Raw genomic sequence first — 57671 nt, 5'->3', positions numbered from 1 at the left:
TTTATTCTATTGATTAGCTGTTCCTTGCTGGTTGTGGTGGCGATTGATATCCCGTTCCAGATTTGGCAACACGCCAACCAATTGAAAATGACCAAGCAGGAAGTGAAAGACGAATACAAAGACACCGAAGGTAAGCCAGAGGTGAAAGGCCGTATTCGTATGCTACAACGGGAAGCGGCTCAGCGCCGAATGATGGCAGAAGTACCACAAGCTGATGTTATCGTAACTAACCCGGAGCACTTCTCGGTGGCGCTGCGCTATAACCAAACCACCGACAAAGCGCCGATTGTGGTGGCGAAAGGTGTCGACCACATGGCAATGAAGATTCGTGAAATCGCCCGCGAGCACGATATCTATATTGTTCCAGCGCCGCCGTTAGCTCGTGCTTTGTATCATTCCACTGAGCTAGAACAAGAAATTCCAGATGGTCTGTTTACCGCGGTCGCGCAAGTATTGGCTTACGTATTCCAGTTAAAACAGTACCGAAGAAAAGGTGGTCAACGACCGACGTTGAAAGGTGGGGATTTGCCAATCCCGCCAGACTTAAGGCAAGACAGCTAACTGAAACGAATAGGGAATCAAACATGATTCCCTATTTTTGTTATGAGTTAAGTCTTCTGATGTGAGTGGTTACTTCTCTGGAATCGATAGTAAAACCAACAGTGCACCGTCACCGCCAAACTCTAATGGTGCTTGGTGAAAGGCCATTACATCTGGATGCTGGGCGAGCCATAATGGCGCTTTTTGCTTAAGGATGTGTTTGCCGATCCCGTGCTGAACGCAGGCACAAGAGATTTCATTCTTTATGCAGTAAGCGATCATTGCGCCTAATTCACGCTTCGCTTCTTGCTGCGTCATGCCGTGCATATCTAAGAAAACGTCAGGTACATAGACGCCGCGACGCAGTCTTTTTACTTCATAAGTAGAGACGTCATCACGCGCGTAGCGCGTTGGTCCTTCCTCATTTAGTAGCGGAACGAACTCATCTGAGAAATAAAACTCAGAATCGGCTGCTTCACGACCACTTCGAGTGATTTCTTTGTGCTTTGTATTTTTTTTTGGTTGCTGGACTATGGTATCCTGTGGCAACTTTTTTACGCCTTGTACTGCATCCCTAAAGAGGGCGAATTCGTCATCGGCTTCGGTGTCTTTTGAGCTCATGGGAAATAAATACGTTTATAACGATTAAAAAATAAATGGTTTGGCAGTATTGTAGCGCTTTTCGGAGGCAATTTTGGATAAGATTTTTGTAGAAGAAGCGGTTTCAGAACTTCACTCGCTTCAAGATATGATCCGTTGGACTGTGAGCCGCTTTAATGCAGCGAACCTTTTTTATGGTCACGGCACGGACAACGCGTGGGATGAAGCTGTTCAGCTTGTCTTGCCAACCCTTTACTTGCCAATCGATGTGCCTCCACACGTATTGAACTCTCGTTTAACTACTAGCGAGCGTATGCGTATTGTTGAGCGCGTAGTAAAACGTATTAATGACCGTACGCCAACCGCATACCTAACTAACCGTGCTTGGTTCTGCGGCCTAGAATTCTTTGTTGATGAACGTGTGCTTGTGCCTCGCTCACCAATCGGCGAACTGATTCAAGCTGAGTTCCAACCTTGGTTGATTGAACAGCCAGAGCGCATCATGGACTTGTGTACCGGTAGTGGTTGTATCGCTATTGCTTGTGCGCACGCATTCCCTGACGCAGAAGTAGACGCGATTGACATCTCTACGGATGCACTGCAAGTAGCTGAGCAAAACGTTCAAGACCACGGTATGGAGCAGCAAGTATTCCCAATCCGTTCAGACTTGTTCCGCGACCTACCAAAAGAGAAATACAACCTGATCGTGTCTAACCCTCCATATGTGGACGAAGAAGACATGAACAGTCTGCCAGACGAGTTCACTCATGAGCCAGAACTTGGCCTAGCAGCGGGTACTGATGGCCTTAAGTTAGTTCGTCGTATCCTAGCGAATGCACCAGATTACTTAACCGATGATGGTATTTTAATCTGTGAAGTGGGTAACTCAATGATCCACATGATGGAGCAATACCCAGAAATTCCATTCACTTGGATTGAGTTTGAAAACGGCGGCCACGGCGTATTCATGCTAACTCGCGAGCAGCTAGTTGCCTGTGCAGATGAGTTCTCGCTATACAAAGATTGATACGCTCAATCTCTGATTGTTTAAAAACGCCATGCCAAGTGCATGGCGTTTTTTATTGCTTTCTATTTACCGCGTGGGTTGGAAATAAGTTAGCAATTAGTTGTGGTTTAGGGCTTTACATCAAATCGTAATAAAGCCACTATGAATCCACGAACAATAGGAACAACGCCAGCAAACAATAGTATTTGCGGGTGTAAATTGAGGAAGCAATGGCAGGAAATAGTATCGGACAACACTTTCGAGTGACAACATTCGGAGAAAGTCACGGTATCGCACTAGGATGTATCGTCGACGGTTGCCCTCCGGGGTTAGAAATTAATGAAGAAATGATTCAAGTCGACTTAGATCGTCGCAGGCCAGGTACTTCTCGCTATACCACTGCGCGTCGTGAGCCAGACCAAGTTAAAATCCTATCCGGCGTATTTGAAGGTAAAACCACTGGTACTTCAATTGGCCTATTGATCGAGAATACCGATCAACGTTCAAAAGATTATTCAGACATCAAAGACAAGTTCCGTCCGGGACATGCTGATTACACCTATCACCAAAAGTATGGTCAACGTGACTACCGTGGTGGTGGCCGCTCTTCTGCGCGTGAAACCGCAATGCGAGTGGCAGCAGGTGCGATTGCGAAACAGTATCTAAAGCAAGAGTTTGGTGTTGAGATCCGTGCTTATCTATCGCAAATGGGTGATGTATCCATTGATACAGTCGATTGGAACGAAATCGAAAACAACCCATTCTTTAGCCCTGATGCAAGCAAAGTAGATGCGTTTGATGCGCTTATTCGTGATCTGAAAAAGCAAGGTGATTCTATTGGTGCCAAGATCCAAGTGGTGGCGACTAATGTGCCAGTTGGATTGGGTGAGCCGGTGTTTGACCGTTTAGACGCTGACATTGCTCACGCGTTAATGAGCATCAACGCGGTGAAAGGTGTTGAGATTGGTGATGGCTTTGATGTGGTAAGCCAAAAAGGTAGCGAGCATCGTGATACTTTGTCGCCACAAGGCTTTGGTAGTAACCATGCCGGTGGCATTTTAGGTGGCATTTCGACTGGCCAAGAAATTGTTGCCAATATCGCGCTAAAACCGACTTCAAGTATTACCGTGCCGGGTGAGACGATTAATCGCCAAGGTGAGCCAACTGAGTTGATCACCAAAGGTCGTCATGACCCATGTGTGGGTATCCGCGCGGTGCCAATTGCCGAAGCAATGTTGGCGATTGTGGTGATGGATCATCTGCTGCGTCATCGTGGTCAAAACCATGGCGTTAGTACCGAAACCCCACAAATTTAAGCGCAAGCATAAATAGAAACGGCTCCTAGTTAGGAGCCGTTTTATTATTGGCTTTACGCCATTTTACTTTTTCGACGCAATCCAGTTGTTCACGTTCTCTTCAACCACTTCCATTGGCTGTTGACCATAACTAAGCAGTTGATGGTGGAACTCCGCATAATCAAATTTATCACCTAGCTCTGTTTGGGCTTTATCTAACATCTCTTTGATTACCAAGAAGCCTGATTTGTAAGAGACGGCTTGACCAACGTGCGCAGCGTAACGGTAGCTTTCCGATTCAATATCTCCGTCGCCTAGTGCAGAGTTAGCACGCATGTAATCACGCGCTTGTTGAATACTCCAACCTTTCGCATGGATACCAGTATCGACCGCTAAACGCATGTTGCGTAGCTGCGCCTCGTTCAAACTGCCAAAGTATTGCAGTGCATTACACTCTTCTTCATCGGTGTAGATACCACCTTGGAATTGGCTGTAATCAAGGTCAGCCAAGCACATGCCCTTACCATTGATAAAGGTTGGTTGGCCTTGTTGGTTAAGCTCACCATAGATGCCCATTTCGATGCCCAACCACTCTGTGTACAGTGCCCAACCTTCACCGTAAGCGGTGTACCAAATATCATCCATGTAAGCTGGGATATTCGCAGGTGGGTACTCTTTAGAGTAAGCGTGTTGGAAGTGGTGTCCCGGCGCTGCTTCATGAAGCAATAGGGTTGAAACGTTCCATTTTTGTAGGCTGTAGTCTGGGTTGGTGTTTAAGGTGAAGACATTTTCATCGTAAGAGCCTACGCCGTCATAAAGCTCACCACCAGCTGGTGTTGGCTCAATAGCATAGTCGGTTTGGATGGTCTTAAAGTAGCTAGCGACGACGTCGTTAGCGTTCACTTTGAATGAGTAGTAATCAAGTAGCGAGCTTTCACACGCAGATTGATTCGACGCTTGCTTACATACTTCGGCATGCTCAGTGCCTGAGACATTGCGGCCATCTCGACCGAAGAAGAACTGTTCACTGTTTAGGTATGCGAAGAATTCAGGTAAGTTAATCTCGCCATTGGCGTCAACGAGCTTGAAGGTACGCATCGCGACTTTCTTACTGCTTGGATCGCGGAACAGTGCTTTAACTTCATCACCGCGTTTCTCCACAACTGTTTTAGCCACACGAATCATCTCAGCTTTGGCATCCGCGACGAGCTTTTCGCCCATCTGATGTAGCTCTTGAGCAGACTTACCTGTGGTGCTGTTTCTGTCTAGGTGCCATTGATACCAAGCTTGACCATTGGGTAGGTCGCCCCAGCCGATGTGTTTGTCATTGAGTGAGCCTTCTCCACGTGAAGAATTCGCGTAATCACTGCGCACGTAGCTTAGGAACTCTTTAGTCACCTTAATCGCTTGCGTAACCGCTGCGTCATATTCTGCAACGAATTTCGGGCTGTATTCCGCGTGAGATTTCAGATCTTTTAAGCCCACTTTCAAGATAGCGTAATCGTCGGTTGCAATGGTATCTAAGCTATTTTGGTAGAAGCGATTGACTAACACTTTTGGTAATTGAATGTGCTGCAACTCGCCTAAGTGATATTGGCTGTGTAGGTTTCTTACCCATGAGGTGTAGTCATTAACCTTTTCGAGTTGCTGTTGGTAGGTGGCTTGGTCTTCGCCTTCATTGGTTGCTTCAACCGCGGCTCCCGCTTCTTCCGCATGCCATTGCATGTAGTTATAGAAATGGGTTACAGGTACGTCTGGGTTACCGAAACGAGCATTGGCGAATGAAGCGCCTCTAATCGCCACTTCGCGGTCAAAACGGAAGGTGTCGAAATAGACTTTTTCTTCATCGGTCAGTTTACTGCGATCAACTTGTTTGAGTTGATCTAAATAGCTGCGGTCGAGGGTTTGTCGCGCTGCCGCCATTTGATCGTTAATGATGCCAAACTCCGACTTATCGAGGTTTTGCATATCTTGGGTGTAGTTGGTCAGCAGCGTATCCAGTTGCTGCGACGGAGGAGTAGTGGAGGTGTTCGCACAGCCGGATACGGCCAAGGCGATAACAGCGGAGCAAAGGGTCAAAGAAAATTTATTTTGCATTTGTTAGTCCTTAAATCATTAGATTGGCAGACATCTGACCCACAATTAACTGGTTATTATTGTGCTATAGCGCAGAGCTCAGTATGAGTCAGAATGGCGAAGACTTTCTGCAAAAGTTAGGTTATAGAATGGCTTGCTTAAGATGTGTGCAAATGGTCACAGTAACAAAGGGTGAATAAATACCCAGCAAAGGGATGAATTATTCGTCATGAATGAATATGCGAATTTTGCCAAGCCGTGAACCATGAGATAAGCCATTGAGTGACCAATTTTGCTCGCGATTTGGATGTTTTTTAGGCGGGGGATTTTGGCAAGAGTAAAAGAATTTCGCTGAAACCGAAACAAGCTCACAGATTAGCCGATTGTGTATCAGGTGCAGGGATATTTATCGCATAGCGTAATCGAGTGCGAAGGGAAACGACCAGACCAACAGCAAGTTATTGTTTTGCTGGTAACTTGCTGCTGGAGGTTTGGTATCGGTGGTTTTTAAATGGTTAGTGAACCGAACCTTCCGTTTCCAAATGGAACGAAGGTAAGCGCCATTTAAAGCGAACCGCGGCCATGCGCAGTAGATAACCAACAACCAAAGTGCTGATAGTGGCTGTAACGTCAGAAACTTCAAATTCTAGTAATACTAGGTATAAGCCAGAGGCAATCAAGGCGACTGATGCGTAAAGTTCTTCATGTAATACGAGTGGTGTTTGACGGCAAATAAGGTCACGCAGTAGGCCACCGAATACACCAGTCACTAGCGCAGACACCATGCAGATGCCCGGGTGAAGGCCCATGCCAAGGGCCACTTTAGTACCGATAATACTAAATACGATTAGGCCAAGCGCATCTAAACGAATGAAAAGCCCTTTGAGTTTGATTACCCACTTCGCCATGCCCGTTGTTAGCACACCAGCAATGCAGGTGATGGCGAGAAATTCAGGATTTTTAACCCAACCAAGAGGGTAATGGCCGAGTAGAATATCGCGCACCGTACCACCACCAATTGCGGTGGCACTGGCCACTAGCATCACACCAAACCAATCCATTTTACGGCGACCAGCACTCAACGCACCCGTCATGGCTTCAGCGGTAATCCCGATGATATACAACACACTCAATAGCATAGCGAAAACTCAAAAACGACAAATAAAGAAAGGGAATAACCAGCAACAAGTTGTGACTCTGGCATTCTATAAAATAAGACGCAGAGTCTAGTGGTTATTGGCTACAAATACGAATGAGATTTTATATTTACGAAATCGTTTTTCAGATAACTAAATCTAATGAAGAAAGCTAAAGCGTGGTTTGGCAACCATCGAGAAAGGTGCGAGAATACGTAGCCTCAAGAGACAACGACTTGATTGACCGATTAACATAACTTTTTTCAAACTCACCATGACCCACGATTACAACGACTTAATTACTATCTTTAATCAAACCTTCTATCCAACCTATAACACCAAGTTAGAGTTAGGTGGCGATGAGCCTATCTATCTTCCTGCTGATAAAGAGTTTGATTACCACCGCATTGTATTTGCGCGTGGCTACTATGCGTCGGCATTGCATGAAATCGCCCATTGGTGTGTCGCTGGGCCTGAGCGCCGTTTGTTAGAAGATTTTGGCTATTGGTATGAGCCAGATGGTCGCACAGAAGCTGTACAAGCAGAGTTTGAAAAGGTAGAGATTCGCCCTCAAGCTTATGAGTGGATTTTGGCTATGAGTGCCGGTTTTCCGTTTAACGTTAGTTGTGACAACTTACATGGTGACTTTGAACCAGACCGAGTCGCTTTTATGGCTAAAGTACACAACGAGGTGATGTCGATTTTAGACAAAGGCGTACCAGAGCGTGTTGCGATGCTATCCGATGCATTAAGAGCGCATTATCAAATTGAGCCGATTCAGCCCGTGCAGTTTATTGTGAGTTAACATACTTTCTGACGTTAATAAAAACCGCCGATTGATGGCGGTTTTTTGATTGAGCTGTCTGTGAGGGTGATTTAGTTAATTGTCCAGGTGGTTTCGCGCTGATTATCGTGGCTTAAGGTGTAAGTCATCGGTTGACGGCCTTGCTCCATAATCCAAATTACCGCGATGAGCTCTTCACAGTGGTTGGCGACGCGTAAATCGAAACTGCCTTTACCTTGTGTCAGTGAACTCTTAAGTAAGCACATGTCAAAGTCGACTTGGCTGATATCACCTTTGGCGTCGCTGTTGTCGCAAACCGAAATGAAAGCCCTTTGTGTCGATGTTGCGGAGATATCAACATCAATATCCACCTGATACACCGACTCAAGTTTGTTATCTGGGTCGATAGCCAGATCTTGAACGGTCAGGGTATTGGTTGTGGCTGGTGGTGTTGTGCTGCCTGAGCCACCGCTTCCTCCATTACTGCCACCTCCTCCGCCACCACCACAACCAATGAGAAGTGCTGTGAGTAATAAGTAAAAATAGTATTTGATTGCTGTTAGAGCATTACTCATGAGACTTCTCCTTAGTCTGAATAGGCGTTGTTGCTGTTAGGGTCGGTGTACCAGTTGGGCTCGGTGTTTCCTGAGCTATCTTGAGAGAAATCAGCGAACTTGGCGTAAGTATCTAGAATGCTTATTGCCTCTTTTGGGTGTTGCCAATCGGTTGGAATCTCAATAGCCCAAGGTAAACCATTGCTGGTTTGGAAGTGGGTGTTTGAACCATTGCCACTATCGACACCTAGATTGCGGTAGCGCGTATCAAATTTGTCGGTTGGCGCTTGGTTTTTAAGGTGAATCTCCAATCCACGTCCTGGGTAGCCGCCCGTTAACTGATAGCCGATGTCGCCATAGTAGAAACCCGGAGACGCAAAAATAAATGGGTCGTAAGGTAAGTCGGGCATACTGCTGGTGCTGATCGGGTTTTGGAACTTAAACTGTAATGTCCAAGTAGGGCGATAAGCGGTTCCACAACCTTCTTGAGTTCTAAAGTAGGTGCATTGCTCTGCTTCACCAGCTGTCACTAATTGCCACAAATCTTGATGGATAATGAATACCGCATCGGTCGTGCCTGATTCTAAAATTTCACCGGAAACTGGTTGGCCATTAATAGTCAGTTGCACCGATTCTTCACGGACATCCGATACTGGTACATTGGGTAAATGAATCGCGAACCCAGAGTGATAGTCTCCGCCAAGCGCAGCGACTTTACCTTCGATTTTGGCGCGTATCACTTGATCGTTTTGAATGTACTCAGTGTATTTAACGTTCATTAATACATCATTGAGGTCGTAATCGCCTGATACGGGGTACTGATCTTCGTAGGCAAAACTGGTGTAACTAGACCCTGTAGGGTAGTACTCAGTTGTCACGCCTGTTTCAGTCACTTCCACTTGATAATCTTCCACTTCCCCTTGCGCGACACCGCCAAATGGCCCGATGCCACTGGTATTACTTAGACGAAAGCGCGCCCAAGTATCTCCAGCTGATGCCCATGCAGGCACGTCAATGTAGAGCGTATTACTACCATCGCTAACGGACTGGTCGCTCAGCACTTGTTCGTCATCATCAAATTGCCCGTTTTGGTCCCAATCGATCCAGCCGTTAAGTACAGAGCCTGAGCTGCTTCCCGATACCGTCGCGATAACCAGATTCAAGCCGCCAGTTTCAAGCTGGGTCGGGAATGAGATGCCGTCATCATCGTCGCTTCCGTCTGACGCATCATCACTCAGTGGGTATTCGTAGGCTTCGGTTTCACCATCAATTGTGCTACCAAGCATGAGCGAGGTAATGCCGTGGCGAGCGCCTGAAGAGGCATACTTGGTTTGATAACTGTCAGGTGCGTCGCCAAAGTCAGTATTCTCACTGGGTTCAACGGGTGCGAGTGCGCAGCGCGCGCCGTCATTAGAGTTGCTCGATGGGCCGTAAGAGTAAAAAGAAGCTGAGGAATTAGTGCCATCCAGCGCCACTTTGTATACATAGCCGTTGCTGTTGTTACTCAAATAGAGGTTACCGTCGACATCAAAATAGACCGCGCCAAAAGTGAGTTTAAAACCGAGTTCCGTTTTATCGAGCAGTTGATTGAGGCGAGTGCTGGTGCCTGCATTCACATCAATACGATGTAAGTAACCATTGCTATCTACGCTGTAGGCATAGCCATTATCTGGGTGAAACGCGATATCAAAAATCGCCGGTGAGCCAAATTGAGCGCTGTTGGCAACGAGCGTCATGTCTAGGGTATCTAAATCAACGCGAAACAGGCCGCTTCCCGGGCGGTAGCCATACCATGCATATTCATCGACAGCGACATCACCAACATAAATGGAGCTGGGAGCACTACTCGGTTTGTTTACAGCAAGTGGATATTTGGTAAAGGTGCTATCGATTTTGGCGAGAGACTTCGCGCCGTAATCCCAGCCATAAATGAAATCGTCTTGCTGGCTAAAACCCACGGCGTTGATTTTGGCTGCGCCCAAATTAGAGCTCAATACAGCGTAGCTACCTAAATCAATATTCATACCGTAGGAAACAGGTACGCCAGTTGGATTTTGAATCAAAAAGGCTTGTGTGGGACAGGATGAAAAAGGCGTTTCCGCTTGTGCAGGTAGTGCGGCAAATATCGAACCACTCAAAGCTAGCCCTAAGGTGGTTATTTTTCTCTTTTTCATGGTGTTCCCTCACTAAAATTGCGTATGTCAGTGAGAGATTGCATAGCCTATGCCACATCGCGAACCCTTGTGTTTATTAGCATTTGCGTTCGTTTTCCCAATGTGAGAAGCTCTGCTCTCTTTTTGAAAGTCAAACTGATTAAACAAAGCGAATACGATGATAATTGAATTTGAAGAGAAGCTTTTAGAGCTGATCGATGCACGAATTGAAACTGCTTCTGATGATGAGCTGTTTGCTGGTGGCTACTTACGTGGACACATTTCTTTGTCTGCAGCATCATGTGAAGAAGAAGGCATCAACGATGTAGAAGAGTTAAAAAATCGAATCATCGTTAGCCTTGATGAAGCGCGCTCTGAGCTAACACCGGCTGATCGTATTATTGTTAATGACCTTTGGTTGGATTTGCTAAACCACGCTTAAGGTTATTCAGTTATTTAGAATGACTCATTTTAATAATTGTGGTGGTTGCTTTTTTGCTTAGTTTCTATGCTTAGACCATAGTCATTTGCAAAGTAAGGAACGCCACAATGAAAATCATCGCTTTTGGAGCTTCGACTAGCTCTAACTCCATCAATAAAACCCTCGCCAGCTACGCAGCTAACTTGATCGATAATGCCGATGTGACGGTGTTAGACCTCAATGATTATGACGTTCCACTTTTTAGTGAAGACAAAGAAAAAGAAATTGGCCAAGCGGAAGGCGCTAAAGCGTTTCTTGCTGATATTGCGCAGGCGGATGCGTTAGTCATTTCTTTTGCTGAGCACAATGGCGCATACACGGCGGCGTATAAGAACCTGTTTGATTGGAGCTCTCGAATCGAACGCAACGTATTTCAAGATAAACCAGCCATCTATTTAGCCACTTCTCCAGGCCCTGGTGGCGCGTCCAATGTATTAGCAGCGGCTGCTGGCTCTGCGGGTTACTTTGGCGCAGAGGTGAAAGCATCACTCTCTATTCCAAGCTTTTACGACAACTTTGATTTAGAAGCGGGCGCGTTTAAAAATCAAGAGCTAACCCAGCAAATAAAGCAAACTGTAGAGCTATTAAAGGATGAGTGATTGAAATTCACACTACCTACATAAGCCAAATGTACGTATACATTTGGCTTTGTTGTTTTATTGAAATATTTCGCAAAAAGTGATGATTTATAAAACTTCGTTTTTTAACAGGTTAAACGACTGATAGATTGACAAGGTCTACGTGTTTATCGAGGTTAAGCGTTTGTTTTTAAAGTATTCACTGTTTGGGAAAATAATGTCCTTGGTAGGATTTGCTTTCCTATCTCTAACCAGCTTTGGTGTAAGTAGTCATAGCTTTGAAAGAGAAAAATTGGATACATTCCTGAATGCATTAGCTGAAGAGAATGTTTTGTGGGTGAGTGTGGATATTCGGGATAATGCTAATTCGGTTTATAGCCACCAAACAGGGTTCTCTAAGGTAGAGTATGGGTGGTTTGGCAAGGTTGAACGTTTACCGATTCAAAAGAACTCTCGATATAAAATAGCTTCAATTTCAAAGACCTTTACAGCGGTGCTCGTCTTCCGACTCATTGAGCAAGGTAAGTTGAGTTTAGATACGCCATTATCGAGGTTCTACCCCTCAATCCCTAATGCAGAAAGTATTACTATTGGTCAAATGCTGATGCATTGGAGTGGTATTTTCAACTATACCAGTGTCGAAAGAGAGTTGCTTATCGAGCAATGCAAAGGAGTTTACGATCAAGAGAAAATGGTTGATCTAATTGCGTCTTATCAACCGACTTTACCTCCTGCAATGTATAAATCTTATTCCAATTCTAATTATGTACTTTTGTCTGGCATTGTTGAGCAAGTCGCGCAGAAAGATTTTGGTGAGTTACTCAACGAAAAGATTATTTCGAAGTTAGGTTTAGAAAACACTTTCCTATGTGCAACCAATGGGTGTGAGGGATACATCGATTCATTCTATTTTTATGAAGATAAGTGGTATGAAGATATGGATTGCTCAGGCAGTTATGTACGAGGCTCTGGTTCAATGGTCTCGACGGCCGAAGATCTCACCCGATTTTCTTATGCGCTGTTTAACGGAGAATTGATTTCTCCAGATTCTTTAACCTTGATGAAAGGCATGACGAATCAACATGGTATGGGGTTAGAAAAGATACCGTACTACTACCGAACTATGCATGGTCATACAGGGTCGCTGGATTCATTTTTGTCAGTCTATGGATACTTTGAATATGACGGAACATCAATAGCGATGATTGCGAATACATATTCAGATGGAAAGTTCTTTGATGTGTTTAATGCCATTTTGGACATTTACCATGGGAAATCGGTTGATCTAGAGGACTTTGTTCAAAAGTAATTTAGTGTGTAAAGCGCAGTAACTTTACTGCGCTTTCAATTGGTTTTTGGGTATTAGACCTCAGTAATTGCTTTGCCTTTTTTCAGCTTTCTTACCCACATTCTGCTTGGGTCTAAGGTTTCCAGTACGTCTACTGGCAGTGGTAGCGGATCGCCACAAATCTGCGATGCAAGTAACTCAGCCATCAAAGGCGCAGAGCTTAAGCCACGTGAACCAAGGCCTAATAAGCAAAATAGATTGTCATGATGTGGTGTGTTTTCGGCATCATCTTGCGCAGTAGTTTGCAAGTTGGCGTAGCTTAGTTTGATTTGCTCGAAATCACCGACATTGCCGACAAACGGTAAATGGTCACGACTAACACAGCGAACACCTTGGCGCGATTGGTTGCCAGAAGTATCGACATCATTTGGCCATGCTTGGTTAGGCACACATTTTTGCAGTTTCTCACCATTTTCTTGCTGGGCGAATGGGTCAAAAACAGAGTCGATGTGGCTACGATCGTAACTTGCACCAATGCAATGATGTTGGTTGTTAGGGTTTACGGGCGTCATGTAGCCGTCGTAACACAACACCGTTTTCAACTTGCTTAAATCGGCGGTTGTTGGAATGTGGCTTACTTGGCCTTTTACCTGCCCAAGTGGAATAGCTTTACTTGGCGCTAACTGATTAAACTGATGGCCATTAGCGATCACCACACAATCGTGGGTAAAGGTTTGTTCTCCAACCGTTAACTGCCATTGCTGTTGCTTTTCCAGTTTATCGACTTTGTGATTAAAGTGAGCGGTAAACAGTGGTGATTGTTCAAGCTGAGCAATAATGCCTTGAGTGAGCTCGGCAGGGCACAACCAACCCCCTAGCGGGTAATGCACGCTAGGCATATCAATCGGTAGGCCAATGATTTGCTCGGTCTGCTGCTGGTTTAGCTCTTGAATTAACTGAGAGTCAAACTTGCCACCGAGCATGTGGCTTAGCTTAGTGGCTGATTTTTCGTCCCACATTAGCTGAGTGACGCCACACCAATCGTGATCAAAAGAAATCATCTCAGCGGCTTGCTCTACAAACTGACGAGCAAACAGAAAACCCGGCGCAAACATACGTGATACACCAGAATGGTCGCCATTAAGTAGTGGATACACCGCGCCTTGGCGATTGCCTGATGCACCTTGTGCAGGTTTTTCATCTTGGCAATACAGGGTCACTTTTTGACCACGACGCACAAGTGTACGGGCCAGGGCGGCGCTGGCAATGCCACCACCAACGATGGCGATGTTGTCATGAGATTCACTCGCAGAGCGATGGAACCATGGTTTCTCATTGCTATGGTCATTTCGCTTAGTCAGTGCTCCGGTAATCATTTCTCGCTTGGTGCCAAAGCCTTTGACTTTTTTCATGTCAAAACCAGCATCAATTAGACCTCGGCGAACAAACCCAGCTGCGGTAAAGGTCGCACAAGTACAATCTTGCTTAGCCAATTTTGCCATGCCATCGAACAGGTTTTGGTTCCACATTTCAGGGTTTTTACTTGGCGCAAAACCATCTAAAAACCACGCATCCACAACGCCTTGTTGTGGCACAGGTACAAGTGGCATGCAATCTTTGATATCACCAAACCATAAATCGAGAGTAATAGCGCCATCAGCGAGCACAATACGCTGACACTCAGGCACTGCAATCGGGTAGTGGGCTTGTAGCTGCTCTGCATATTTAGCAAGCTCAGGCCAAGATTGATGGGCTTTGACTAAATCTTGTTGGCTTAACGGGTATTTTTCAAAACTGATGAAGTGCAGCTCTTTTAGAGGTGCATCAGGGTTCTCTTGCTTAAATTGCTCAAACCATTGCCATACCGCTAAGAAATTTAAACCAGTACCAAAACCTGTCTCAGCGATAACGAAGCGGCGTTGGTCATATTGCTGCCATCTTTGTGGTAGATGATTTTGCTGTAAAAACACGTAACGTGTTTCTTCTAGGCCGTTAACGTTAGAAAAGTAGACATCATCAAACTGGTCAGAAACAGGTGTGCCTGCTTCATTCCAATCGAGCTGAGCGTTAGTTATGATAGTCATAGTGTCTGCAATTTATGAAAAATGACGAGAAAGTGATGACGATTGTACGGTTTTAAGGGAAAGCTGACCACTTTTCCTAACTAACTTGGTTATCATCTAGCGGAAATTGAAATTATAGGAATGTCATAATGAAACGAGTCGTAATCACCGGTATGGGTATTGTTTCAAGTATCGGTAACAACGTCGAAGAAGTTCTAGCGTCTCTACAAACAGGTAAGTCTGGTATTACTGCATCAGAGCAGTTCAAAGAAAAAGGTCTGCGTTCACAAGTATGGGGTGATCTAAAAATCAACCCAGCAGAGCACATCGACCGTAAACAGATGCGCTTTATGGGTGATGCGGCTGCGTATGCATACCTATCAATGCAGCAAGCAATTGAAGATGCAGGTCTAACTGAAGACCAAGTATCTAACGACCGTACCGGTATCGTTGCGGGTTCTGGTGGTGCTTCATCACTAAACCAAGCGGTAGCGGTAGATACGCTGCGTGAGAAAGGCGTTAAGCGTATTGGCCCTTACATGGTACCTCGTACTATGTCTTCAACGGTTTCTGCTTGTCTAGCGACCCCGTTTAAAATCCGTGGTGTGAACTACTCAATGAGCTCTGCATGTGCAACTTCAGCACACTGTATTGGTCACGCAATGGAACTGATTCAACTTGGTAAGCAAGACGTCGTATTTGCAGGTGGTGGTGAAGAGCTAGATTGGACTCTAACCATGATGTTTGATGCGATGGGTGCTCTATCGACGAAATACAACGAGACGCCAGATAAAGCATCACGTACTTACGATGCAGACCGTGACGGTTTCGTTATCTCTGGTGGCGGCGGCATGATGGTTATTGAAGAACTAGAACATGCTCTAGCACGCGGCGCGAAAATCTACGGTGAGATCGTAGGCTACGGCGCAACTTCAGATGGTTACGACATGGTAGCACCATCGGGCGAAGGCGCGGTTCGTTGTATGAAGATGGCAATGCAAGATGTCGATGCGATTGACTACGTGAACACTCACGGTACTTCAACGCCAGTTGGTGACGTGAAAGAGCTAGGCGCAATCCAAGAAATCTTTGGTGAAAACAGCCCAGCAATCTCTGCAACTAAAGCGATGACAGGTCACGCACTAGGTGCAGCAGGTGTACATGAAGCGATCTACTCAACACTGATGCTACACAACAACTTCGTAGCGCCAAGTGTTAACGTTGAAAATCTAGATGACGCAGCACAAGGTCTAGACATCGTAACAGAGAAACGTGACGTTGAACTGAACACAGTTATGTCAAACAGCTTTGGTTTCGGTGGTACTAACGCAACGCTAGTTATCAAGAAGTATCAAGGCTAACTGAATTCGCCACTCCAACATATTGGGGATAATGGCAATCCAGTTTCCAGAGCTTGACCGCTGAAAGGCGGTCGAACAGACGCAGATTTTGGCCCATGGAGAGCGGGTCAAATTCCTTTTGTTCTGGAAGTTTACCCGGCTATATAGCCGGGTTTTTTCTTTTTATGGGCTACTCTTCTACAATCTCTCGACACTCCACGCGGTTTTTTGCACAATCAGAGCAAATGGATAGCGAACGAACAAAATGAAAATTGTAATTGACGAAAATATGCCTTATGCAGAAGAGCTGTTTAGCCAACTGGGTGAGGTGGTACTTAAGCCGGGTCGTACATTAACTGCTGATGATCTTATTGATGTTGATGCCTTGATGATTCGTTCTGTCACTAAAGTGAATGCGGAGCTGATTACTAAAGGCAACAAATTGAAATTTGTCGGCACTGCAACGGCTGGAATGGATCACGTGGATCAAGCGCTTTTGCAAGACAAGGGTATCTTCTTTACTGCCGCTCCGGGTTGTAACAAGGTAGGTGTTGCTGAGTACGTGTTTAGTGCCTTGATGGTACTTGCGCAGCAGCAAGGCTTTTCTGTATTTGATAAAACCGTGGGTATTATCGGTGCAGGTCAAGTCGGTAGCTACTTGCAGCAATGCTTGGAAGGCATTGGTATTAAAGTGCTTTTAAATGATCCACCCAAGCAACTTGCGGGTGATACGCGTCATTTTACGCCACTTAATGAGTTACTTGAGCAGGCTGATGTCATCACAATGCATACGCCAATTACTCGTGATGGCGAGCATCCGACCCATCATTTAATCAATCAGCAAGTGCTAGATAATCTACGAGGCGATCAAATTCTGATTAATGCTGCGCGTGGCCCAGTGGTTGATAACCAAGCGTTGAAACAGCGATTAGCCAAAGCAGATGGCTTTACCGCAGCACTAGATGTGTTTGAGTTTGAACCTCAGGTTGATATGGAACTGCTACCTCTGCTAGCATTCGCCACCCCTCATGTCGCTGGCTATGGCCTAGAAGGTAAAGCACGCGGCACGACGATGATTTTTAATAGTTACTGTGAGTTCTTGGGTAAACCCCTCGCAGCCACTGCGCACGAGTTACTGCCGATTGCGCCCATTCCTCAGCTAGAATTAGATCGCGCTTGGGATGAAGCAACGCTGCACAATCTGACTCAGATAATTTATGATGTGCGCAAAGATGACGCCTTATTCCGTCGTGAGATCCATAAGCCAGGTGCATTTGACCAAATGCGCAAGACATACTGGGATCGCCGTGAATATGGCGCAGTAAAGCTAGTTGGTCGAGATAATTGCAATCTTGAGCCATTAGCAAAACTAGGTTTTCAAATTGAGGTAGATGAATGAGCCAACAATTTAACGTGGCCGTACTAGGCGCAACAGGCGCTGTAGGTGAGACCATCATTGAGGTGCTGCAAGAGCGCAAGTTTCCAGTAGGTGAGATTTTTCTACTAGCAAGCGAGCGTAGCGAAGGTAAAACATACCGCTTCAATGGCAAAACGGTACGTGTACAAAACGTTGAAGAGTTTGACTGGTCTCAAGCTCACATTGCTCTATTCTCAGCGGGCGGTGAATTATCCGCTAAATGGGCTCCAGTAGCGGCAGATTACGGTGTGGTTGTGATTGATAACACGTCACACTACCGCTACGAATACGATATTCCTCTGGTTGTGCCAGAAGTAAACCCAGAAGCGATTGCTGAATTCCGTAACCGTAATATCATCGCTAACCCAAACTGCTCAACAATTCAGATGTTAGTCGCTCTGAAACCGATTCACGATGCAGTGGGCATTGAGCGCATTAACGTATCTACTTACCAATCTGTATCAGGTGCAGGTAAGGGGGGGATCGATGAGTTAGCGGGTCAAACGGCTAAGCTTTTGAACGGTCTTCCTGCGGAAACTGAGCAGTTCAGCCAACAGGTTGCGTTTAACTGTATTCCACAAATCGATCAGATGATGGAAAACGGTTACACCAAAGAAGAAATGAAGATGGTGTGGGAAACACAAAAAATCTTCAATGACCCATCAATCACAGTTAACCCAACGTGTGTTCGTGTTCCTGTGTTCTATGGTCACGCGGAAGCGGTTCATGTTGAAACTCGAGCGCCAATCGATGCACAAGAAGTAGTTCAAATGCTGGAAAATACCGATGGTATCGAAGTGTTCCACGGCGAAGATTTCCCAACACAAGTTCGTGATGCAGGCGGTAAAGACCACGTAATGGTCGGTCGTATTCGTAACGACATCAGCCATCATAGCGGCATTAACCTGTGGGTTGTGGCGGACAATGTTCGTAAAGGTGCAGCAACCAACGCTGTGCAGATTGCAGAAGTATTGATTCGCGATTACTACTAATTCTATCAATACCCAATACGAAGCCTCGCTAGATTAGCGGGGCTTTTTTAATCGATCTTGAAAAAAATGTGTGAGATTAATGCGATTATCGAGCTAGGCACACATTTTTTGGCTCTACAGCTATAGTTTTGCCACCATGATCCGATATATTTAGCAGATCACTGTAAAAATAATTTTTGAGCACCTAGCTGAGCCTTCTATGCGTCGACTTCTTCAACGTCTGCTAATGCCAATCGCTTTAGTAGCCGTGACTCAGACAAACATCGTAAGTGCAGAAAGTATTCGCCTAACAGGGCCGAATGGTGAGTTGCAAAACTCACCGCAATATTCTGAACAAGTTAATCGTAACCGAGCACCGGTAAGCGAGCCTTCTCGTTTCTACGGCCCAACCTCGCAGCAAGAAACGCTGTGGAGTATTGCTTCCCGTCTACGTCCATCTAATCGAGTTTCTGTTCAGCAAACGCTACTTGCCATTTATCAGCTAAACCCTCAGGCGTTTGAAAATCAAAATATCCATACGCTGGTTCCAAATAGCACCATTCGCATTCCATCATTAACGCAAGTGCAAAGCGTTTCGACTGATGAAGCCGTGCGTGTGATGAACTTGCACCAAGCTCGCTTAGACGCAGAGCAGCCATCGAATACTCCAGCGACTCAAACCGCTAATGTTCCTGAGCCAAAAGCTCAACCAACTAAAGTCAAGCCTGTCGCTGAAACGCCACAACTTCAATCTGTTGACGTTGACGTTAAACCGGTAGCGGAGGCTGAAAAACCAGTTACGACTAAACCAACTAAGCCAAAAGTGACTGAACCAGTAGATATGGCTGATAGCGAGCTGGTGGCACTAGAAGAAAAGAACCATCGCTTGCGCTTAATGCTGGCTGAAGTTCAAACAGAAGTAGATGGCCTAAAAGACGAACTCGGTGATGAAACTCGTATTCGTTCTGAAGTCGAAAAATTATTAGAAGCAGAGCGCCAAAGACTGGCTGAGCAACAACTTAATGCACCATCTACGCTGGATAATATCTTATCGAATGGCTGGCTTGTTGCTGCATTAGCGATTATTCCTGGGCTGCTAATCGGTTTAATCCTAGTGATGGTACTAGGTCGTAAGAAAGAGCAAGCCGCAGAACCAGCCGTGACTGAACAAACACAAGCGCCTATGACTCCAGCTGCACCAATGGCGGCGGATACATTGGATGAAAGTCTAGATGATGATGAACTTGGTCTAGATGATGATCTGTTCGGTGAATCAAGTGACGATGAGTTGCTGTTCTCTGATGACACAGGTGAAGAGGGGCAAACGTCCGATGAATTGGATGTCTTTGCTGACCTTGATGACAACGATTTAGACTTCAACTTAGAAGGTGAAGATGGCGAAGACCCATTCGCTGCAATCGGCGACGATGGCGACCTTGACGAAGCATTAGCCGACCTTGATGTCAGCTCAAATGGCATCAGTGTGAGTGGTGAAGAAAAAGCGCTCGGTCTTGAAGAGATGGAGCGAGCCCTTGATGATGTCATCATTGAGGATTCTGATGATCAAGAACAAGAGTTTGACCTTTCTGGTGGTGAGATAAATCAAAGCGATCTCGATGATCTCTTTAATTCAGCCCTTCAAGATAGCGAAGACCTAGGCGATTCCGATTTAGACCAAGCGATGCTTGATGAGTTACTGACGGAAGCTGCCGATGATGATGACAGTTTATCGTTTGATAACTTATTAGATGAAGGCGATAACGCGTTTGATTTAAGTGATGAAAGCGAAGAACAGCTTGATTCAGTCAATATTGCCTCAGACAGTGAAATTGATGACCTATTTGCACAAATCGAATCTCAGGCGAATCTAGACCAACTGGATGCTGAGTCAGAAGAAACAAGCACTCAAGATGACGGTCTGGCGCAGCTAGAACAAGAAAGCACCGATCTGTTCGGTGAACTGTTTGATGAGTCTACCGAGCAAGCTGAATCAGATTTGAGTCAGACACAAATGCTTGATGAGCTGCTCGATGAAGCCGATTCAGGATTTGATCTAAGCGTCGAAGATGACAATACCGAGCTACTTGATGAGTTACTTGAAGAAGCAGAAGACGATACCTTAACTGATATTGATGCTGATTCAGCTGCAATGCTCGATGAGTTGCTGTCTGATAGTGAATCTAGCGACGAGCCTTCTTTAGTTGCCGACAGTGATAGCACAGAGCTACTTGACGAATTACTCGCAGATAACGGCCTGAGTGACGATGACCTGCCTGATTTGGATGCCAACTCCGTTGATATGCTCGATGAGCTATTGGAAGAGAACCGGACACCTGAACAAGCGGCCGATAGTACCGACTTGTTGGATGAACTGCTGGCTGACAACGGTTTTGATGATGAAGAGTCTGCCGAGTTAGACGCAGATTCTATCGAGATGCTTGATGAGTTGCTCGATGATGATGAGCCATCTTCAGTATCGACCGCAGTGACGGACAATAGCATCGACCTGTTAGATGAACTGGTGACCGATGATGCAGAAGAAGAAAGCGACTCTGCATTGGGCGATGACGGCACAGACCTATTTGAAGAATTACTCGAAATTGAGAAGAGTTCGGGTGACGCTGACAGTGAACTAATTACTGAAACTAGCGAAGAAGTTTTGTCTTCTCAGGTTGAGCAGCAAGAACCTGAGCTAGAAAGTTCATCTGCAGATGAGCTGCTAGCTGAAAGTGAGGTCGCACCGCAACCTGAAGTTTCTAAAGAGTTTTCGAGTGAAGATTTCTTAGACGATATGCTGAACGTTGCGCCTGAAGCGGATCCTCTCCTAGATGAGTTTGACTACGAAGACGAGTCAAATCTTGATGTTTCAAGCTCAGAGGCTTCAGAGCCAGACGCGTCAGAATTAGATGTTCCTGAAGTAGAAATGTCTGAACCTGAGCCAATTGCCCTAGAGGAAACTGCGCAGGTTGAGGAATCTAAACCAACGTCATCGCTAGAAACCGTCGATAATGAATTTGGCACGCCAAGTGATGATGATTGGTTAATTGATGACGAAATTGAAGCGGAAAGCCCTTTAGCACAGCTACGCTCAGACCTTCAGCCAGACCTTCAGCCAGAGCTTGAAGCAGAGCCTGAATCTGCTGAGGTGGTGTCAGAAGCTGTCACAGAGCAAGCAAACACTCAAGATACACTCGATTCTGTAGAGAAGCCGCTAGAGTCACCTTTAGCCGAGACTCAAGAGTTAGACGCAGAACTTGAAGCACCAGCAGAGCAAACTGAAGAGTCATTTAACTTCGATGATCTAGAGCTTCCTGAGTATAGCGAACAAGAAGCTTTAGCAGATGCAGTCCAAGAGCCTGGAACTGAAGCCGAGCCTGAAACGCCAGATGAGCAAGCCGAAGAAGCCTTTAGCTTTGATGATCTAGAGCTTCCTGAGTATAGCGAACAAGAAGCTTTAGCAGATGCAGTCCAAGAGTCTGTAGCTGAAGCCGAGCCTGAAACGCCAGATGAGCAAGCCGAAGAAGCCTTTAGCTTTGATGATCTAGAGCTTCCTGAGTATAGCGAACAAGACGCTTTAGCAGATACAGCCCAAGAGCCTGTGGCGGAAGTCGAACCTGAAGCTCCAGTAGAGCAAGCCGAAAAAGCCTTCGGTTTCGATGATCTAGAGCTACCTGAGTATAACGAACAAGATGCTTTAGCAGACGCAGCTCAAGAACCAGCAGTTGAAGCCGAGCCTGAAGTACCAGTAGAACAAGTCGAAGAAACCTTCAGCTTTGATGATCTAGAGCTTCCTGAGTATAGCGAAGCCGATGCGCTTGCAGATGCCGTTCAAGAGCCAGCGGCGGAAGCCGAGCTTGAAGCGCCGGCAGAGCAAGTAGAAGAATCATTTAACTTCGATGATTTGGAGTTGCCTGAATATGGTGAAGAGGACGCTATAGCCGATGCTGCCCAAGAGCCTGTGGCTGAAGCAGAGCCTGAAGCGCCAGTCGAGCAAGCAGAAGAAGCCTTCAGCTTTGATGATCTAGAGCTTCCTGAGTATAGCGAGCAAGATGCTTTAGCAGACGCAGTTCAAGAACCTGCAGTTGAAGCCGAGCCTGAAGCGCCAGTAGAGCAAGCGGAAGAAGCCTTCAGCTTCGATGATCTAGAACTTCCTGAGTATAGCGAACAAGACGCTTTAGCAGATGCAGTCCAAGAGCCTGTAGCTGAAGCCGAGCCTGAAGCGCCAGCAGAGCAAGCGGGAGAAGCCTTCAGCTTCGATGATCTAGAACTTCCTGAATATAGTGAACAAGATTCTATAGCCGATGCTGCTCAAGAGCCTGTGGCTGAAGCCGAACCTGAAGCGCCAGCAGAGCAAGCAGAAGAAACCTTCAGCTTTGATGATTTGGAACTTCCTGAGTTTAGCGAAGCCGATGCACTTGCAGATGCAGTTCAAGAGCCTGTGGCTGAAGCCGAACCTGAAGCACCAGTAGAGCAAGCGGAAGAAACCTTCAGCTTCGATGATCTGGAACTGCCAGAGTATAGCGAGCAAGATGCTTTAGCCGATGCAGTTCAAGAGTCAGTAGCTGAAGTTGAACCTGAAGCACCAGCAGAACTAGCCGAAGAAACTGAATTAGAGACGGCATTAGAATCTGAACTTGATGATAGGGATGCTCTAGCGGATCTATTTAGCGCGGGTGACACAGCGCAAACGGCGTTGGCGCCAGAGTCTGACTTTGATGAGAATGCTTTCAATGAACTGCTTGCAGAAGGTCAAGATGATTACCAGCCAATCGCTCAATCAGTGGATAAGCAGACCAGTGATGCAGCAGGCCTAGACATTGATGCCATGCTTGAGATGGGCGGTGAAGATTGGAATGGCTTCAGTCTTTCTCCAGAGCAGCAGGCAACAATCTCAGATGACATTCCTGAAGATGAGTTACAAGCATGGGATAGTGATAACCAGCCATCTCAAGCGAAAGTGCTCAACGAAGATTGGGAAAGCCAAGATAGCCTTGCGGACTTTAATCCAAAAGACAATCAATACCGAACCATTGATGAACTGATGGCGGAAGTGGATTTAGAAGAGCAGCAAGTTAACCCAGATGAAGAAGAACTTAAGCTCGATGTAGGTTTAAGTGATTTTCCTGATGTGATTGGTAATGTCTCGCAAACTGACGTGGATGCTAATGCAGAAGCCGCAGGTAAGCTAGACTTAGCTAAAATATACATGGAAATGAATGATTCAAATGGCGCGATTAAGTTGCTTGAAGAAGCAATTGTCGATGGTAGCGATGACATTCGTCGAGAAGCTAAAAATCTGATTGATGCTATCAACGGACGCTAACAGCCTTTGTTGCAAGATAGAGGGGCGATATTCGCCCCTTTCTTATTCCAAATTTCCTAAATAATCGCGGTGACTTGAAGCTCATATTAGTTTCGTTATACTGCCCGCCCCATGTTCTAAGAGAGACCAAGATGAGAATTGCTTTAGGTGTTGAGTATAACGGCACTCATTACTTTGGCTGGCAACGTCAAAGAGAAGTTCAAAGCGTGCAGGAAAAGCTTGAAAAAGCATTAAGTAAAGTCGCTAATCATCCGGTAGAAGTTCAATGTGCAGGCCGCACTGATGCGGGAGTGCATGGTACAGGTCAGGTTGTCCACTTTGATACAACAGCCAGCCGTAAAATGGTGGCTTGGACAATGGGAGCGAATGCGAATCTGCCGGGCGATATTGCGGTACGATGGGCAAAGGAAGTGCCAGAAGAAGAGTTTCACGCTCGTTTCTCGGCAACGGCTCGCCGCTATCGTTACATCATCTTTAATAGTGCGTTGCGACCTGGCATTTTGAGCTCAGGTGTAAGCCACTACCACGGCGAGCTAGATGAAGAGAAAATGCATCAAGCGGCTCAATATCTGTTAGGCGAGAACGATTTTACTTCATTTCGCGCAGTGCACTGTCAGTCGCGCACCCCTTGGCGCAATTTGATGCACTTAAATGTGACTCGTCATGGCCAATATGTGGTGATTGATATCAAAGCGAACGCGTTTGTTCACCATATGGTTCGTAACATCACTGGTAGCCTGATTTGTGTTGGTCGTGGTGAAAAAGAGCCTGAGTGGATTGAATGGTTGTTGGCGGCAAAAGATCGCAAACTGGCTGGTGCGACCGCAAAAGCGGAAGGCTTATATTTGGTCGATGTGGATTACCCACAACAGTTCGAATTGCCAAGAGTGCCGATTGGCCCACTGTTTTTGCCTGACGATTTGAACTAAATCGAGGTAAACTGTTCAAATAATGTGAGAATTTAGCTAATTAACTGATAAACCTATATAGTATTTGCTGTATGGTATCGATTGTAAACGATTGGCTCAGCGTAGCAAAAATAGGTACAACCAGTTTTTTGTCTACAGTTGGCATTTTATGTGCTTTAATCCTCACGCATAAATTCAGATTTTGTATCTTTCGCATGGCGCGGAAGAGAGATAGAGAAAAGGTCTTCCATGAGTTGGCTTGAAAAGATTTTAGAAAAAAGCAACATCGTTAGTTCACGTAAAGCGTCTATTCCTGAAGGGGTTTGGACTAAATGTACTTCATGTGAGCAGGTGCTTTATCACGCTGAACTAGAGCGTAACCTCGAAGTATGTCCTAAATGTGATCATCACATGCGCATGAGAGCGCGCCGTCGTTTGGAAACTTTCCTTGATGAAAACAATCGAGTTGAGTTGGCAAACGATCTAGAGCCAATGGACAAACTAAAATTCAAAGACTCGAAGCGATACAAAGACCGTATCTCTGCTGCACAAAAGAGCAGTGGTGAGAAAGATGCGTTAGTTGTAATGCAGGGTGAAGTTGTTGGTGTTCCAGTTGTGGCATGTGCCTTTGAATTTACCTTTATGGGTGGTTCTATGGGTTCTGTTGTGGGTGCTCGCTTTGTAAAAGCGGTAGAAGCAGCAATGGAAAACAACTGCGGCCTTGTATGTTTCTCTGCAAGTGGTGGTGCTCGTATGCAAGAGGCATTGATGTCTCTGATGCAAATGGCGAAAACCAGTGCTGCGCTAGAGCGCTTGTCTCAGAAAGGCCTACCTTTCATTTCAGTGATGACTGACCCAACAATGGGTGGTGTTTCTGCAAGTCTAGCGATGCTAGGTGACATCAACATCGGTGAGCCAAAAGCATTGATCGGTTTTGCTGGTCGTCGCGTGATTGAACAAACGGTACGTGAAGATCTACCGGAAGGCTTCCAACGCAGTGAGTTCTTACTAGAGCATGGTGCGATTGATATGATTGTTGATCGTCGTGAAATGCGCCAACGTGTTGGTAGCCTATTGGCGAAACTGACAAACAGCGCGTCACCATTAGTCGTTTCTGTGAACGATTCTCCGCAAGAACCTGAGTATTCTGTACCAGAAGCTGACGAAAAAGGGTAAAGTAACGCACTAACAGCAACCACCAATTTTTGGTTAAAGTTAGATGAGTCAAACCCAAATTCCTCAAGCCACATCTTCACTTACGATGTGGCTTGATTATTTAACAAATATCCACACCTCTGCGATAGATCTCGGTTTAGACCGTGTCCAAGCTGTCGCGACCAAAGCAAACCTTACCAAACCAGCACCCACTGTGATTACAGTTGCCGGAACCAACGGTAAAGGTTCTACCTGCGCCATGATGGAAGCTATCTTGCTTGATGCAGGTTACTCTGTCGGTGTTTACAGCTCCCCACACCTTATTCGTTATAATGAACGTGTGCGTATCAATGGCCAAGATCTGGCTGATGAAAAGCATGTCCAAGCTTTCGATTTTATTGAGCAGCAACGTGGTGACATCAGCTTAAGCTTTTTTGAGTACGGCACGTTAGCAGCGCTTCGTCTGTTCCAAACAGAAAAAGTCGATGTTGTTTTGCTAGAAGTTGGCTTAGGCGGGCGATTGGATGCAACTAATGTTGTGGATCACGATGTTTCGCTGATTACGAGTTTAGCCATCGACCATGTAGATTGGCTCGGTGACGACATCAATGTGATCGGTTTTGAAAAAGCGGGTATCTTTCGCACTGATAGACCCGCAATTTGTGGTCAACCTAAAGCACCGGCAACCGTTGCCGCACATGCTGATGATATTCAAGCGGAGTTTTATCAGGTGGGTATTCAATATGAATACGAAACGACCTCTGAGACCACTTGGCGTTGGCAACATGGCAGTTTTGAACTGACCGATTTACCAATACCAAACCTACCTCTACCCAATGCAGCAACAGCGTTGATGGCGCTTGCGACCGCGCATTTAGACTTGAGTGATGTAAACATCGTTAATGGCTTACGCAATGCTCAGTTGCCGGGTCGTATGCAAGTGATTCATTCGCAGCCAACAGTGTTGTTGGATGTGGCTCATAATCCGCATTCTGCGCAGTATTTGGTTGAGCGAGTTCAGCAGCGATACCCTGACAAAGTGATTCACATGGTAGTCGCGATGTTGCATGACAAAGACATCAAATCGACGTTAGAGATCTTATCCCCTCTTGCAACGGCTTGGTATCCAGCTTCACTGACTGGGCCAAGAGCGGCGAAAGCGGAAGAGTTATGTGCTTACTTACCTGAAGATACAACTCGTTACGAAAGCGCTGTCGCGGCATTTGATGCAGCGATGACAAAAGTAAGCAGTCAAGATGTCATCATTGTCGTCGGCTCATTCCACACGGTTGGTGAGGTTCTTGAGCACTGGCATAACAAAGGAGCATAAATGGCAAGTAAATTCCAAAATCGCCTAGTCGGTACTGTAATACTCGTTTCCTTGGGTGCGATTTTTTTGCCTGATGTGTTAGATGGCAAGAAAACACACTATCAAGAAGAGATCGCCAGTATTCCAATTAAGCCGGAATTACAAAGTGACGTTGAGACCTTTGAGGTTTTACAGCCTGAAGAAGACAACAGTGCGCTTCCACCGACACCAGTCGAGGTTGTGGTAGAAACACCGCCTCAAGATGAAAAAGAGGCTGTCGTTGACGACAAACCGCTTCCGGTCGTGGTGAAAGAAGTGCCAGAGAAGAATGAGTACCAAGATAGTGCTTGGATCATTCAGTTGATGGCATTGAAGAATGCAGATAACGCGAAGAATGTGGTCAAAGATCTTCAAAAACGCGGTTATCAAGCGCATACCAAATTAGAAAACGGTTTTACACGCGTGATCATCGGTCCTGATGTATCCAAAAATAAGCTAGAACGCCAAATTTTAGAATTGGAAAAAATTACCGGTTCAAAAGGCCGATTGCTTAAATTTAAACCACTAAATCCTTAAGAAAACGTTTGCGTCGGCATTTTTTCTGTTAAAATGCGCGCCAACTTAGAATGTGAATACACATGAATTGGTTAGATATTGTCATTTTAAGTGTGATCGGCCTATCGGCTGTGATCAGTTTAATTCGTGGTTTCGTTCAAGAAGCCTTGTCATTGGTAATTTGGTTTGGCGCTGTTTTTATCGCCAGTACGTACTACAGTCGATTGGCGGTGTACTTCACCAAAATTCAAGATGACATGATTCGGGACGGCGCTGCAATCGCTGCACTATTTATAGCAACGCTAATTATTGGCGCTTTGATTAACTATTTAATAAGGCAGCTAGTTCAGAAAACAGGACTTTCCGGTACCGACCGTATACTCGGGGTGGTATTTGGTGCATTACGTGGCGTGTTAATCGTCTCTGGCGTGCTGTTCTTTGTTGATATTTTTACTACCTTGAATCAAAACGACTGGTGGCAACAATCTCAACTGGTAGAGCATTTCCAAGTAATCATTCGTCCGTTCTTTGAACATTTACAAGCTAAATCGAGTTTCTTATCTGGCGTGTCTTGACGCGCCAGCCATTGTCGCAAATCGAGGGTTAGGACATGTGTGGTATTGTTGGAATCGTGGGCACTACGCCTGTAAACCAGTCTATTTATGATGCATTGACGGTATTACAGCATCGTGGCCAAGATGCCGCAGGTATTTGTACCATAGAAAGCAATCGTTTTCGTCTGCGTAAAGCGAACGGATTAGTGAAAGATGTGTTTGAAGCGAAACACATGCAACGACTGCAAGGTACAGTAGGGATTGGGCACGTTCGTTACCCTACAGCAGGTAGTGCGAGCGCCTCTGAAGCTCAACCATTCTATGTAAACTCACCATTTGGTATTACGCTGGCTCATAACGGTAACTTAACTAACGCACATGAAGTTCGTGAAAAACTGTTTGAGAAAGATCGTCGTCACTTAAACACCACTTCGGACTCTGAAGTATTGCTTAACGTGCTAGCGCACGAGATTGATACGGTTCGGGGTGATGTAGACTCTGATGATGTTTTCCGCGCTGTGACAAACGTTCATCGCACGATTCGTGGTGCATACGCGGTTGTTGCGATGATCATCGGCCACGGCCTGATTGCTTTTCGCGATCCAAAAGGTATTCGCCCTCTATGCCTAGGTAAACGTGAGATTGATGGTCGTACAGAGTACATGGTGGCATCTGAGTCTGTGGCGCTTGATGCGGTTGGTTTTGACTTTGTGCGTGACGTAGCACCAGGTGAAGCGATTTACGCGACTTTTGAAGGTGAATTGTTCACCCAACAATGTGCCGACAACCCAGAGCTTAACCCATGTATGTTCGAGTTCGTTTACTTTGCTCGTCCAGATTCATTCATTGACAAAATTTCGGTTTACAGCGCACGCGTTGAAATGGGTAAAAAGCTAGGTGACCGCATTCGTGACGAATATAGCCACTTAGATATCGATGTGGTGATTCCAATCCCTGAAACTTCTTGCGATATTGCACTGCAAATTGCTCAAGCGATTGATAAACCATACCGCCAAGGTTTTGTGAAAAACCGTTACGTTGGCCGTACTTTTATCATGCCAGGTCAGCAGCAGCGTAAGAAATCGGTTCGCCGTAAACTTAACGCGATTCGTTCTGAGTTTAAGGACAAAAACGTTCTTCTGGTCGACGACTCTATCGTACGCGGTACAACGTCAGAGCAGATTATCGAGATGGCTCGTGATTCAGGCGCGAAGAAAGTGTTCATGGTGTCAGCTGCGCCAGAGATTCGTTTCCCGAACGTTTATGGCATCGATATGCCAAGCGCAAACGAGCTGATTGCTCACGGTCGTGACAATGACCAAATCTGCAAGCAGATTGGTGCAGACGAGCTTATCTTCCAAACTATCGAAGATTTGGTAGATGCTGTTGGTTCAGGCAACCGTGACATCGCTAGGTTTGAAGCGTCGGTATTTAGCGGTGAGTACGTTACTGGCGATATCTCTCAGCAGTACTTAGAGTACTTAGAGTCACTCCGTAGTGACGATGCGAAAGTGCAACGTGAAATTCAGCAAGAGCTAGTAAATCTAGAGCTGCACAACGAAGGCGCATAACCTCGCTTGTGTACAACAGATAAAAGAAAGGCTTCCCTCGTGGAAGCCTTTTTTGTGTGAAGAATAGCTGTCTCAATAACGCTTGTTAGAACAAGAAAACTAAGCGACTTTTTTAAGCTGACCGAGTAAAAACATCGCCGTTGCACTGATGACAACCGATGGGCCTGCTGGCGTATCAAAGTGCCAAGACATGCTTAGGCCGAGTAATACTGCGATAGATCCGATAGCGGAAGCAATGAAAGCCATTTGTTCAGGGGTTTGAGCAAAGCGTCTTGCCGTTGCCGCTGGGATGATTAATAGCGAAGTCATGATCAGCGCACCAACGAATTTCATACCAACCGCAATCACCATACCTACCAATAGCATCAAGATAAGACGCATTAAATCAGTATTGTGGCCTTCAACGGCCGCCAGATCTTCATTGACCGTTGTTGAAAGTAGTGGGCGCCAAAACACGGCAAGTACCACCGCAACACCAATCGCACCGGAATAGATGAAAATCAAATCTGTAGGTGACACGGCTAACAGATCACCGAATAAGTAACTCATCAAATCAATGCGAACATTATCGAGAAAGCTCACTGCTACTAGGCCCAATGACAAAGCACTGTGGGCCAAAATACCCAGAAGCGTGTCGGTTGCTACTAGCTGCTGCTTTTGCAGCGTGACTAGAATCACGGCTAAGGCTAAGCAGCAAATGACGAGTGCAAGATACAAGTTGATATCAAGCAGGAACCCCAGAGCCAAGCCCATTAATGATGCGTGAGCTAAAGTATCACCGAAATAGGCCATTTTACGCCAAACCACAAACGAGCCGAGTGGGCCAGCAATAAGTGCAATGCCAAGGCCAGCAATAATAGAAGGTAATAGAAACTCAATCATGGTGATGGTGCCCGTGAGAGTGATGTGAACAGCTATCCGCCTCTCCTGAAACAGGTTGACCGGCTAAGTCATGATGATGATGGCTATGCTGGTGATGGTAAAACGCTAAGCTTTCTTGTGGTGAATGATGGCCAAACAGCGCGATATATTTTGGATGTTGGGTAATCGCAGCCGGTGCACCAGAACAACAAATATGGTGATGTAGACAAATAACGTGATCGGTTTTCGCCATGACCAAATGCAGATCGTGCGACACCATAAACACCGCGCAGTTAAAACGATAGCGGATGGTATTGATAAGATCATACAGATCGATTTGCCCTTGAACGTCGACCCCTTGCGCAGGTTCATCTAACACCAGCAAATCAGGGCGTTGTAGTAGGGCGCGAGCGAGCATCACCCGTTGGTTTTCACCACCAGAGAGGGCGTGCATATTTGACTTGAGCAGGTGTTCAGCTCCCACCAATGTTAACGCTTCTAAAACTTCTTGTTGGCTATAGCGACCTGCTAGAGCGAGAAATCTTGCTACGTTAAGGGGCAGTGAATCATTCAGTTTCAACTTTTGTGGAACGTAGCCGATTTTAAGACCTTTGGGTTTAATAATTTTCCCTTGGTACGACTTTTGAAGTCCGAGTAAAACTTTTACGAGTGTGGATTTACCAGCACCATTTGGGCCAACAAGCGTCGTTATCTCACCTCTACTTAGAGATAAGCTAACGTTATCAAGGACTTTTCGGCCATCAAACTGCACAGTAATGGTGTCGAGTTCGACGAGTGACGACATGAATGGAACTCATTTGCAATTAACTTGTGTTATAATGTAACATTTGGGTCTCCCAAAAGCTACTCGTGTATCGAACAAGATGATGAAAAAAAAGATTGCTCTATTGTGTGCCTTAGCAGCCTTACCTATTGCTGCACAAGCTCAAACGATTTTGACTAGTATTAAACCTATCCAAATGATCACTGCTGAGATCACTCAAGGGGTTACTGAACCTCAGGTGTTATTAAACTCAAATACTTCCCCTCATGACTATGCAATGCGTCCTTCGGATGTGAAAAAAGTGGTCGATGCGGACTTAGTGATTTGGTTTGGTCATGACCTCGAACCCTTTATGGAAAAAGTGTTAGAAAAGCAGTCTTCAGTGTTAACCATCTCTGAGGTTGAAGGTTTAGCACTACGTGAATTTGGTGAAGAGCACGATCATCATGACCACCATGGCCATGATCATGGTAGTCATGACCCTCATTTTTGGTTGGGCTACAAGCCAGCACTGCAAGCCGCAGAAGCCATCAAAGATCGCTTAGCACAAGTAGACCCAGACAACGCGAAGGCATACCAAGCGAACTACCAAGCGTTTGTGAAACAATACGCCGAGAAAAAACAGCAAATGACGGCGCAACTAGCACCCGTTAAGCAGGAAGGCTACTTTGTTTTCCATGACGCGTATGCATATTTTGAACAAGATTATGGCTTGAACAGTTTAGGCCATTTTACCGTGAGTCCTGAGCGCAAACCGGGCGCAAAAACCTTGATAAAAATCCGTACTGCGCTTGCCGAAAGTAAAGCTAAATGCGTCTTCTCAGAGCCACAATTTACTCCAGCAGTTGTAGAGTCGGTGGTTCGTGGCAGTGACGCTAAAATCGGTGTTCTTGACCCACTTGGCGCAAGTATTGACGTAAAACCAGGTAGTTACTTTACGTTTATCGGTCAACTATCTGCGAGTTTTTCAGACTGTTTGTCTAAATAATGGGCTTGTGGACAAAGTTCATTACAAAATCGGGTGATTAGATTAGGTATCACTCGCAATATGAAATAGAATGAACGGCAAATATTATGCGGAAGTGATTCGGAGTGAATCACTTCCTTTTTGCTGTTTATTGCTGCTAGGGATTTAGCTGGTGAAACGAGCCATTTGGGCGGCTCTGCTCTATTTCATATCGACCATAGTTTACGCGTTTGACTCTTCGCCTTCGGTGTTTTATCCATTGCCGATGCAGAGCCAAGGACGCGTCGTGGCAGCAAAACAACTGTTCTTAGCGGAAGGCGGTGGCCTTTGGATTCATGATGTTAAGGACAAAGTGCTCTTCTTTGACGGTCAAACCGTTTCTCCCAAATTTGGCTCGGCCTTACCTTACAAGGCTGAACAGGTGGTGTTTCACGCTAAGCGTTTTTGGACCTTTAGCGACAATTCTATCTATCGCTCTACGTCTCAAAATGAAAGGGAGTTGGTGTTTAGCCTTCCTCCAGGTTCTGAAATCATAAAAATTGGCGCAAGCCGTGGCTATATTTGGGTAACGGATGAAACCGCGTTTTACACTTATCATGTTGCTAGCGGTGAGTTTTCTACTTACTCACTGATGGAACTGTATCAATATAGCCAAGATGCATCATTGAAAATCAACGATGCGTTGCTAATTCGATCTAAATGGACCTTAGCCACCAATGCAGGGGTGTTTGTTTCGGAAGGCAGTGGACATTTTCAGTTCGTGCCGAAATCGAACAATCGCTATATCGAAAAACTTTACTTTTCTGAAGAGCGCCGCGAGCTGATTATTGGCTCAAACAAAGGCGCGGTTGTGGTCGATATCAATGACACCAGTAAGCCTAAGTTCGTAATAGCTGCGCCACACACTTTAGCCATCGCCGAAACCAAAGAAGAGTATTGGGTCGGTACAGAAAATGGTCTTTTTGTTTATTCATTTTTGACCGGTGAAACGCGCCAATATACAGGTGAAGAGGATGCTGGTTACACTCTGGAAGGACGTAAAGTTCACTCTATTATTAATGACGATGCGGGTGGAATGTGGATCGGCACCAACAAAGGTGTGCATTACTTTTCTCTATTTGGTGATAAGTTTCAGCGTTTTCCTTCTCAAGAACTCAATCAATCCGGCTCTGGTTCTCAACTCATTGGCCTGAAAGCACTGAGCAATGGCTCGGGCTACCTCGCGATTTCACATAAAGGCGTGTTTGTTGTTGAACACGATTATGAGCATTTAAAAGAGTATCTCTACAAAGGCAAAGTGAACGATGTACTTGAGTGGCAGGGCAATGTTTGGATTGCCACTAATCAAGGCATTATCTGTATTGATTTAGCCACGGGTTATGTAGTTAAAGATGATAAGTTGCCACTGCTACTGAAAAGTAGCACGGTAGAGTTTTTAGAAGTGGATAAGGCTGGCAACATTTGGGGAGCAGACGAATCCCATCTATGGAGTTACCACGTTAAGTCAGGCGCTTTGGTTGAATTTGGCTCTGAATGGATGCAAGGTAAACATTTGCCTGCGCGCCTCACTTATATGCTAGTGACCGAACGAGGTCATTTGGTACTCGGAACTGAACATGGCATTTATGTACTCAAAGCTGGCTTATTGCATTTTGTCTCAGGTAGTGTGGATTATGGCGCTGTGCATAGTATCGCCGAAGCCAATGATGACAATATTTGGATCGCGAGTAACTATGGCGTTTTCCAGCTCAACTTGCGTACTGAATATTTGCAAACGTTGCCGACTATAGACGAGCACATTACGCCTAAATGTGTGGTCTCTAACCCCAACGGCATGTGGCTTACCTCATCTGCGGGGTTGAGTCATTATACTTTTGAAGGTGAGCTCGTTGGTCATTACGGTCAGCCTTTTGGCATCATTAACAACGAATTTTCCGCCGGATTTTGTTTAAATGACACTGACGCTGAGGCGACATTGTTACTTGGTTCGTGGCACAGTTTGGTGAGAATTAACACCCAAGACTTATCTGTAAGTCCAATGCCAGAAGCTCGGGCGATATTCAGCCATGTTCGAGTGAATCAAGCGATGGTCTCTTTTGGGTCTGTACCTCAAGAAAAGGTTGTAGTGCCTTATGGTGAGTCTATTGGTTTCCAGATTGGCGTATTACCTCAAGTCAGTGGCTCTACGCTGGAGTACCGTCTGAGCGACGAAACTCGTTGGACAACCTTAGATGGTTTTCAAATAGCGTTTGAAGGTCTATACCCAGGTAAATACACATTGCATGTACGTCCGGTGGTGAATGGCTTAGAGCGGGGTAGAGAGAGCAGTTTCCACTTTAGAGTAACTGAGCCTTGGTATCTATCCATGTGGGCATTTGCCTTGTACATTGTTACGTTAGTCAGTTTCATTGGGGTGATTGTCTATTGGCGTTCGAGAATCATGACGGTAGCTAACCGAGAGCTTAAGTCTCAGGTTGCGCTAAAAACCAACCAATTACGTCATCAAAGCCGCATCTTACTCAGTAACAACCATCAACTACGTAAGCAACTTCAAGTGCGTCGTCTGATCTTCAGTCAAGCTATTCATTCGTTCAGAGAGCGTTTGTCCAAGTCTAGAGCTTCTCTATCTGATGAAAAACTCTCTGCTGAGAAAAAGATGATTGACCAGATCTCAAGTGAGTTAGAGTTGCTGCTAAACGTGCGCGAAAGTCAGAATCATAAATCTCCAGCATATAATTTAGGTCTGATTTTTGGCTCAGTGCTGAGTGGATGGAAAGAGGAGATGGCTAAGTCCGGATTAACCTTAGAGATTGAAGCGCGGTCAAATCGTGACAAATATGTGGCCCTCGATTACTTTAACTTGGATGTCATGTTCAACTTGATCTTTGATAGCTTCGTCAAACGTTGTTTCCGTCATCAAACCATCGAAGTTGAGATTTGTCATAAAGATGAATTTGTTGCCCTTGTCATGACCGATTTTGGTACTGGGATTGATACATCAAATAACAGTAGTTGGGCGGAAATATTAGCACTAGTTGAGGTGAGCGGCGGGGTAGCCGAAGTGACTAGCGCAGATGGGCATAATGAGGTGATCCTATCTTGGCCTCGTACCGATCCGTTTGACGAGCATACCATCGTCGAAATAGAGCAGGGAGAGGATGAAGAATCTTTTGTTCATGCTGGTGTGTATCAAGACCCATGGCTGGAAAAACTTGAAGGGCTTGTGATAGAACACTTCTCCGACTCAGACTTTGGTACTTCAACGGCCGCGAAAATGATGTTTGTCTCAGAGCGAAGCTTGCAGCGTCGATTTAAGAACGCTACTCAGCGTACCTTTACGGATTATCTTAACGAGATACGCTTAGATAAAGCATGTCGCCGTCTACTGGCTGGAGAGAAAGTTTCAGATGTTGCGTTTGAGTGCGGATTTAATGACCCTTCTTACTTTAGCCAAAAGTTTAAACATCGCTTTGGCGTATCTCCAACGCAGTTCGTTGAAGGAAAAGATTCAAATTACGAAATTGGAGCAGATATATAGCGTCACGTTAAGTGGTTTGTAACGCCCTAACTAAGCAACGGGTAGAAAAACGCTTAGATTGAAATAAACCAAGAAAGTTAAAGCCTTAGACAGGAGGTAACGTGCTCTGGATTGTTACAAAGTATTTATTAACAGCAGCTATCGTTGTTCTTATTTCCGAAGTGGCTAAGAGAAGCGATAAATTTGGTGCTTTAGTCGCTGCATTACCGACGGTCACGATCTTAGCGTTGGTTTGGATGTATATTGAAGGGCAGGGGACGGAAAAACTATCAAACCACGCGTATTATACGTTTTGGTTTGTAGTGCCAACTTTGCCAATGTTTCTTCTCTTTCCTTACTTACTCGGTAAATATTCTTTCTGGGTTACATTGATGTTGAGTTGTTTAATATCAGTGGCTTGTTTTGCTATTGTGAATATTGTGGCTAAGTATTTTGGAGTGAATCTGCTCTCTTAAGTTTTAAGCCTAGCAACGGGTTTAAGACAGGCTCGCAACGTTATGTGAGACTTTCACTGGGCGTTTTATTTCCAGCCTTGGATCCACTTTTCGCTGTCCTTAAAATCTTTCCAATCAACGGCATATTCCTTCTTGGACAGTATAGCCTCAAGTGTGCAGGAGGCGACTGAACCATCCTCTTCGAACTCAATCGCTGACACCAAAAAATGCCTTTCTCTTTTTGACGGTTTGATTGCCGTCCACTTGCTATTGTGCAACTTGGCGGGATTAATTCGATTCATTATAACCTCATCAAATGATGGTATTTAACTCGCAATGGATTTGTACGAACTGCGTACTTGTTGAGTTCAATAAATCCTTACGACAATAGAGAGGCAACCTCAACGCCTGATAAATTTTGTTTGCTTGCCTTTGTTAATCGCCCTCCAACTCTATCTGCTCATTACGGCCCATTTGGCTCGATGTATTTAGGTAATAAAAAATGCCTATAGCTTTGTGTCGTTGATAGTGTGGTATTGATGCGACATGCGTCTGGCTTCAGGAGTGAGCCATTGTAAGATCGTTGTACTTGTTGGCTAGTTTGATATTTGGTGACGAAAATTATTAACAATTAACTTAATGCGATGATTTGTAAGGATTTATTTTAATTTGGGGATGATGGCTAAAAGATTTGGGTGTTTTCTAAGGGAGGGGTTTAGAAAAAAAATATCGTGGTATAGCCGGGGGGACTATACCACGGGTGTCAATGACACCTTCGCTTGCTGCCGGAGTGGTGCGGTAGCACCACCTCTGGAATTCTGTATCAAGGGGCAATGCCCTCTCGATGTGAGTAACTATAATTCGGTTTACTTTTTTTACTTATAAAATTAACGCCAAGGTGGTATGACAAAAGCGACATCTCATTAAGTACTTGTTTTAAGTGAGTTATTATTTTATGTGAATGAATTTTACAAAATTGGGCCGTGTTACTAAAACTTGGTGATTGCTTGTTTTGACGTTTTTGACGAGTGTGTTTTTGACGTTTTTTACGCGCTTGAACCACGAAAAGCGAGTGTTTCATTAACGGAAAGATTGATTCCAGACAATTCAAATAGATCTTAAATTCGTTACAATTTGTAACCGAAATGACAATAAGTCTTATTATTAAAACAATCACACTGGGCCCAATATGCAACTATCGCAATTACAACAAGGGCAAGAAGCTACCATTACTGGATTTTCAGAGCTTTCTAATGACGTTAGAAAGAAACTGATGGTGATGGGACTTCTGCCAAATACTGCCGTTAAGCTGATTCGAACCGCTCCTATGGGCGACCCTCTACAAGTTGAAGTCCGTGGCGTATCACTCGCTGTGCGTACCAACATTGCGGATTCAATTTTGGTGGAGGCGAAGTAATGAAATACCAAATTCTTACAGTAGGTAATCCAAATAGCGGTAAAACCACCCTCTTTAATGGCCTTACAGGTGCTAAGCAGCAAGTTGGCAACTGGGCAGGTGTGACCGTTGAGAAGAAAACGGGCCGTTTCAGTCACTCTGGAGATGACTTCGCGTTAACCGATTTACCAGGTATCTACGCATTAGATAGTGGTAATGATGGTAATAGCATTGATGAATCAATCGCATCTCGCGCCGTTTTAACTCATCCTGCCGATTTGATCATTAATGTGGTTGATGCCACTTGTCTTGAACGTAGCTTATATATGACGTTGCAGCTGCGTGAGCTTGGCCGTCCTATGATGGTTGTGTTGAACAAGATGGATGCGCTAAAACGTGAGCGTCAAACTATCGACTTAAAAGCACTTGAAAAGATGTTAGGTTGCCCAGTGTTTGCTATCTCTGCAAACAGTGGCGGGCAAGTACAAAAATTCAAAGAACAATTGCACAAATCAGTAGTACAAGGTGTCAACCTTGATGCTATGCAAATCAAGTATGATGCAGAGTTCGAAGCTGCGATCGATAAACTGTCCCCTTCATTTACAGGTCAAGAAGTCGCTGAACGTGCGCTCGCCATTCGCGCTCTTGAAAACGATGTGCTTGTGCTTAATACACTTAAGCCAGAGCAACGTGAGTTAGCACTTACTTGTCAAAGTGAACTCTCTTTAGATATCGATCTACACGTAGCCGACACAAAATACACACTATTACATGAACAATGTAAGAAGGTTCGTCGCAGTGAAGGTAAGTTAAGCCATAGCTTTACAGAGAAAGTCGACAACGTAATTCTGAACAAGTGGATTGGTGTACCTTTCTTCTTTGTTGTTATGTACTTGATGTTCATGTTCTCCATCAACGTTGGTGGCGCGTTTATTGATTTCTTCGATATCGGTGTTGGCGCGGTGCTTGTTGATGGCGGTCACTACCTTCTTGATGATCACTTACCGGTATGGTTAGTCACGTTAATCGCTGATGGTCTAGGTGGCGGTATTCAAACGGTTGCAACCTTCATTCCAGTCATTGCATGTTTGTATCTGTTCTTAGCAGTACTTGAAAGCTCAGGCTATATGTCTCGTGCGGCCTTTGTACTTGATAAAGTGATGCAGAAAATTGGCTTGCCGGGTAAAGCGTTTGTGCCACTTGTGCTCGGATTCGGCTGTAACGTGCCTTCTATCATGGCAACCCGAACGTTAGACCAAGAACGCGAGCGAAAACTTGCAGCATCTATGGCGCCATTTATGTCCTGTGGTGCGCGTTTGCCTGTATACGCATTATTCGCTGCGGCTTTCTTCCCTGAAAGTGGTCAAAACGTTGTATTTGCACTTTATCTGCTCGGTATTGTTGCGGCGGTGTTCACTGGTCTAGTATTGAAAAATACCCTTTACCCTGGCTCAAGCGATAGCTTAGTGATGGAGATGCCAGACTACGAATTGCCAACGATGCAAAACGTAATGATCAAAACATGGCAGAAATTGAAGCGCTTTGTTTTAGGTGCAGGTAAAACCATCGTCGTGGTAGTGACGGTTCTGAGCTTCTTTAACTCAGTAGGTATGGATGGCAGCTTCGGTAATGAAGACAGTGAAAATTCTGTGCTGTCTAAAGCGTCACAAGTGGTTACGCCAATCTTTGCGCCTATTGGCATTGAAGAGGATAACTGGCCTGCGACTGTGGGTATCATTACGGGCATTTTCGCAAAAGAAGCGGTGGTTGGTACGCTAAACAATCTATATGCTCCGGCTGAAGGCGAAGATGCTCAATTCGATCTTTTGGCAAGTTTAGAAGAAGCGGTTATGACCATTCCTGATAACCTAGCGGGTTTGAATTACTTAGACCCTCTCGGTGTAGAAGTCGGTGACTTGACTGACTCAGGTGCTGTGGCCGAAGAGCAAGAGGTTGATGCATCTATCTTTGGAAACTTGAAAGGTTACTTTGCAAGTAGCCATGCTGCATTTGCATACCTAATTTTCATCTTGCTATACACGCCTTGTGTAGCTGCGATGGGGGCTTACGTGCGTGAGTTTGGTCATAAGTATGCGCGCTTTATTGCGGTGTGGACGATGGGTCTTGCTTACGGTGGAGCAGCACTTTACTACCAAACTATGCATTTCGCTGATCACCCAATGAGCAGTGCGGCTTGGATCGCCGGCATCATTGCGGCGTGTGGTTTGGTTTATCGTCGCCTTAAGGCTGAAGGCAAAAAGCAAGCTGAGCCATTAGAGGTGCAAGTGGCATGATTCTCGCTGAGTTAAAGCAACATATTGATACTCAAGGTAGCGCAACTCGTAGTGAGTTAGCGAAGAAGTTTGCCATGAGCGAAGACGGTGTCGATGCCATGTTGTCGGTGTGGATTCGTAAAGGGATGATTTCTCGTATGATTGATACCAATAAAGCTCAGAAGATCACTCGCGTTCGCTATGCGACTAATAAGCAAGATGCTTTATCGGTGACCGTCACCATGTAGCAAGCGCTAAAAACAAGAACGCCACTCAATTGAGTGGCGTTTTTATATCGGCGGATTAAGCTTTGCTGAACAAAGAGCTTAAGCCAAGCACATTCCCAATACGGGTTTGTAGCGCTTGCTGCTCTTCATCGCTGCGGAATTCACTTTTGGTGTTGCCCCATACAGGCCCTGGCCAAGCTACGTCATCTTTAAAGCGAGCAATATGATGAATATGCAGTTGAGGCACCATGTTGCCCAACGCGCCAAGGTTTAGCTTGTCTGGCTGAAAGGTTGCTTCTAATGCTTGGCTTACAGCTTGAGATTCTAACAGGAACTGTTGCTGCTCTTGCATTGGCAAGTGGTGCAGCTCTTTAAGGTTTTCACGCTTTGGTACTAAGATGACCCAAGGCATTGCATTGTCTTTGTGCAGTAGTGCTACACAAAGCGGGAAGTGGCCAATTACAGTGGTGTCTTTGGCAAGCTGAGGATGAAGTTCAAAACTCATTACGGTTATTCCAAACTAAATAATACCCAAAATAAAAGGTTGATGCTTTCACATCAACCTTTTTGCTTTTCTGTTTCACTAAGTGTTTAGATTACATACGCTCAAGCGTATCGATACCTAGTAGGCTTAGGCCTTGCTGAATTGTCTTTGCAGTCAGTGCTGCTAGTTTCAGACGGCTTTGCTTAACGCCTTCATCTTCGTTGTTCAAGATTGGGCACGCTTCGTAGAAGCTAGAGAATTGGCCTGCAAGTTCGAATAGGTAGCTACACATGATATGTGGTTGACCTTCGCGAGCAACAGACTGCACTGCTTCTTCAAACTGAAGAAGTTTAGCGATTAGCGCTTTCTCTTTCTCGTCTGTTACTTTGATTTCGCCAGCTAGGTTATCCATAGAGATACCTGCTTTCGCGAAGATAGAAGCAACACGAGTGTAAGCATACTGCATGTAAGGCGCTGTGTTGCCCTCAAATGCCAGCATGTTGTCCCAGTCGAAGATGTAGTCAGTAGTACGGTGCTTAGAAAGGTCAGCGTACTTAACGGCTGCCATTGCAACTGTTGTCGCGATCTTCGCTTTCTCTTCAGCAGCGAGATCTGGGTTCTTCGATTCGATTAGCTTGATTGCGCGCTCTTCTGCTTCATCAAGAAGATCAGCAAGACGAACAGTACCACCCGCACGAGTCTTAAATGGACGGCCATCTTTACCTAGCATCATACCGAATGCGTGGTGCTCAAGAGTCACTTCCTCTGGCACGTAACCCGCTTTACGCACGATAGACCATGCTTGCATTAAGTGTTGGTGCTGACGAGAGTCGATGAAGTAAAGTACGCGGTCTGCGCCTAGTGTTTCGTAACGGTATTTCGCACATGCGATATCCGTTGTTGTGTACAAGAAGCCGCCGTCGCGTTTTTGGATGATTACACCCATCGCTTCGCCGTCTTTGTTTTTGTACTCTTCTAGGAACACAACTTGAGCGCCATCATCTTCTTGAGCGATGCCTTTCTCTTTTAGGTCTGCAACGATAGGTGGCAGCATGTCGTTGTACATACTTTCGCCCATTACGTCGTCACGAGTTAGAGAAACGTTTAGACGGTCGTAGTTACGCTGGTTTTGAACCATAGTTACGTCAACAAGCTTCTTCCACATTTCTGCGCAGTACTCGTCGCCGCCTTGCAGTTTTACAACGTAGTTACGTGCTTTAGCTGCGAACTCTTCATCTTCGTCGTAGAACTTTTTAGATTCACGGTAGAAAGCTTCAAGGTCTGAAAGTTCCATTGAAACTTCACCAGACTCTTGCTGTACACGCTCAAGGTTTGCTATAAGCATACCGAACTGAGTACCCCAGTCACCGATGTGGTTAGCACGGACAACTTTGTGGCCCAAGAATTCTAGAGTACGTACTACCGCATCACCGATGATGGTTGAACGCAGGTGACCAACGTGCATTTCTTTTGCAACGTTAGGTGCAGAGTAGTCAGCAACGATGGTCTTTTGCTCTTCAGCGGTTACGCCAAGGCGTGCATCTGCTAGTGCTGCTTCTGCTTGTTTCGCTAGAAACTCTTCGCTTAGGAAGATATTGATAAAGCCAGGGCCTGCAATTTCAGTTTTGCTTGCAATGCCTTCAAGGTCTAGAACGTCTAGAACTTTTTGTGCGAATTCTCGAGGGTTAGTACCTAGCTTTTTCGCAACGCCCATTACGCCGTTTGCTTGGTAATCACCAAATTGTGGTTTCGCTGATTGGCGAACCGCTGCAGGGCTGCCTGCAGGTGCGCCAGCGGCTTCTAGAGCCTGAGATACTTTATCGTTAATAAGTGCTTGAATATTCACACGCGCTTCCTTCAATTCTTGGGAATTGTGTCGATCTGCAAGATTTTCGCGGAGGAAAGATAAATATTCGATTGAATAATATTCATCCTGCGACAGTTTTGTCAGACCGTGTCGAGTTCAGAAATTGACGCTCATAATACCAATTTTCTTGCTTGGCATATAGGGAGTAATATGGGTATTTTTCTACTTTTCGTGATGATCTTGTTAGTATTAGGGAAAAATCAACGTTTTGGATGAGGAAAAAACGTCATGTCACTGGAAAATGCTGAATTGTTGCCGGAACAGCTTAAATCGAAACTTGAATTCTTTATGCATAAAATTCAACAATTAAGCGAAGTTTTGCATATTAATCTACAGCCTTATCAAGCGGATCATATCGCGCTGAGAATCAACGATTGGCAACTGGCAGAACAAGCTCATGATGCATGGTTATCTCACGGTAAAGAGATCTCAAATGCTCAAATAAACGGCAGGCCGATTATCGTTTTGCTGTTTAATCAGCTATTGGTGGCAAAAGAGTGGTTAATTGAATGTTTGGAGCTGCCGTATCCTGCGCCGGGTAAGCTTTATCCTGAACAATCTTGGGAGCATGTTGAGTTTGTCATTCCTTCTCAAGCGCAAACGGCTGAGGACTATTTAGCGGATATTAAGCAGTTGTTCCCTGAGTTAGCGAATAACTGGGATGCATTGCTGGAGAAAGGCGTGAAGGTCAAACTCTCAAGCCCGAAAGGGGAAGGTGAGCGATTGAATAACCCAACAGTCGCGTTTAAGTATCAAGGGGTGTGCATTAAGCTCCACCCACATCCGTTAAAAGCGATTGTTGAGTCAGAACAATCGGCGTAATGGTCATTTAGCCCAATTCAATATCTTTCGGTCTTAGTTGAAACTCTTCAATTGAGCCAATTTCTTGGCCGAGTCGTAATGGCTCGGCCTCACTATGCGCATTACCTTTGGTGTGCATAATTAGGCGGTTGGCGGTACGCGGTTTCAGCTCGTTCACCACGAAGCGAATCATGTCACTGCGGGTCAGTTTTTTAAGCTCGGCCAATACGCGCTGCCTTTGGTCAAAGTTGATATCTTTGTTACCGATGGCGACCCAAAGCCTTTGTGCGCGGCCGCGTAGCGTTGTGTCTGGCGTTGAAATTTGGTTCCACAATCCCCGTTTACTGCTGTGCCATTGGTATTCATTGAGCTCAAGCAGCACCATGTAAAATGCATTTAAGAACTCATCAATTGAGCTGATTAAGTCGACAGGCGCAGCGTTTGGCGATTGCACATACAAAACAATACCGGGGTGCTTATTGAGGGGTAAATTACCTGTGCCGACCATGTAGCCCAGTTGCTGCTTAGTTCTTATTTCATGGAAGAAGGTTGCAGACATCAGGTGATTGGCGAGCGAATAGAGCGCAATGCTTTTGGCTTCGGTATCGTCACATTGATAGTAAAGAACAATTGCTGAGTCTTCTTGATCACAAGCGATGTCTCTTTGGAACGTGCCGTTCTTACCCAGCATGACGAGTGGACGAAGTGCCTCTTCGTATTGCTGATTGTTTACCCGTAACGCTTCTTTGAGCGTGTTACCCATCTCAAGTGCGTCTTTCTTGGTCCAGTCGCCATAAACAAACATTTCAACATGCAATTCAGCGAGAATGGCTTGCACAAAGTTAGCCAGAGAGTCGACTTCGATGTCTTCAAGTGCTTCTATCAGAGCTGCATAAGGTGGATTGTTAGGTTGCAAAATACCTGTCATGGCGTTGAATAGCTGAGACATAGGTCTATCTTGCGCCGCATTGCGCCAGTTTCTTAGTAACTGAGTCTTGATGGTATTGAAGCGTTTCTCGCTAAATTCGCGGTTAGCAAAGCGCGACAAAATCATCTTCATCAATTCAGGCTGCTTTTGACTAAAGCCCGAGATGGTCAATGTAACCCCACCTTGGTGAGCGTATAAGTTGTAGCCCATACCTGCGATTTCCGCTTGGTAGGTTTCTTTGGCCAGTGCATCAAGAAACATCTCTACGCAGAGACGAGTTTTTACGATGTTGGTTGGATTTGCCACCGAATGAGGGCTATCAATCGCAACGTAAATGACCCCTTTAGGTACGCGGAACTGATGGTCTTGCAAGTGCCATAGTTTGAATCCGGGTAACTCTTCAATCACCTGCGGTTCAGTATGTTTAGCTTCTAGTGCTTGCGGGGTTAAGTCATAGCAAATAAACGGGTTGCGCTCGGGAAGGTGCACATTAATGTCGCTGTCAGTGTTGAATTTAGCAACTTGCGCTTCGCTTAAAGGGGCGACCGAATAGGGCGTGAAATACCAATTGGCCTGTTTATCGTAGTCAAGCCCTTTGGCAATAAGGGTCACGCGCAAGTTTTCAACGCTGAAGTGCTCGGCCATTTGCTGTAGAACATTCGGTTGGTATTCTTCCATCATGAAGTCACCATAGATGGTATCTTCACTGGAGTAGTGCTGCATGTTGATGACAATATGGCTGACTAGATCCATCGGCCGCGTCGGCTCTTGAAAACGAAACGCCGATTCAAGCACCGCTTGCTTTTCAAGGTAGCGCCACTCATCGTAGCCTTGCTCTTTCACTAGCTTAATGTAGTGGAATACCGCCTGAATAATGTCATCGGTATGCTCGATACCATCGGGTGTTAATGTGCAACTTACAGTGAATTCACGATAGTTGCTGCCACTGACGCCACCACCGGCTGAAAGGGAAGTAATCCACCCTTTGTCTTTGAGCGCTAGCATTAAGCTGCCATCACCCTCATAGCCCATAAGGTGCGCGAAATAGGAGAGGGGTTTAGTGCGGTAATAGCCATCAACACTCTGCATCGGGAAGGTCAGGATCAGCTTGCGGATTTCTTTTATCGGCTCAACCACAACCTGAATTTGAGTCGAGTTTTCATCTTTGTACGGGGCCGTGATTTCTTTGCCAGAAAGCGATAAGTTTTTTATTGGCTCGAACTTGTCACGAGCCCACGCTTCCAGTTCATCCAAACTGTGCTGGCCAAGCAGGGCCATCGTCATTAAATCGGCAGAGTAATGCTGCTTATGGAATTCGATGATTTCTGGACGGATTGATTCGTCGCCGCGATCGCCCAAAGTCTCAAGGTTACCAACCGAAAATTTAGAAAAAGGATGGGCAGGGTTGATGACTTCTTTATGCACTTGATAGAGACGGCGAGAATCATCGTTGAGCTTCATTTTGTATTCAGAATCAACCGCTTGTCTTTCTTTGTCTAATGCTTCAGCGTTGAATAAAGGCGCTGAGAAGAATTGTGAGAATCGGTCTAGGCTTGATTCAAACGCTTTTGGATCAACGTCGAAAAAATAACAAGTATGCTCTGTACCCGTCCAAGCATTGTTGTTGCCGCCATGCTGACTGATGTAACTTTGGAATTCGCCAACTTTAGGGTATTTCTCGGTGCCTAAGAACAACATGTGCTCTAGGTAGTGCGCCATTCCGTGACGATCGTCCGGATCGTCAAAGTGGCCGACGTTAACCGCGAGCGCTGCTGCAGATTTTTGCGCATGTTGGTCATGAATCAATAACACTTTCAGCCCGTTATCTAGGGTGAGGTAGCGGTATTGGTTAGTGTCATTTGGGCTTACATGCACAATGAATCTCCAAGATTAAGGGCAGAGAGAGGTTGACCATCTAGTGTGTATTTGAACTGCAGCGACATTGATAAAAGAGTCGACTAGATCCGTTAAGTATGAACCGGAAAACGTGGCATGCAAACTATCTCCTTGAGAAATATGAGCAAAGCATCGTATTTTGCTAAAGGTCAATGAATTTGTAAAACGACCTGCGAAAGCGTTAGTTGCCTTTAAGATTGTTAAGAAAGTCCGAGTCTTTAGCAAGTTACTTGATATAATTATTGTTAGAAAAATAGTAAGCGGCACAGCTTTAGTGGCGTGAACAGGATAAGAATATGAAAATTGTGATTATGCGCCACGGAGAAGCAGAGCATTTTGCTGACAGTGATGCGCAGCGAGCCCTGACTCCATTTGGTCGTGCTGCATCAAAAGCGGTTGCTGAAGCGTGCGTTAAGCAAGGTCTAGCAAAATTTGATAAAGCTTTAGTGAGCCCATACCTGCGTGCGCAGCAGACTTGGCAAGAAATCTCAGCCCATTTTGACGCGCTAAGCGTTGAAGAGTGCGCAGACATTACGCCTTATGGCGACTCTCCTCATGTGGTGGATTATCTTAATGCCATCATCGAAGTGGAAAAACTAGAATCTGTATTGCTGGTTTCACACCTTCCATTGGTGGGCTATCTTACGGCCGAGTTGGTCGCTGATATTGCGCCGCCTATGTTCCCAACTTCCGGCTTAGCGTGCATCGACTATGATCCAGTAAGCGGAAAAGGGGAGCTGCTTTGGAATATCAATCCATAAGCCTCTCGACCAGTGTGAATGCCATTAAATTGACATTTGCACTGGACTAATATTTGCATGCAGAAGCATATATTCGTGCAAGTTGTTATTTCTTAAGTCTCTATAGCCTCTGATATATGAAGTTTTCTCTGCCATTTGCGGATAAATTACCGCCAATACCTCAACGCGCTATGCCTGCTATTGGAGCACCTGTTATGGTGCTGGCAACGCTGGCCATGGTGGTATTGCCTATTCCCGCGTTTCTACTCGACTTGTTCTTCACCTTTAACATTGCCTTAGCCATGGTGGTGTTGTTGGTAACGGTTTATACCCGTCGTCCACTCGATTTTGCTGCCTTCCCAACGGTTTTGCTTATTTCGACACTATTACGTCTGGCCTTGAACGTGGCTTCGACTCGAGTGGTATTACTTTATGGTCATGAAGGTTCAGGCGCGGCCGGTAACGTGATTGAGGCCTTCGGTAACGTTGTTATCGGTGGTAACTACGCTGTTGGTCTTGTGGTGTTCATGATCTTGATGATCATTAACTTCATGGTTGTGACCAAAGGTGCAGGGCGTATTTCAGAAGTAAGCGCGCGTTTTACCTTGGATGCCTTACCGGGTAAACAGATGGCGATCGATGCGGACTTGAACGCAGGACTGATTGATCAAGACCAAGCGCGTACCCGTCGTTCAGAAGTGACCAAAGAAGCAGATTTCTACGGTTCGATGGATGGTGCGTCAAAATTTGTAAAAGGCGATGCGATTGCCGGTATTTTAATCCTGTTTATCAACATCATTGGCGGCCTTTCAATTGGTATGGCTCAGTATGATTTGGGTTTCTCAGAGGCTATCCAAATCTATACCTTGCTAACCATTGGTGATGGCTTGGTTGCTCAGATCCCATCCTTACTACTGTCGATTGGCGCTGCGATTATGGTGACGCGTCAAAACACCGATGAGGATATGGGACAACAAGTTGTGTTCCAGCTGTTTGATAACCCGAAAGCATTGATGATTACAGCGGCGATCCTGTTTGTAATGGGTATTGTTCCGGGTATGCCTCACTTTGCGTTTTTGCTGCTTGCGGTATTAGCTGGTGGCGGTGCTTATTGGATTACACGTAAACAGAAAAAACAGAGTGAAGAAAAAACCAATCTTCCGGCAACCAAAGATGCAGAGCCAAGTACGCCGAAAGAGCTGTCATGGGATGACGTTCAACCCGTCGATATTATTGGCCTTGAAGTGGGCTATCGTTTAATTCCTTTGGTTGACCGTGACCAAGGCGGCGAGTTGCTTGAACGCGTTAAAGGCGTGCGTAAGAAATTGTCGCAAGATTTTGGTTTCCTTATTCCAGCCGTTCATATCCGCGATAACTTAGAGCTGACACCAAACAGCTACCGCATTACCTTGATGGGGGTTGCCGTGGGCGAAGCGGAAATCCGTCCAGATCAAGAGCTCGCGATTAACCCTGGCCAAGTTTATGGCATGGTAGAAGGTGAGCCGACCATTGACCCTGCCTTTGGCTTAGAAGCCGTTTGGATTCGTGAAGAGCAACGTGAACATGCACAAGCGCTCGGCTATACAGTGGTTGATTCCTCGACGGTATTGGCAACCCATTTGAGCCAATTGCTGACCAACAACGCCTCTCACTTGATTGGCCACGAAGAAGTGCAGAACCTGCTTGAAATGCTAGGCCGCACCACGCCGAAGTTGGTGGAGAACTTTGTACCAGATCAGCTGCAATTGGGTGTGGTAGTGAAAGTACTGCAGAACCTGCTAAATGAAGCGGTGCCAATTCGCGATATTCGTACAATCGTTCAGACTTTGTCCGAGTACTCAGCCAAAAGTCAAGAACCCGACATCCTTACAGCAGCAGTTCGTATTTCTCTAAAACGATTAATAGTTCAAGAAATCAATGGTATAGAGCCAGAATTGCCAGTGATTACACTTATCCCTGAACTGGAACAAATCTTGCATCAAACAATGCAAGCTTCCGGCGGGGAATCTGCAGGTATTGAACCTGGCTTAGCGGAAAGATTACAAACCTCTCTCAGCCAAGCAACTCAAGAGCAAGAGCTTAAAGGTGAGCCAGCCGTATTATTGACGTCAGGTGTGCTGCGCTCAACACTCGCCAAATTTGTAAAAAATACTATACCAACATTACGCGTACTCTCTTATCAAGAGATACCGGATGAGAAACAGATACGCATAGTTCAAGCCGTTGGTAATTAGTACTGTTGCGTTGAATAACGGATATCGACATTGAAAATTAAACGATTTTTTGCCAAAGATATGCGCACTGCATTGCTTCAAGTGAAAGAAGAACTTGGGGTCGATGCGGTGATCATGTCGAATAAAAAAGTCGCGGGCGGAGTCGAGATTGTTGCGGCGGTAGATGGGGATACCTCTACTGCACGTATTGGAAACAATTATAACTCCAAGCCTCGGACAACTCCGACCCAAGTTACGGCTTCGATGCCGACTCGCTCAGACCCTCGTCAACTCGACGATGACCGCGTCAGCCTAAATTCTAGCGCGCAAAATGGTCGCTCGATGACCAAGCGATTTGCCAACATGCTAAAGCAGTACAGTAACGGCAAAGGTGACTACGAAGAGAGCGATGAGTCAGAAGGTGAAGATTCACTTTCAGCCCTTCTTAAGCGCCAAGCGCAATCGGGTGGTCGTCAAAATAGCGCTGATGTTCGAATTAAAGAAGATTCGCCATTAGCCCGCTTGATTGCCGAAGACCGACGCATTGAACGTCCTGCTCCTAAATTAGACCCGTCGCGTTACGAACGCGGCCAGCCTGCTGACCCACAAGTATCAAAAGAAGAACTGAGCGATATGCGCGAAGAGATGACATCTATTCGTCGTCTTCTAGAGCATCAAGTTTCGGGTTTAATGTGGCAAGAAGTTGAGCGCCGTGAACCACTACGTGCAATGTTGATTAAACGTCTTGAACGCATGGGAGTGTCAGCCGAACTTGCGGATCAGCTGGCGTGCTATATTCCAGAAGACACTGAACCGAAAAAAGCGTGGAAAGCGCTACTTGGTTTGGTGGCAGACCAAATTCCTATTTCTAAGCAAGATATTTTGAAGCGTGGCGGCGTCGTTGCGTTGTTAGGTCCAACAGGTGTGGGCAAAACGACAACGGTTGCTAAGCTTGCAGCGCGTGCTGCGATGGAATTTGGCGCCGACAATGTCGCGTTAGTCACCACAGATACTTACCGTATCGGTGCACATGAACAATTAGCCATATACGGCAGAATTATGGGTTGTCCTGTAAAAGTCGCTAAAGATTCCAACGAGTTAGCCGATGTAATATATCAGTTACGCCATCGTCGCCTAGTTCTGGTAGATACAGCGGGTATGGGACAACGAGATGTTCGTCTTTCAGAGCAGCTAGATACATTAATGCAAGATAGCGGTGAAGTCATTCACAGCTACTTAGTTTTACCAGCGACCGCGCAGCGCAAAGTGCTACAAGAAACACTTGATCATTTCAAACGCATCCCGTTATCAGGCTGCATTATGACCAAGCTTGATGAATCGCTGAGTTTAGGTGAATTCGTCAGTGTCGTAGTACAAAACGCACTACCTGTTGCGTATATCGCGAATGGACAACGCGTACCAGAAGATATCGTCATTGCTCAGCCAAAATACATGGTGGCAAAAGCAAACGACTTATTAGAGAAATCGACGGACGATGAACCTCACTATTGGAACAGTGAATCGGAAAGGTTCTAGGCGGCGACGATTATGACAGAGAATATGATACAAGACCAAGCAAGCGGATTACGCCGCTTAACACAGCCATCACTGACCAAGGTTATTTCTGTAACCGGTGGTAAAGGTGGCGTGGGTAAATCAAATGTCACTCTAGGACTTGCGATTAGCATGGCCCGACAAGGCAAGAAAGTGATGGTACTGGATGCTGACTTAGGTTTGGCAAACGTCGATGTTATGCTCGGCATTCGCCCTAAGCGCAACCTTGGCCATGTACTAGCCGGTGAGTGTGATTTACAAGATGCAATCGTTGAAGGTCCACACGGAATTAGAATAATTCCGGCAACTTCCGGCACGCAATCGATGACGGAGTTGACCCACGCTCAACACGTTGGTTTAATTCGCGCTTTCGGAAGTTTAGAAGACGAAATGGATGTTTTGCTGGTGGATACCGCCGCAGGCATCTCAGACATGGTGATTAGCTTCTCGCGAGCTGCTCAAGATGTCGTTGTCGTTGTATGTGATGAGCCAACCTCGATCACTGATGCATATGCTTTGATTAAACTTTTAAGCAAAGACCATCAGGTTCAACGCTTCAAAATTGTTGCAAATATGGTCAGAAGCTACCGTGAAGGCCGAGAATTGTTTGCAAAGTTGACCTTAGTCACAGAGAGATTCTTGAATGTGAGCCTAGAGCTCGTAGCATGTATTCCTCTAGATGATAAAGTTCGTCAAGCGGTAAAAAAACAAAAGATCGTAGTAGATGCGTTTCCACGCTCTCCTGCATCACTAGCGCTAGGTTCACTTGCTAATAAAGCATTAACTTGGCCAATACCGAAAACACCGAGCGGACATTTAGAATTTTTTGTTGAACGTTTGTTGAATCGTGCAGAACCATTAGAGGAACCATTTGGTGAATAAGGCGTTGACCTATGACCAATACGGAAATCACAATAGCCAGCGAGCATTTCTAGAGAAATACTCGGTGCTTGTGAAGCGTATTGCTCATCATCTGCTTGGGCGTTTACCGCCAAGCGTGCAGGTCGAAGATCTTATTCAAGCGGGAATGATTGGCCTTCTTGAAGCGCAGAAAAATTACGATGGCAGTAAAGGGGCTAGTTTTGAGACCTACGCTGGAATCCGAATTCGTGGCGCTATGCTAGATGACATTCGTCGCGGAGACTGGGTACCACGTTCGGTACACAAAAATAGTCGCGAAATCAGCCAAGCTATCGCGACACTGGAAGGGCAGCTCAACCGAGACCCAACCGATGCGGAAGTGGCTAGTTTTATCGGTATGAGCCTAGATCAATATCACAGCGTGCTGACTGATATAAATTGTTCCCGTTTAGTAGGCATCGAAGACTTAGGCGTCTCTGAAGATGTGATCACACATGAAGATTCAGAGCAAGAAAATGCCCCATTTCAGGGCGTAGCAGATGAAAATTTTCGTAAAGCTCTGGTAGACTCGATTAAATCGCTGCCTGAGCGCGAGGCTCTGGTACTATCTCTTTACTACGATGAAGAGCTGAACTTGAAGGAAATCGGTGAAGTAATTGGTGTGAGCGAATCTCGCGTTAGCCAAATACTTAGCCAATCAATGCAGCGTTTACGCACTAAGCTGAGTGCGTGGACAAATAATGACTAGAAATCACTGACATAATACTCAGTGGAGGCAATTTTGAATAAAAACATGAAAATCCTAATTGTTGATGACTTTTCAACAATGCGCCGAATTGTAAAGAACCTACTTCGTGACTTGGGTTTCAACAACACCCAGGAAGCGGATGATGGTTTGACTGCATTGCCTATGCTCAAGAAGGGCGATTTCGATTTTGTTGTAACTGACTGGAACATGCCAGGTATGCAAGGTATCGATTTGCTGAAACATATCCGTGCAGACCAAGAACTTAAACACTTGCCTGTATTGATGATCACTGCGGAAGCGAAACGCGAGCAGATCATCGAAGCTGCTCAAGCAGGTGTTAACGGCTATATCGTTAAACCGTTCACAGCGGCAACGCTGAAAGAGAAACTAGACAAAATCTTTGAGCGTTTATAGTCCCTTCGGGCTATAAAAAACAGGCGATAAAGGCCAATTCAGAATGATTTCATTAGAACAGGCAAAACAACTTGTTGAACTGTTAGAAAGTGGTCAACAGCAAGAGGCAAATACTCTTGTAAAAGACATCTACGAAGCTCCAAGCGACCCAATGTTGCAGGAGATAGGGGAGTTGACTCGAGATCTACACGAGTCAATAAAACAGTTCCGCCTTGATGAACGCATGATCGAGCTAACCAATGACGAAATCCCTGACGCAAGGGATCGCCTCCATTACGTCATTGATAAAACGGAGGTGGCAGCAAACAAAACCATGGATGCTGTTGACCGATGTATGCCGATTGCGGACAACCTTCACGAAGGCTTGCTCAAGGTACGTCCACAGTGGAACGAATTGATGCGTGGCAAAATTGAACTGACTGAGTTCAAAGCGCTATGTCATCGAATTGACGAACTACTAGGGCAAGTTGAGGGTAACAGCAGCGAACTAAGAAGTCTGCTGACCGACATTCTAATGGCTCAAGACTTCCAAGATTTAACCGGACAAATCATTCGTCGAGTGATTGAGTTAGTGACTGAGGTGGAAACCCGCCTTGTCGATATCCTAGCTGCGTTTGGTGACTCTCAGGAAGAGACAGCAACAGACAACAAGAACAAAGCATCAACGGACCCAGAAGGTCCTATCTTAAACCCTCACGAAAGGGATGATGCCGTTTCATCACAAGACGAAGTCGATGACTTACTCTCAAGTCTTGGGTTTTAGAGGTAACTTATGAGCTACGAATTAGACGAAGATATTCTTCAAGACTTTCTAGTCGAGGCAGGTGAAATTTTAGAGCTGCTCTCGGAACAGTTGGTAGAGTTAGAAAACAACCCAGAAGACAAAGATCTGCTTAACGCAATTTTCCGTGGATTCCACACGGTTAAAGGCGGTGCAGGCTTTTTGGCGTTAACTGAACTTGTAGACACCTGTCACGGTGCCGAGAACGTGTTCGATATTTTGCGTAACGGACAACGCGAAGTTGATGCCAGCTTAATGGACACAATGCTCCAAGCACTGGACACCGTTAACGAACAGTTTCAAGCCGTGCAAGAGCGTCAGCCATTAACGCCAGCTGACCAATCTCTATTGGATGAATTACATCGTCTAAGTAAGCCAGCTTCAGCAGATGAAGCGGCCGTAGCTCCACCTCCACCAGTTGAAGAACCCGTTGTTGCACCAACACCAGAACCGGTTGTTGAAGCGCCAGCTGCTGAAGTTTCTTCAGGGTCTATCGACGAAATTACCCAAGACGAGTTTGAAAAACTGCTTGATGAATTGCATGGCAAAGGTTCGGCGCCTAGCGCACCTGCAGCAAGTGCTCCTGCACCAGCTGCGCCATCAGCACCTGCGGGTGACATGAGTGGTGATATCACTGATGACGAATTCGAAAAACTGTTGGATGAATTACACGGTGTCGGTAAAGGCCCGGGTGAAAACGAAGCACCAGTAGCAGCGCCAGCTGCACCAACGCCACCTCCAGCGGCAGCACCAAGTGCTGGTAGCGATGACTTGATGACGGATGCTGAGTTTGAAAAATTACTCGATGAATTGCACGGCAACGGTAAAGGCCCTTCAATTGAAGAGCTAGATGCTGCGACTAAGCCTGCTTCACAAAATGTTGCCTCTGCGCCAACGGCTGCACCAGCAGCGGCGGCTGTGGCGACACCTCCACCGGTAACGCCTGCACCAGCTCCAAAAGCAGAAGTAAAAGCGCCAGCGAAGAAAGAAGCCGCTGCGCCAGCGGTTAAAAAGCCACAAGCTGAAGCAACGGTACGTGTTGATACTTCAACCCTAGACACCATTATGAACATGGTGGGTGAGTTGGTATTGGTTCGTAACCGTCTTCTTAGCCTTGGTTTAAACAGCAATGACGAAGAAATGTCGAAAGCTGTAGCAAACTTAGATGTTGTTACTGCAGACCTACAAGGCGCGGTAATGAAAACGCGAATGCAGCCAATCAAGAAAGTATTTGGCCGTTTCCCTCGCGTTGTACGTGACTTAGCACGTAGTTTAAACAAAGACATCACGCTGGAAATGCGTGGTGAAGATACTGACCTAGATAAAAACCTGGTTGAGGCGCTAGCGGATCCACTTATTCACTTAGTGCGTAACTCAGTTGACCATGGTATCGAAATGCCGGAAGACCGCGTAAAAGCGGGTAAATCACGCACAGGTAAAGTGATTCTATCGGCGGCACAAGAAGGTGACCATATCGAATTGGCTATCGTTGATGACGGTGGTGGTATGAACCCTGATGTGCTTCGTGGTATTGCGGTTAAGCGCGGCATGATGGATGAAGACGCAGCATCGCGTCTAACCAATAAAGAGTGTTTCAACCTGATCTTTATGCCGGGCTTCTCAAGTAAAGAGAAAATCTCAGACATTTCAGGTCGTGGTGTAGGTATGGACGTTGTTAAAACAGCGATCAATACCCTAAACGGCTCTATCGATATTGACTCAGAAATGGGCAAAGGTACTCAGATCATCATCAAAGTGCCGCTAACGCTAGCGATTCTACCAACCCTAATGGTTGGTGTAGCGGGTCACCCATTTGCTCTGCCATTGGCAAGCGTGAACGAGATTTTCCACTTAGACCTAAGCCGTACAAACGTTGTTGATGGTCAGTTGACAATTATCGTTCGTGATAAGTCTATCCCTCTGTTCTACTTGCAAAACTGGTTAGCGCCAAAAGCAGGCGGTGCAGAACAGCGTAAAGGCCATGGTCACGTGGTGATTGTTCAACTTGGTGGTCAACGTGTTGGCTTTGTCGTGGACACTCTCATTGGTCAAGAAGAAGTGGTAATCAAGCCATTGGATAACCTACTACAAGGTACTCCAGGTATGGCGGGTGCAACTATCACAAGTGATGGCCACATTGCTCTGATTTTAGACGTGCCAGATCTGCTTAAGCAGTATGCCGCCGCGTCTCGCATTTAAATCGTTGAATATTAAAAAGGGAAATCATGGCAATTAGAGTTTTAGTAGTAGACGATTCAAGTTTTTTCCGCCGTCGAGTGAGTGAAATCATTAACTCTGACGCGCGTTTAGAAGTCGTAGATGTTGCCACTAACGGCAAAGAAGCGGTTGAAAAAGCGGCTCAAATTAAGCCAGATGTCATCACGATGGACATTGAAATGCCAGTCATGGACGGTATCACTGCTGTTCGTGAAATCATGGCTAAGAACCCTGTGCCTATTTTGATGTTCTCATCGCTTACGCATGATGGTGCAAAAGCAACGCTTGATGCACTTGAAGCGGGCGCGCTGGACTTTTTACCGAAGAAGTTTGAAGACATCGCACGTAACCGTGATGAAGCGGTTACTTTGCTGCAGCAGCGCGTGATTCAAATTTCATCGCGTCGCACATTCATGCGTCGTCCTGTTGCGCCTCGCCCAGCTGCGGCGCCAGCAGCGACAACGGCAACTGCTCGTACTGCTCAGCGCCCAATAGCAGCACCTGCTGCTCGTCCAACGGCAGCGGCTACTCGCTTTAAAGCAAGTGGTAAGAAGTACCAGCTAACGGCAATTGGTACTTCGACTGGCGGCCCTGTGGCTCTGCAGAAAATTCTGACTAAATTGCCAGCGAATTATCCGCATCCTATCGTGTTGATTCAGCACATGCCGGCAACGTTTACAGCAGCTTTTGCTAGTCGTTTGAACTCTTTATGTAAGATTAAAGTGAAAGAAGCAGCAGATGGTGATGCTCTACAACCGGGCGTAGCTTATCTTGCTCCAGGCGGTAAGCAAATGATGATTGAAGGTCGTCCTGGCTCTGCCAAACTGCGCATCATTGATGGCGGTGAGCGTATGAACTACAAGCCTTGTGTGGATGTAACCTTTGGTAGCGCTGCGAAAATCTACGGTGACAAAGTTCTGTCGATGGTGCTGACTGGCATGGGCGCAGATGGTCGAGAAGGCGGTCGCATGTTGAAAGCGGCAGGTTCGACAATCTGGGCACAAGACGAAGAAAGCTGTGTTGTTTATGGTATGCCACAAGCAGTAGCAAAAGCGGGTATTTCAACAGAAGACTTACCACTAGAGCGCATTGCCGAACGTATGCTGGTTGAAGTAGATCTAGCATAGAGGGAAGGCAATGATCGTTTGGAGTATTGCAAACCAGAAAGGTGGGGTGGGTAAAACCACCACCACCATTACGTTGGCTGGTTTGTTAAGCAAGCAAGGCAAGCGAGTATTATTAGTGGATACCGATCCACATGGCTCGCTGACCACATATTTGGGTTACGACTCAGATAATGTGCCTTCAAGCTTGTTTGATTTGTTCCAACTGAAAGATTTCAGTGAGCACACCGTCATGCCTTTGGTGATGGACAGCGATATCGAAGGCATTGATATCATCCCTGCTCACATGTCATTAGCGACGTTAGACCGCGTGATGGGTAACCGTAGCGGTATGGGTTTAATCCTAAAACGTGCTCTGTTGGCAATTAAAGATAATTACGATTATGTGCTGATCGATTGTCCGCCGATTTTGGGCGTGATGATGGTCAATGCTTTGGCGGCCAGTGATCGCATCTTAATTCCGGTTCAAACTGAATTCTTAGCGATGAAAGGTTTGGAGCGCATGGTACGCACGTTGGCGATTATGCAAAAGTCGCGTAATAAGCCGTTTAAGGTCACGATTGTGCCGACTATGTACGACAAGCGGACACGAGCATCGTTGCAAACGTTGCAACAGCTTAAGAAAGACTACCCAAATCAAGTGTGGTCTTCTGCTGTTCCGATTGATACCAAATTTAGAGATGCCAGCTTGAAGCATCTTCCGGTTTCGCACTTTGCATCAGGAAGCCGGGGGGTATTTGCATACAAACAACTGCTAGTTCATCTAGAGAGGCTAGCAATTGATGAGTGATCGCAATCTGATTTCAAGTGAACAAGCGCTGGACGATTACTTTACGTCGCTTTTAAGTGAGGATGAAGAGCTAAAAGAGCTTGTGACTCCTGATGAAGAAGAGATAATCGTTGCAG

The 57671-nt window shown here is 45.7% G+C and carries 46 protein-coding genes (1 of these 46 only partly in view); 34 read left to right on the top strand and 12 right to left on the bottom strand.

The window, feature by feature from the left end; genetic code table 11:
• Positions 1-561: the 3' portion of a flagellar biosynthesis protein FlhB gene (gene flhB, locus MU515_RS05995; protein ID WP_260259502.1), read on the top strand. It extends 576 nt beyond the left edge of the window; 561 of the gene's 1137 nt are visible here — the last part of the coding sequence; its start codon lies beyond the left edge, outside the window; its stop codon occupies positions 559-561.
• A 69-nt stretch (positions 562-630) separates the two neighbouring features.
• On the opposite strand, the gene smrB is transcribed toward flhB, so the two are convergent.
• Positions 631-1161, bottom strand: a complete 531-nt coding sequence (gene smrB / locus MU515_RS05990) for an endonuclease SmrB (protein ID WP_260259501.1) — start codon at positions 1159-1161, stop codon at positions 631-633.
• A 73-nt stretch (positions 1162-1234) separates the two neighbouring features.
• Between smrB and prmB the strand changes: the two genes are divergently transcribed.
• Together prmB and aroC are read left to right on the top strand one after the other, a co-directional pair.
• A complete protein-coding gene (gene prmB, locus MU515_RS05985; protein ID WP_260259500.1) occupies positions 1235-2167 on the top strand; it encodes a 50S ribosomal protein L3 N(5)-glutamine methyltransferase in 933 nt (310 codons plus the stop codon).
• A 209-nt stretch (positions 2168-2376) separates the two neighbouring features.
• Entirely contained in the window at positions 2377-3462 is a 1086-nt protein-coding gene (gene aroC, locus MU515_RS05980; RefSeq protein ID WP_260259499.1) for a chorismate synthase, read from the top strand.
• A 63-nt stretch (positions 3463-3525) separates the two neighbouring features.
• On the opposite strand, the gene MU515_RS05975 is transcribed toward aroC, so the two are convergent.
• Both MU515_RS05975 and MU515_RS05970 read right to left on the bottom strand, forming a co-directional pair.
• A complete protein-coding gene (locus MU515_RS05975) occupies positions 3526-5538 on the bottom strand; it encodes a DUF885 domain-containing protein (RefSeq protein ID WP_260259497.1) in 2013 nt (670 codons plus the stop codon).
• Positions 5539-6032: 494 nt separating this feature from the next.
• On the bottom strand, positions 6033-6656 hold the full coding sequence (locus tag MU515_RS05970; RefSeq protein ID WP_260259496.1) for a trimeric intracellular cation channel family protein: 624 nt from the start codon (positions 6654-6656) through the stop codon (positions 6033-6035).
• A 271-nt stretch (positions 6657-6927) separates the two neighbouring features.
• On the opposite strand from MU515_RS05970, the gene MU515_RS05965 reads away from it, so the two are divergent.
• Positions 6928-7458, top strand: a complete 531-nt coding sequence (locus tag MU515_RS05965) for an elongation factor P hydroxylase (protein ID WP_260259495.1) — start codon at positions 6928-6930, stop codon at positions 7456-7458.
• A 71-nt stretch (positions 7459-7529) separates the two neighbouring features.
• Here MU515_RS05965 and MU515_RS05960 read toward each other — a convergent pair whose 3' ends face one another.
• The gene (locus MU515_RS05960) at positions 7530-8012 is read right to left on the bottom strand and encodes a hypothetical protein (protein ID WP_260259494.1); all 483 of its coding nucleotides are present in this window, start codon (positions 8010-8012) and stop codon (positions 7530-7532) included.
• An 11-nt stretch (positions 8013-8023) separates the two neighbouring features.
• Complete coding sequence (locus MU515_RS05955; RefSeq protein ID WP_260259493.1) at positions 8024-10165, bottom strand: LruC domain-containing protein; 2142 nt, start codon at positions 10163-10165, stop codon at positions 8024-8026.
• A gap of 157 nt (positions 10166-10322) precedes the next feature.
• Between MU515_RS05955 and MU515_RS05950 the strand changes: the two genes are divergently transcribed.
• The 3 genes from MU515_RS05950 (at position 10323) to MU515_RS05940 (ending at position 12512) form a co-directional block, all read left to right on the top strand.
• Positions 10323-10586, top strand: a complete 264-nt coding sequence (locus MU515_RS05950; protein ID WP_260259492.1) for a YfcL family protein — start codon at positions 10323-10325, stop codon at positions 10584-10586.
• A gap of 107 nt (positions 10587-10693) precedes the next feature.
• On the top strand, positions 10694-11224 hold the full coding sequence (locus MU515_RS05945) for an NADPH-dependent FMN reductase (protein ID WP_260259491.1): 531 nt from the start codon (positions 10694-10696) through the stop codon (positions 11222-11224).
• A 196-nt stretch (positions 11225-11420) separates the two neighbouring features.
• Positions 11421-12512 (top strand): serine hydrolase domain-containing protein, encoded by a 1092-nt coding sequence (locus MU515_RS05940; RefSeq protein ID WP_260259490.1) that lies wholly within the window; start codon positions 11421-11423, stop codon positions 12510-12512.
• 53 nt (positions 12513-12565) lie between these two features.
• Here the strand turns inward: MU515_RS05940 and mnmC are convergent, their stop codons facing one another.
• The gene (gene mnmC, locus MU515_RS05935) at positions 12566-14575 is read right to left on the bottom strand and encodes a bifunctional tRNA (5-methylaminomethyl-2-thiouridine)(34)-methyltransferase MnmC2/FAD-dependent 5-carboxymethylaminomethyl-2-thiouridine(34) oxidoreductase MnmC1 (protein ID WP_260259489.1); all 2010 of its coding nucleotides are present in this window, start codon (positions 14573-14575) and stop codon (positions 12566-12568) included.
• A gap of 128 nt (positions 14576-14703) precedes the next feature.
• On the opposite strand from mnmC, the gene fabB reads away from it, so the two are divergent.
• The 10 genes from fabB to purF all read left to right on the top strand — a co-directional run bounded on the left by fabB (position 14704) and on the right by purF (position 29657).
• The gene (gene fabB / locus MU515_RS05930; protein ID WP_260259486.1) at positions 14704-15915 is read left to right on the top strand and encodes a beta-ketoacyl-ACP synthase I; all 1212 of its coding nucleotides are present in this window, start codon (positions 14704-14706) and stop codon (positions 15913-15915) included.
• A 244-nt stretch (positions 15916-16159) separates the two neighbouring features.
• The gene (locus tag MU515_RS05925) at positions 16160-17293 is read left to right on the top strand and encodes a 4-phosphoerythronate dehydrogenase (protein ID WP_260259484.1); all 1134 of its coding nucleotides are present in this window, start codon (positions 16160-16162) and stop codon (positions 17291-17293) included.
• Positions 17290-18303 (top strand): aspartate-semialdehyde dehydrogenase, encoded by a 1014-nt coding sequence (locus tag MU515_RS05920; protein ID WP_260259482.1) that lies wholly within the window; start codon positions 17290-17292, stop codon positions 18301-18303. The genes MU515_RS05925 and MU515_RS05920 overlap by 4 nt, the downstream gene beginning before the upstream one ends.
• 199 nt (positions 18304-18502) lie before the next feature.
• Entirely contained in the window at positions 18503-23605 is a 5103-nt protein-coding gene (locus MU515_RS05915; RefSeq protein WP_260259480.1) for a FimV/HubP family polar landmark protein, read from the top strand.
• 131 nt (positions 23606-23736) lie between these two features.
• Positions 23737-24534 (top strand): tRNA pseudouridine(38-40) synthase TruA, encoded by a 798-nt coding sequence (truA, locus tag MU515_RS05910; protein ID WP_260259479.1) that lies wholly within the window; start codon positions 23737-23739, stop codon positions 24532-24534.
• Between the two features lie 228 nt (positions 24535-24762).
• Positions 24763-25689, top strand: a complete 927-nt coding sequence (gene accD / locus MU515_RS05905) for an acetyl-CoA carboxylase, carboxyltransferase subunit beta (RefSeq protein WP_260259478.1) — start codon at positions 24763-24765, stop codon at positions 25687-25689.
• A gap of 43 nt (positions 25690-25732) precedes the next feature.
• A complete protein-coding gene (gene folC, locus MU515_RS05900; protein WP_260259477.1) occupies positions 25733-26998 on the top strand; it encodes a bifunctional tetrahydrofolate synthase/dihydrofolate synthase in 1266 nt (421 codons plus the stop codon).
• Positions 26999-27553, top strand: a complete 555-nt coding sequence (locus tag MU515_RS05895) for an SPOR domain-containing protein (protein ID WP_260259476.1) — start codon at positions 26999-27001, stop codon at positions 27551-27553. It abuts the gene before it with no gap.
• Between the two features lie 62 nt (positions 27554-27615).
• Positions 27616-28107: a CvpA family protein gene (locus MU515_RS05890; RefSeq protein ID WP_260259475.1), complete on the top strand. Its 492-nt coding sequence runs from the start codon at positions 27616-27618 to the stop codon at positions 28105-28107.
• A gap of 35 nt (positions 28108-28142) precedes the next feature.
• Positions 28143-29657, top strand: coding sequence for an amidophosphoribosyltransferase (gene purF, locus MU515_RS05885; protein ID WP_260259474.1), 1515 nt, complete (start codon positions 28143-28145; stop codon positions 29655-29657).
• Positions 29658-29756: 99 nt separating this feature from the next.
• Here purF and znuB read toward each other — a convergent pair whose 3' ends face one another.
• Both znuB and znuC read right to left on the bottom strand, forming a co-directional pair.
• Positions 29757-30539, bottom strand: coding sequence for a zinc ABC transporter permease subunit ZnuB (gene znuB, locus MU515_RS05880; protein WP_260259472.1), 783 nt, complete (start codon positions 30537-30539; stop codon positions 29757-29759).
• Positions 30532-31323 carry a zinc ABC transporter ATP-binding protein ZnuC gene (gene znuC / locus MU515_RS05875; protein WP_260259471.1) on the bottom strand — a complete coding sequence of 264 codons (792 nt, stop codon included), beginning with the start codon at positions 31321-31323 and terminating at the stop codon, positions 30532-30534. Before znuC ends, znuB begins: the two co-directional genes overlap by 8 nt.
• Before the next feature lie 82 nt (positions 31324-31405).
• On the opposite strand from znuC, the gene znuA reads away from it, so the two are divergent.
• The 3 genes from znuA to MU515_RS05860 all read left to right on the top strand — a co-directional run bounded on the left by znuA (position 31406) and on the right by MU515_RS05860 (position 36262).
• Positions 31406-32290, top strand: coding sequence for a zinc ABC transporter substrate-binding protein ZnuA (gene znuA / locus MU515_RS05870; protein ID WP_260259470.1), 885 nt, complete (start codon positions 31406-31408; stop codon positions 32288-32290).
• A gap of 151 nt (positions 32291-32441) precedes the next feature.
• Complete coding sequence (locus tag MU515_RS05865) at positions 32442-35807, top strand: helix-turn-helix domain-containing protein (protein ID WP_260259469.1); 3366 nt, start codon at positions 32442-32444, stop codon at positions 35805-35807.
• Between the two features lie 101 nt (positions 35808-35908).
• Positions 35909-36262, top strand: coding sequence for a DUF3147 family protein (locus MU515_RS05860; RefSeq protein WP_260259468.1), 354 nt, complete (start codon positions 35909-35911; stop codon positions 36260-36262).
• Between the two features lie 65 nt (positions 36263-36327).
• Here the strand turns inward: MU515_RS05860 and MU515_RS05855 are convergent, their stop codons facing one another.
• Positions 36328-36543, bottom strand: coding sequence for a TIGR02450 family Trp-rich protein (locus tag MU515_RS05855; protein ID WP_260259466.1), 216 nt, complete (start codon positions 36541-36543; stop codon positions 36328-36330).
• 887 nt (positions 36544-37430) lie between these two features.
• Here MU515_RS05855 and MU515_RS05850 point away from each other — a divergent pair.
• The 3 genes from MU515_RS05850 to MU515_RS05840 are packed head-to-tail and all read left to right on the top strand — an operon-like array spanning position 37431 to position 40158.
• Positions 37431-37658, top strand: coding sequence for a FeoA family protein (locus tag MU515_RS05850; RefSeq protein WP_260259463.1), 228 nt, complete (start codon positions 37431-37433; stop codon positions 37656-37658).
• Entirely contained in the window at positions 37658-39931 is a 2274-nt protein-coding gene (gene feoB / locus MU515_RS05845; protein WP_260259462.1) for a Fe(2+) transporter permease subunit FeoB, read from the top strand. The genes MU515_RS05850 and feoB overlap by 1 nt, the downstream gene beginning before the upstream one ends.
• Positions 39928-40158: a FeoC-like transcriptional regulator gene (locus MU515_RS05840; RefSeq protein ID WP_260259461.1), complete on the top strand. Its 231-nt coding sequence runs from the start codon at positions 39928-39930 to the stop codon at positions 40156-40158. The genes feoB and MU515_RS05840 overlap by 4 nt, the downstream gene beginning before the upstream one ends.
• A gap of 55 nt (positions 40159-40213) precedes the next feature.
• Here the strand turns inward: MU515_RS05840 and MU515_RS05835 are convergent, their stop codons facing one another.
• Entirely contained in the window at positions 40214-40642 is a 429-nt protein-coding gene (locus MU515_RS05835; RefSeq protein WP_260259460.1) for an HIT family protein, read from the bottom strand.
• Between the two features lie 91 nt (positions 40643-40733).
• On the bottom strand, positions 40734-42467 hold the full coding sequence (gene argS, locus MU515_RS05830) for an arginine--tRNA ligase (RefSeq protein WP_260259459.1): 1734 nt from the start codon (positions 42465-42467) through the stop codon (positions 40734-40736).
• A 249-nt stretch (positions 42468-42716) separates the two neighbouring features.
• Here argS and MU515_RS05825 point away from each other — a divergent pair, with 249 nt between their 5' ends.
• Positions 42717-43310 (top strand): VOC family protein, encoded by a 594-nt coding sequence (locus MU515_RS05825; RefSeq protein WP_260259458.1) that lies wholly within the window; start codon positions 42717-42719, stop codon positions 43308-43310.
• Between the two features lie 7 nt (positions 43311-43317).
• On the opposite strand, the gene MU515_RS05820 is transcribed toward MU515_RS05825, so the two are convergent.
• On the bottom strand, positions 43318-46092 hold the full coding sequence (locus tag MU515_RS05820) for an insulinase family protein (RefSeq protein WP_260259456.1): 2775 nt from the start codon (positions 46090-46092) through the stop codon (positions 43318-43320).
• 317 nt (positions 46093-46409) lie between these two features.
• Here MU515_RS05820 and sixA point away from each other — a divergent pair, with 317 nt between their 5' ends.
• From sixA to MU515_RS05770, 10 genes are all read left to right on the top strand, one after another.
• On the top strand, positions 46410-46874 hold the full coding sequence (gene sixA, locus MU515_RS05815) for a phosphohistidine phosphatase SixA (RefSeq protein WP_260259454.1): 465 nt from the start codon (positions 46410-46412) through the stop codon (positions 46872-46874).
• Between the two features lie 116 nt (positions 46875-46990).
• Positions 46991-49087, top strand: a complete 2097-nt coding sequence (gene flhA, locus MU515_RS05810) for a flagellar biosynthesis protein FlhA (protein ID WP_260259452.1) — start codon at positions 46991-46993, stop codon at positions 49085-49087.
• A 30-nt stretch (positions 49088-49117) separates the two neighbouring features.
• Positions 49118-50602, top strand: coding sequence for a flagellar biosynthesis GTPase FlhF (gene flhF, locus MU515_RS05805; protein WP_260259450.1), 1485 nt, complete (start codon positions 49118-49120; stop codon positions 50600-50602).
• Positions 50603-50614: 12 nt separating this feature from the next.
• The gene (locus MU515_RS05800) at positions 50615-51502 is read left to right on the top strand and encodes a MinD/ParA family protein (RefSeq protein WP_260259449.1); all 888 of its coding nucleotides are present in this window, start codon (positions 50615-50617) and stop codon (positions 51500-51502) included.
• Positions 51495-52229, top strand: a complete 735-nt coding sequence (locus tag MU515_RS05795; protein ID WP_260259448.1) for an RNA polymerase sigma factor FliA — start codon at positions 51495-51497, stop codon at positions 52227-52229. Before MU515_RS05800 ends, MU515_RS05795 begins: the two co-directional genes overlap by 8 nt.
• A 45-nt stretch (positions 52230-52274) precedes the next feature.
• Positions 52275-52643 carry a chemotaxis response regulator CheY gene (gene cheY, locus MU515_RS05790; protein ID WP_075649797.1) on the top strand — a complete coding sequence of 123 codons (369 nt, stop codon included), beginning with the start codon at positions 52275-52277 and terminating at the stop codon, positions 52641-52643.
• 43 nt (positions 52644-52686) lie between these two features.
• On the top strand, positions 52687-53406 hold the full coding sequence (locus MU515_RS05785; protein WP_260259447.1) for a protein phosphatase CheZ: 720 nt from the start codon (positions 52687-52689) through the stop codon (positions 53404-53406).
• Between the two features lie 9 nt (positions 53407-53415).
• Positions 53416-55623, top strand: coding sequence for a chemotaxis protein CheA (locus tag MU515_RS05780; protein ID WP_260259446.1), 2208 nt, complete (start codon positions 53416-53418; stop codon positions 55621-55623).
• A 26-nt stretch (positions 55624-55649) separates the two neighbouring features.
• Positions 55650-56768 (top strand): protein-glutamate methylesterase/protein-glutamine glutaminase, encoded by a 1119-nt coding sequence (locus MU515_RS05775; protein WP_260259444.1) that lies wholly within the window; start codon positions 55650-55652, stop codon positions 56766-56768.
• Positions 56769-56778: 10 nt separating this feature from the next.
• Positions 56779-57555 (top strand): ParA family protein, encoded by a 777-nt coding sequence (locus MU515_RS05770; protein WP_260259443.1) that lies wholly within the window; start codon positions 56779-56781, stop codon positions 57553-57555.
• Positions 57556-57671 lie beyond the last annotated feature (116 nt).

The sequence above is a fragment of the Vibrio intestinalis genome (genome assembly GCF_025195085.2).
In the GTDB taxonomy this organism is placed as follows: domain Bacteria; phylum Pseudomonadota; class Gammaproteobacteria; order Enterobacterales; family Vibrionaceae; genus Vibrio; species Vibrio intestinalis.
The sequence above is the reverse complement of the archived record's forward strand: the minus strand, read 5'-3'. Positions and strand labels throughout refer to the sequence as shown.

Excerpts from the sequence above, each read along its gene's own strand:
- smrB (WP_260259501.1), bottom strand. The coding sequence starts at position 1,161 with ATGAGCTCAAAAGACACCGAAGCCGATGACGAATTCGCCCTCTTTAGG.
- aroC (WP_260259499.1), top strand. The coding sequence starts at position 2,377 with ATGGCAGGAAATAGTATCGGACAACACTTTCGAGTGACAACATTCGGA.
- MU515_RS05975 (WP_260259497.1), bottom strand. The coding sequence starts at position 5,538 with ATGCAAAATAAATTTTCTTTGACCCTTTGCTCCGCTGTTATCGCCTTG.
- MU515_RS05970 (WP_260259496.1), bottom strand. The coding sequence starts at position 6,656 with ATGCTATTGAGTGTGTTGTATATCATCGGGATTACCGCTGAAGCCATG.
- MU515_RS05965 (WP_260259495.1), top strand. The coding sequence starts at position 6,928 with ATGACCCACGATTACAACGACTTAATTACTATCTTTAATCAAACCTTC.
- MU515_RS05960 (WP_260259494.1), bottom strand. The coding sequence starts at position 8,012 with ATGAGTAATGCTCTAACAGCAATCAAATACTATTTTTACTTATTACTC.
- MU515_RS05955 (WP_260259493.1), bottom strand. The coding sequence starts at position 10,165 with ATGAAAAAGAGAAAAATAACCACCTTAGGGCTAGCTTTGAGTGGTTCG.
- MU515_RS05950 (WP_260259492.1), top strand. The coding sequence starts at position 10,323 with ATGATAATTGAATTTGAAGAGAAGCTTTTAGAGCTGATCGATGCACGA.
- MU515_RS05945 (WP_260259491.1), top strand. The coding sequence starts at position 10,694 with ATGAAAATCATCGCTTTTGGAGCTTCGACTAGCTCTAACTCCATCAAT.
- MU515_RS05940 (WP_260259490.1), top strand. The coding sequence starts at position 11,421 with ATGTCCTTGGTAGGATTTGCTTTCCTATCTCTAACCAGCTTTGGTGTA.
- mnmC (WP_260259489.1), bottom strand. The coding sequence starts at position 14,575 with ATGACTATCATAACTAACGCTCAGCTCGATTGGAATGAAGCAGGCACA.
- fabB (WP_260259486.1), top strand. The coding sequence starts at position 14,704 with ATGAAACGAGTCGTAATCACCGGTATGGGTATTGTTTCAAGTATCGGT.
- MU515_RS05925 (WP_260259484.1), top strand. The coding sequence starts at position 16,160 with ATGAAAATTGTAATTGACGAAAATATGCCTTATGCAGAAGAGCTGTTT.
- MU515_RS05920 (WP_260259482.1), top strand. The coding sequence starts at position 17,290 with ATGAGCCAACAATTTAACGTGGCCGTACTAGGCGCAACAGGCGCTGTA.
- MU515_RS05915 (WP_260259480.1), top strand. The coding sequence starts at position 18,503 with ATGCGTCGACTTCTTCAACGTCTGCTAATGCCAATCGCTTTAGTAGCC.
- truA (WP_260259479.1), top strand. The coding sequence starts at position 23,737 with ATGAGAATTGCTTTAGGTGTTGAGTATAACGGCACTCATTACTTTGGC.
- accD (WP_260259478.1), top strand. The coding sequence starts at position 24,763 with ATGAGTTGGCTTGAAAAGATTTTAGAAAAAAGCAACATCGTTAGTTCA.
- folC (WP_260259477.1), top strand. The coding sequence starts at position 25,733 with ATGAGTCAAACCCAAATTCCTCAAGCCACATCTTCACTTACGATGTGG.
- MU515_RS05895 (WP_260259476.1), top strand. The coding sequence starts at position 26,999 with ATGGCAAGTAAATTCCAAAATCGCCTAGTCGGTACTGTAATACTCGTT.
- MU515_RS05890 (WP_260259475.1), top strand. The coding sequence starts at position 27,616 with ATGAATTGGTTAGATATTGTCATTTTAAGTGTGATCGGCCTATCGGCT.
- purF (WP_260259474.1), top strand. The coding sequence starts at position 28,143 with ATGTGTGGTATTGTTGGAATCGTGGGCACTACGCCTGTAAACCAGTCT.
- znuB (WP_260259472.1), bottom strand. The coding sequence starts at position 30,539 with ATGATTGAGTTTCTATTACCTTCTATTATTGCTGGCCTTGGCATTGCA.
- znuC (WP_260259471.1), bottom strand. The coding sequence starts at position 31,323 with ATGTCGTCACTCGTCGAACTCGACACCATTACTGTGCAGTTTGATGGC.
- znuA (WP_260259470.1), top strand. The coding sequence starts at position 31,406 with ATGAAAAAAAAGATTGCTCTATTGTGTGCCTTAGCAGCCTTACCTATT.
- MU515_RS05855 (WP_260259466.1), bottom strand. The coding sequence starts at position 36,543 with ATGAATCGAATTAATCCCGCCAAGTTGCACAATAGCAAGTGGACGGCA.
- MU515_RS05850 (WP_260259463.1), top strand. The coding sequence starts at position 37,431 with ATGCAACTATCGCAATTACAACAAGGGCAAGAAGCTACCATTACTGGA.
- feoB (WP_260259462.1), top strand. The coding sequence starts at position 37,658 with ATGAAATACCAAATTCTTACAGTAGGTAATCCAAATAGCGGTAAAACC.
- MU515_RS05840 (WP_260259461.1), top strand. The coding sequence starts at position 39,928 with ATGATTCTCGCTGAGTTAAAGCAACATATTGATACTCAAGGTAGCGCA.
- MU515_RS05835 (WP_260259460.1), bottom strand. The coding sequence starts at position 40,642 with ATGAGTTTTGAACTTCATCCTCAGCTTGCCAAAGACACCACTGTAATT.
- MU515_RS05825 (WP_260259458.1), top strand. The coding sequence starts at position 42,717 with ATGTCACTGGAAAATGCTGAATTGTTGCCGGAACAGCTTAAATCGAAA.
- sixA (WP_260259454.1), top strand. The coding sequence starts at position 46,410 with ATGAAAATTGTGATTATGCGCCACGGAGAAGCAGAGCATTTTGCTGAC.
- flhA (WP_260259452.1), top strand. The coding sequence starts at position 46,991 with ATGAAGTTTTCTCTGCCATTTGCGGATAAATTACCGCCAATACCTCAA.
- MU515_RS05800 (WP_260259449.1), top strand. The coding sequence starts at position 50,615 with ATGACAGAGAATATGATACAAGACCAAGCAAGCGGATTACGCCGCTTA.
- cheY (WP_075649797.1), top strand. The coding sequence starts at position 52,275 with ATGAAAATCCTAATTGTTGATGACTTTTCAACAATGCGCCGAATTGTA.
- MU515_RS05785 (WP_260259447.1), top strand. The coding sequence starts at position 52,687 with ATGATTTCATTAGAACAGGCAAAACAACTTGTTGAACTGTTAGAAAGT.
- MU515_RS05780 (WP_260259446.1), top strand. The coding sequence starts at position 53,416 with ATGAGCTACGAATTAGACGAAGATATTCTTCAAGACTTTCTAGTCGAG.
- MU515_RS05775 (WP_260259444.1), top strand. The coding sequence starts at position 55,650 with ATGGCAATTAGAGTTTTAGTAGTAGACGATTCAAGTTTTTTCCGCCGT.
- MU515_RS05770 (WP_260259443.1), top strand. The coding sequence starts at position 56,779 with ATGATCGTTTGGAGTATTGCAAACCAGAAAGGTGGGGTGGGTAAAACC.